The organism is Methanobrevibacter sp., assembly GCF_045130115.1.
GTDB lineage: Archaea > Methanobacteriota > Methanobacteria > Methanobacteriales > Methanobacteriaceae > Methanocatella.
Window position 1 is genome coordinate 57,672 of sequence record NZ_JBGUPC010000006.1, and the last position, 57,671, is coordinate 115,342.

Genomic DNA, 57,671 nt, shown 5'->3' on the forward strand with positions numbered 1-57,671 from the left:
GTTCATCACAAACGTCCGGATGGTATTGTCTGGCTAATTTACGATAAGCTTTTTTAATTGTTTTCTCATCAGCGTTTTTGTCAACGCCTAAAACTTCATAATAATCTCGCTTGTCTGCCATTTGTTCACCTTAAAAAAATAATAAATAGAATAAATAATAGTTTTATTTTAATTGTTAGTTTAACTATTTTTTTGATTCTGATTCTGATTTTGTATTAACCTAACAATCCAATAAAACTGTATTATTTAATCTAATCGTCTTTTAATTCATACTCTGCATCAATAGTGTCATCATCGCTGTTGTCGCCAGCACCTGCATTAGGGTCAGCTCCAGCTTGCTGTTGAGCTTGTGCTTCTGCTTGTGCTTGTTGGTAGATTTTTGCACCAATTTCCTGAATTACGTTGGATAATTCATCAGACTTTGCTTTAATGGCATCAACGTCATCGCCAGCTATAAGTTCTCTTAATTCAGCCACAAGTCCTTCGACTTTAGTCTTTTCATCTTCAGATACTTGATCTTTAAGTTCATCTAAAGTTTTTTCTGAAGTGTAAATTAATGAGTCTGCATTGTTTCTGATTTCGATTTCTTCTTGTCTTTTCTTATCTGCTTCAGCATTCATTTCCGCTTCTTTGATTTTTTGTTCGATTTCTTCGTCGGACAGTTTGGTGGAAGAGGTAATTGTGATTGCTTGTTCTTTGCCTGTTCCTTTGTCTTTAGCGGTTACATTGATAATACCGTTTGCGTCAATATCAAAGGTTACTTCAATTTGAGGAACGCCTCTTGGTGCAGGTGGGATTCCCACAAGTTGGAAACGTCCAAGTGAAGTGTTGTCTGCTGCCATTTTCCTTTCGCCTTGAAGTACGTTGATGTCTACTGAAGGCTGGTTATCGGCAGCTGTGGAGAATACTTGGCTTTTCTTGGTAGGAATAGTTGTGTTCCTTTCAATTAAAGTGGTTGACACTCCACCTAAGGTTTCGATACCTAAGGATAATGGAGTTACGTCTAACAATACGATGTCTTTAATTTCACCAGCTAATACTCCTCCTTGAATAGCAGCACCCATGGATACACATTCCATTGGGTCAATACCACGTTCGACTGGTTTTCCTATGAATTTTTCTACGAATTTCTGTACGATTGGCATTCTTGTAGGTCCGCCGACTAAGATGATTTTATCAATTTCTGATTTGCTCATTTTAGCGTCATCTAATGCTTGTTGCATTGGTTTGCCTGATTTTTCGACAATTGAATCGACGAGCTCTTCTAATTTTGCTCTTGTAAGTGAAATGATTAGGTTTTTAGGGGTTCCGTCAGTTCCCATTGCAATGAAAGGCAAGTTAACTTCGGTAGTTGTGGTAGTGGACAATTCGATTTTTGCTTTTTCTGCAGCTTCCCTTAACCTTTGTACTGCTTGGTCGTTGTCCATCAAGTCAACGCCTTCTTGTGCTTTGAACTCATCTGCAAGGTATTTGATTAATACGTTATCCATATCGGTACCACCGAGTTGGGTGTCTCCGCTGGTGGATCTTACTTCAAACACTCCTCCACCGAATTCCATGATGGTCACGTCCAGGGTACCTCCACCTAAATCGTATACCATGATGTTCATGTCATCTTCTTCGGCTTTGTCAAGACCGTATGCGAGGCTTGCTGCGGTTGGTTCGTTTACGAGCCTTACAACATCCAATCCTGCAATGGTTCCTGCATCTTTGGTTGCGGTCCTTTGGTTGTCGTCAAAGTATGCAGGTACGGTAATTACAGCTTTTTGGATAGGTTCTCCGAGGAAGGTTTCTGCATCTTTTTTGATTTTTTGTAAGATGAATGCGGAAATCTCTTGTGGAGAATATTGTTTTCCGTTTACTGTAACTTTGTGATCGGTACCCATGCTTCTTTTGATTGCTGAGATGGTATTTTCAGGGTTTGTTACTGCTTGTCTTCTTGCTGGTTCACCGACTAGCATTTGACCGTCTTCGGTAAATGCAACGTAACTTGGGAATGATTTACCGTATTGGCTTGCACCTTCTGCGGAAGGGATTGTGGTTGGTTTTCCTCCCACAAGCACTGATGCAGCTGAGTTACTTGTACCTAAATCAATTCCAATAATTTTTTCTTTTTTAGTATCAGACATAGTTTTCACCTTTACATTTTGTTTTTTAATAAAAGTTATTTTGATTTTTTTTAATTTTCAAATATTTCAATCGTTTAAGATATTTTTAAGTTTTTAAAATATTTGATAATAAAAATTATTTTAATTTTTATTTTTTTAAAATAATTTATAAATATGAATTTTAATTTTTATAATAATTTTTTATCATTGTTTTTATTCTTCTTTTTTAGCTTTTTTGCAAACTCTTACTTTAGAGTATTTGATTACCTTATCCTTTAAGGTGTATCCTTTCATAAGTTCATCAACGATTTCGTTGTTTTCATGATCTGGACTGTCTACAGTAAGCAAAGCTTCATGCTTGAATGGGTCGAACTTTTCTCCTACTGCAGGAATCTCTTCAACACCCTCTTTTTCTAAAGCATTTTTCATTTTGGAATAAATTAATTCTAAACCTTCTCTAAGTTCCTCTTCATTGCTTGAGTTTTCAAGAGCCCTTTCCATATCTTCATAGATATCAAGGAATTTAACAATAAGGCCTTCATTTGCATATCTTATTAAGTCCTGTTTTTGTTTTTCTCCTTGTTTTCTAAAGTTATCAAAGTCTGCTTGAAGTCTTTGAATATGGGATTTTAGCTCTATGATTTCTTCATCTTTCCTCTCAAGGTCTTTGTTTAATTTATCTAATTCGCCGTCTTCATTTTCATCATCTTTTGATGGTTTTTCTTTGCCATCTTCTTGTGAAGACTCATCTTTAGATTCAGAAGGGCTTTCTTCTTTATCCTGAAGTTTGGATTGATCTTCCTCATCAATTTCTTCTTCAGTTTTTTTAGTTTCATTTTTCTTAGCCATTTCTTCACCTTTTATGAATTTATCATAAAGTATTATAATTAGAGAAAGAGAGCGATAAGCTCCTTTAATATTTTGACTTTAATCAAAGAATTTTAGATTTGTTTTCTATCATATGGGTTAATAGAAAAGTGTTTTATGATTTTTAGATTTAGGGTGTGGACTTAAATCTAAAAAAATCTTTGTTTATAGTGTGATTTTTTTAAGAGGATTTTTGAAATGTTCTTTGATTTGTGTTTATCCAGTTTGTTATTATTTGTTAGAATTTTATAGGTTTCTTATAATAACTTTTTGAGTTTAGGCTATTTATCAAGTGAACTTTGATTTTTTGATTTGTTTAAGCTCTATTTTTAATAAATAACCATCGGATTTAGATTTTATTTTGTCAATTTATATTAAAGTAACAAAATGTTATCTTTCTCTATACTTATTATAGTAACAAAATGTTATATAAAGATTTCGGTTTTTAGTAACAAAAAGTTAATATAATACTTATGTCCATATTTTAGTATAGGGAGATTAATATGAAAATATTAATTTGAATCAAGTATAGGAATATCAATATAAAGAAAATCAATTTTAAATAATATCAATTAAATTCAATATATTATTTACTTTTTTAAAATGGTGGAGGTCAAATTATGGAACAAAACCAAAATCAATATGACGATGTTGATATGGAAGCGATTCTTGATGTTATGGGATGTAAGACTAGACGTGATATCATGGATCTCTTAAGGGAAGAGCCAAGATTTGTTAGTGAAATATCTCAAGAGCTCCAAATAGGTCAGAAAGCTATCATTGAGCATTTAAGGGCTATGGAAGATGTCGGTATTTTAACATCTTCAACAAAAAAAGTGGTTAGAGGTCGTCCACGTAAGTATTATGATATGCCAAATGATGTGAATGTGCATATTACAATTACTAAAAACTCATTCAATGTATCTTTTTCTGAAGATTTATTAAATCCTCATAATGATATCAAACAATTGCCTTCTGGTGATGAGTGGTCTAAATTATTGGATATTGAAAAGAGAATAGATCAAGGTCATACAGAAGCTATTGAAGAATTGAAAGCTCAAATACGTTTATATGACAACTTGAAAGAAAGAGCAGAATACATTTTAGAAAGAACTTATAATAGATATTAGATATTAAAAAAATATATTATATAATTATTTTTATTATATAATTATTTTATGAAGAATATTAATAATATAATATTGTTATCTTTTTATTCTCTTTCCATTTTTCTTTCACTTTTTTTATAAAAAAATAGATTTAATAATAAATAATAGATTTAATAATAAAAAATAGAATTATAAATAATAATAATATTATTATAATTTATTTTATCTTATTTTCATCAGCTTATTTTCAAAGATTCTTTAAGTTTACTCCTGCAACTATCGCTTGTCCTAGTGATACTGATCCGTCTCCAGGACAAGAGTTGATGTGTTGAACAAATTCAAATCCTTCTTTTTCCACATATTCTTTAATATGTGCTGTTATTGCTTCGTTATAGAACACTCCACCAGTTGCACCAATTGTTTTGATTCCCTTTTCCTTAGCTGATTCTACAGCAAGCTTTGCAAGTCCAATGCTAACTGCCTTTTGTCCTGCAACAGCTATCTTATTAAGGTTTTCTCCTTCTTCAATCTTATCTATAATGTATCTCATTATTGCTGTAGTGTCAAGGATCATTCTTCTTCCATTCTCATCTTCGTATTCCTTGATGATTATTGGGAAATCTTCGAGAGTGTCCTCTTCCTTGTAATCATATGCATATGATTCCAATTTCATTGAAGCTTCACCTTCGTAACTACGTTTGTCACATATGTGAAGTGCAGTTGAAACAGAGTCGAGAACTCTTCCTGTACTGGTGTTTATACCAACGTTAAGATTGGTTTCCAGTTGCCTGAACAGGCTTTTTATTTCAATTGCCCCATGCTGGAATGAGTCTATGTAGTTATTGTTCAATAGTTCCTTTACATACTCTTCAGTGTACTTTTCACTTTCGTAGTCACTGTTTGGGTTAGACAATATTGCTGCCATCATTCTAACAGGATATTTGGTACATAAGTCTCCACCAGGCATCTTCTGAGGCATTAAGGAAACTGTTCTTTCATATTCCTTAATGTTTGTGTATAATATTTCTCCTCCCCATGAGTTGCCGTCTCCACCATATCCTACTCCATCAGCAGCTATGATAATCATTTCATTGTTTTGGCCATTTGTGTAATGGTCATTCAACAGTGAAATTCCATGAGCATGATGGTGTTGAACTGGTATCAATGGGCAATTGTATTCCTCAGCATATTCCTTTGCAAGTTTTGTTGTGAAGAATTGTGGATGCAAATCGCATGCTATTGCATCGAAACTGTCTGTTTTTGTAATCCTCATCATATGCTTGATTGCTTCTTGCAGGAACTCATAGGTTCTGTACTTGTTTGTATTTCCGATATGCTGTGATACATATGCTTTTGAATTCTTAAGGATTGTAAATGTAACATCAAGTTCCGGTCCAAGTGCAAGAATGTTGAGATTGTCGAATTCAGGATTAAGATTGGTGTATTTTCCTTTTAAGTCATAAGGCTCTGGAGTGTATCCTCTTGATCTTCTTATGAACGCAAGCTCATTGTTTCTGAATCTTGCTACAGAATCATCGCATCTGTTCAATATCCTTCTGTTGTGAATGAGGTAATAGTCAGCTATTGTGTCGAGATTTTTGAGTATTTCCTCATTTGTAATCATCATTGGCTCTCCAGGAACATTTGCTGAAGTCATGATGTAGGCTGGAGTTTCTGTATGATTGAATAAAAGATGATGCAATGGGGCATATGGCAACATCACACCAATGTTATGCAATCCCGGTGAAACTGACTGTGCAAAATCATAGCTTTCACTCTTCTTGAGGATTACAATAGGTCTTTCTTTTGACAATAATGTTTCCTCTTCAGCATCTGATACAATCGCATATCCTTTAACGGTTTCAATGTCTGGACTCATAACTGCAAATGCCTGATTTTCTCTTCCTAACCTTTCCCTTAGAAGGTTTACAGTGTCCTCAAGCATTACATTTGCCACTAAGTGTGTTCCTCCAATTCCCTTGATTGCAAATATCTTTCCTTCATCGAGGAGTTTTGCGGTTTCTTCCAATGGGTCTTCGCAATCAACCTTAACTGGAGTTTGATCATCATTCTTATACAATTCCAAAGATGGTCCACAAACTTCACAACAGCTTGCTTCTGCATGGTAACGTCTGTCTAATGGGTTTTTGTATTCCACCTCACATTCATCACATAATGGGAAGTCATCCATAGTGGTCTTATCCCTATCATATGGAACGTTTTCAATTACTGTAAAACGAGGTCCGCAATCGGTGCATGCATTGAATGGATAATTGTATCTTCTGTTGTTTGGATCGTTTATCTCTTCCAAGCACTTATCGCAGATTGCCAAATCTGGCGGAATGACGGATGTTCCAGAGAAACTGTCTGAACTTTCCTTGATTGTAAAATCAGCATATTTTTCGTCATCTGAAAGCTCTTCAGTTTCCAGATTGTTTATTTTAGCTATTGGCGGAAGCTCATTTTGAAGTTTGAATATGAAATCAGCTATTTTATCATCTGAACCTTGGATGATTATCTCAACTACATTTCCCAAGTTTCTGACATAACCTGAGAGTTCCAATTCAGTAGCTATCCTATATACGAAGGGTCTGAATCCTACTCCTTGCACAATCCCTTCAACCAATACCTTTTCTGTTTTCATGGTCACCATCTAAAATAAAATCATAAATAAAAATTAATATTCATAAAAAATATCATAATTAATATTCATAAAAAATATCATAATAAATAATCAATATAATAATTATATATTATAGTAATTATAAATCTTTTTAATATAATATTTTCGATTGAGATTAAGATTTAATAAAATTTTAAAAATCTATTTCAATAAATTTTATAATGTTTGTGATAAAATGAAGGAAATTCTTAAAAGTCTTGCTGAAGGTAAAATTTCAATTGAAGAATGTGATACTCTTTTAAAGGCTGAAAGCATTCGCCAATTAGATGATGTGGCTCAAATTGATACTTCTAGAATGGATAGGACCGGTTTTCCAGAAGCTATTTTGGCAGATAGTAAGGATTATGATGATTTGCTAACCATCATTAAAAGATTTTTTGAAAAACAGGAATCTGATAGTGATTCAATTGAATTGAAAAACAATATTATCATTACAAGATTATCTAAAGAAAGGTATGAATCATTGGAAAAGGATTTGGATTATCTTTTTGAAAAGGGAATTAAGTTTGATTACAATAAGAGAGCTAAAATTCTGATAATCTATAAGGATTCTTTAGTTGACTTCAATCCGGAATATGGCAAGGTAGGGCTTTTGACTGCAGGAACCTCTGACATTCCAATCGCTGAGGAAGCAAAGGTTATTGTTGAACAGGGAGGATGTGAAGTCATTAGTTCCTATGATATCGGTGTTGCAGGGATTCATAGGTTATTCCCACAGATTGCACATATGGTTGAAGAGGATGTCTGTGCATTCATTGTTTGTGCAGGAATGGAAGGGGCATTGCCTTCTGTAGTTGCAGGATTGGTGGATGTTCCAGTCATTGCGGTTCCAACATCTGTAGGTTATGGAATCGGTGCAGATGGAAAGGCGGCATTGTATTCAATGTTGCAGTCTTGTGCTCCCGGATTGTCAGTTGTCAATATTGACAATGGGTTCGGTGCAGGAGTTTGTGCTTTGACCATTGCTAAGAATATTGCTAAAAAGGTAAGAATGTCTAAAGAATAGGTATTTTTATTTTATATTACTTTATATTATTTTATATTATTTTTTATCAATTTTGATTATTTTAAATTGTATTATTTTAATATTTTAATTAAATTAATTTTTTATATTGGTGTTTATATTGATTTTTAGAGATTTCAATCCGGAAATTCATGATGTTTATAAAGTGGCTGAATTAATCTATGATGTTGATTATAGAACATTCAAGCATGTTTTCAAATCAAAGGAAGAAGGTGTGGAAGCCATTAAAAACAGATTGCTTTTGATTGATTTTGCAAAAGATGCTGAAGCGGATGAAAATGATTTGTTCTATGTCTTCTTTGATGATGAAGACACAGAGGAAAAGGAAATTATTGGAATGTTCAATGGTGGGAAAGGAGTTCAGCATTCTCTTTTCGGAGATATAAAAAATCAATTCAAAACTCTTAAGTTTTCTGAAGCATTAGGTCTTTCCAAAGTATCTTTCATGGATAATTTCGTTTTGGTTGATGTTGAGGATGATGACTTCTACATTTGTGAATTGGCCATTTGCTCTAATCAAAGGGGAAAAGGTTATGGGACAGAAGCATTGGATCAATTGATTCAACTTGCAAAGGATTTGGATTGCAAAAGAGTGGTTTTGGATGCGGACTTTAGAAATGATGGTGCATTCAGGTTATACAGTTCCAAAGGATTTAAAACATTCAATAGAAAATCATTTGGTGTTCCTGGTAAAAAAAGAGGGATGCGGAATATGGAGCTAATTCTCAAATAGCTATTTGGCTATTATTTTTTTATTTTTTAATTTTATTCGTAATTATTCAAACTAATTATTCTTTCATAAAAAAAGAAGATGATTATTGAAAGAATTATTTTCTCCTTCTTTCAAATTCTTCTAGAATTTCATCAAATTCCACTCCTTTGTATGCTAAAAGGAGCAATGTATGAAATATTAAGTCAACAGATTCATAAACCAAATTCTCATCATTTTTAGAAGCGATGAGAGTTTCTCCACACTCTTCAGCTATTTTTTCAAGGATCTTGTCCTCTGCCTTTTTATCGCTGTTTTTCATAATATTGGAGGTGTATGAGTCTATTGGGTTGTCTCTACGACTTTCCAATACTTCATAAACATCTCTTAAAATCTTGTCATCTACCATCAATTCACTTCCAATATGATTAGTGTTTTTGTTGTGTATTTTTAATTGTTTCAGTTAGTGCAATCAATGGATGTTGATCGTCATCAATGATGGTTATGTCATTAAATGAATTTAATCCTTGTTTTTCAGCGGTTTTTTCCATACCTAACTTAATGTCCTTATGGAAATCCACAACATAGGAGTCAATCTTATCCAAACCTAATTTTACAGAAGCCACTGCTCTATGGTGACCATCCACTAAAATGTACCTGTCCCCAGTTTTAACTACAATGGTTGGTTCTGCCAATCCTTTTTCAAGTTCATAGGTTCTTCCTTGCAATTCATCTGCATAAACCCTATCCTGTGTAGGTCTTATTTTCTCTACAGGAACTTGCTCTCTTGTTAAAGTGGTTTTAATGTCATAGAGTTTTTCCATGGTTTCCTTAAATGCATTTACTTTAGTTGGAGTTGACCTTTCAATATGTGACCTTACAATATCTGTGTTGGTCATAATCCCTTTTACATGTCTTTGCTTATCTACAACAGGAAGTCTTGAAATACCATGTCTAAACATCACTCTTGATGCATCGTTGATATGCATATCCTCTCTTGCAACAATTACATCAGTAGACATTATTCCGCTGACTTGATCAGTTACCCAATCCTTTAGCAATAAGTCGTATGCGGTGATAATTCCAACGATTTGTCCTTCTTCATCAACAACAGGATAACCGTCGTGCTTTGTTTGTTTCATTAATTTAATAACATCATTATTGAGAGTATCATATTTTACTGTAAATACGTCTTTTGTCATATAGTCTCTTACTGTTGCCTTTTCTGTATCCATAATCACCCTCCTATTTTGTAATTAAATTTTTGATAATATAAAGAAAAATTGAAGAAATTTATTCTTCAAGCAATTCTTTTAAGATTTTTACAGTTTCTCTTGGGTCTGCTTTTCCTTTGGTTAATCTCATTACTTGACCCATCAAGAAGTTCAATGCACCTTTTTCACCATTGTGGTAATCATCTACAGCTTTAGGGTTTTCTTCAACTGCTTGTTTAGCTGCAGCTTGAACTTCATCATCTTTAACTACACCAATCAATCCTAACTCTTCAGCTATTTGTTTTGGAGTTTGCTTGTTGTTTGGCATTTGTTCAATGATTCTTTGACCTGCTTTAGTGGTGATTTCCTTATTTAAGAGCATATTCAAGAATTCAATCAAGTCATCTGCCAAGATTCCACTTTCTGCAAAGTCAAGCTTATTGTAAGTCAATACCCTTTTAAGTTCGTCTCTCATCCATTTAGCGGCGAATTTAGGGTCAACTTCTTTAGCCACTTCTTCGTAGCATTGAGCCAAATCAAGTTCTGAGGTAAGCACTTTAGCGGATTCCTCATCGATTCCATATTCTTCAACAAATCTTTTCACTTTGTTGTGTGGCGCTTCAGGCATCACATCAAGAACCTTGTTGATTTGCTCATCGCTGATTTTCATTGGTGGCAAATCAGGATCTGGGATGAATCTGTAGTCATCTGCATTTTCCTTATCCCTCATTGAAACGGTAATCATTTGGGATTCTAAGAAAGCTCTGGTTTCCTGTTTGACTTCACGACCTCTTTTCAAGAGATTTTTCTGTCTGATCACTTCGAAGTTCAAAGCCTTGTATGCACCTTTGATGGAGTTGATGTTTTTCATTTCCACTCTGTTTCCACCATTGATGGAAACGTTTACGTCTGCTCTCATGGTACCTTCTCCACGAGCCCCTCCACTGTATTCCAATACTCTGATAAGCTCTTTTAAGAAGTTACGAGCCTCTTCTGGAGAGTGCATATCAGGTTCAGTTACGATTTCGATAAGTGGAATTCCAGAACGGTTGAAATCTACAATACCCCTATCCGGTTTGAATTGTCCAGGATCCTCTTCCATGTGAATTTCTCTGATTCTTACACCATTCAATTCACCTTCGTAACCTATTGGAACGGAAGTTTTCTGGTATCCACAAGGCAAGTCAGGATAATCATAGTGCTTTCTCATGAAATAAGTAAAGTTTTTATCAATTTTACAGTTAAGCATCAATGAAATCATTAAAGCGTTTTCAATAGCTTTTTCATTGGTTGGAAATGGTTTAGCACCTGGTTGGTTTAAACATACTGGGCAAACGTTTGTGTTTGCTGGTGCTTCTTGATAGTTTGTTGGACAGTTACAGAATAACTTTGAATCAGTTTCAAGTTGTACGTGAATCTCAAGTCCACACATCATATTTACGTCTATATTAATCCCTCCAAGGATTTTTAAATATTATATTAGTTGTTTTTTAATTAAATAAGAATAAGTAGTTAATAGAAATAAGCAGTTAACTTAAGAAAAGTTTTTAAAAGTTATGTTAATTAACTATAAATTCATATTATGTTAATTTATGTACTATTATATTTATAAAGATTTTCTTTATATAAAATATTAGATATTAAAAGAATTATTAAAAGAATTAAAAAAATAAGAATTATTTATATTTGTTTTTCAAGGAATCCTTAATGTATCTTTTTATATATTGATCCAATTCGGGACTGATTTCACTTTTTTCTGGACCTAATTTGCTTTTGTCTGTAAATGTTCCCTTAAGGGTTCTTCCAGTCCATTTAACTTCTTCTTCAACTCTTTTACCATATTTGGTTCCAAACATTTTAAAGAGTGGGAACTTAGTGATTCCATTGGCTCCACTTAAGATAAGGATTCCTATATTCGCCAAGTTGTCAGTCCATGTTCCGCAGATGATTTCCAAATCCGGAAATTCAAGCCTTATTGTAGAGACTACCTTAGCATAGTATAATGATGCCGGTTGGGAACTGTTTACATATTCAGTTTCCGGATGAGGATTTAATGAATAAAAGATCACTCTATCAATTTTATGTTCTCTGATGTAGTCCTTTAGGTATTCCACATCTTCAAAGCTTTCTCCAAGGCCTAAGATTATTGTAATTGCTTTTTTGAATCCCAAATCCCCTGCCTTATCCAACATATCACTGATTTGGTCCAATGGCTTGCTTGGGCAAACGGTCTTTTGAAATTCTGGATTTGCAGCTTCAACAGCACCAGTGATTCCTTTTATCTCAGAACCATATTCCTCCAATTCAGAAGTGATTCCAGTGTTTAGCCAAACTCCATCTCCAGTGATTGCATGTATGTTTTCAGCTATTGACTTGATTTCTGCAGTTGTGAATGATTTATATCCTCCAGATAGGAATTCTATATTCCAGCCAAGCCTGCTGCACATTTCAGCTTCTGCCAATATATTGTTCACTCTGCGCTTTGCTTTTGTCGGATCCTTGATTTTATTTTTTTGAGTGCTCATATAGCAGAATTTGCAGTCTCCCTTATCACACCACCATGATAAAAAAACAGCTCTTTCTAAGCTTATTTCATCGTATCCCTTTTTTAAGCTAAGATTGTTTGCTTTGGTGATTAATTCAAGTGCTTCAATGCTGTTTATATCATTCATGGTTTCACCTTTTGTCTTTTTTCTTTTGTCTTTATTTCTTTAATAATTTATATTTATTCTCATATATTAAATTTATATTAAAATTTTATTAAATTTTATAAAATAATGGGGAATATGGTATTTTTTCAAATTTTTTTGATAGAAACATTTATATACTATGTTAATCAACATAATATTACTGTATTATTCAGTATGTATTTTTTAAAACTATGATTTGCAAGCATGGGTTGTTTTGCCGTCGTAGCTCAGTAGGTAGAGCGTTCGGCTGTTAACCGATTGGTCACAGGTTCGAGCCCTGTCGACGGCGCTTATGGGCCCATAGCTTAGCCAGGTAGAGCGCTCGGCTCATAACCGGGATGTCATGGGTTCGAATCCCATTGGGCCCATTGTATAATCTAGTTTTATTGCATTCGTATTTTTTGCTCCGATGGTGTAGTCCGGCCAATCATTTCGGCCTTTCGAGCCGAAGACTCGGGTTCGAATCCCGGTCGGAGCATTTTTTATATTTGAAAGATATTTGGGAATCTCCTTCCCTCTCTTAGTAGCGGGGGTGTCCGAGCGGCCAAAGGAGACAGGCTTAGGACCTGTTGACGCAGGTCTACCAGGGTTCGAATCCCTGCTCCCGCATATTCTTTAATTTTTTTAGTTTTTATTCCTATTATGGTATTCATTTGCCGGGGTAGGGTAGGCGGTCATCCTACGGGACTGTGGATCCTGTGACTCGGGTTCAAATCTCGGCCCCGGCCCCATTTTTAAACTTTTTTTATTATTTCAACTCTTTTTAAACTACTTTTTCATTGCTTATTTTCTTTTTAAAAAAGTTATTTATTCCAATTTATTGAATATTACTTTTCAAATGCTCTAACTGCTTTTATTTATATGTAAAAAAATAAACTAAATATAATTAGGTTACATTTTATTAGCTTAAATTTTAATTAGGTTACATTTTAAGTGGGTTTTAATATGGCTAAAAAAGGTTCAGCTGAGGAAAGAGATTTAGTTCACAAATTATGGGATAGAGATTTTGCAGCTATGAGAGCTCCAGCATCTGGAGGGGCTACTAAAAAGCCATTGCCTGATGTTATAGCAGGAAATGGTAAGATTTACTTAGCTATTGAAGTAAAGACAACTACTAAAGATAAGATTTACATTGATCATCCTCAAATTGATGCTTTAATAGAGTTTTCAGAGACTTTTGGTGCAGATCCCTATCTTGGTGTTAAATTCAAATACACAAAATGGTTTTTCCTATCACCTGATTTAATTGAGAAAACAAGAAATGGAAATTATAAGGTGGAGAAGAACTACTGTTTGGAAAAGGCATATGAGATTGATGAAATATGTGGATTTGACAAGCAAGTTAAATTCTAGTCATCAAATTCTTATTTTATTTTTTTATTTTAACAATAAGTTTATATATTATTAAAACATACTTTATAATACTGTATTATTATTTATGCCAAGATAGCTTAGAGGCGAAGCGGTTGGCTGCAGACCAATTACACGGGAGTTCAAATCTCTCTCTTGGCTTTAGGTTAGCATATTTCATATGTTAATCTATTAAGTATGGGGTTATGGTGTAACCTGGCATCATCTGGGACTCCAGTTGTCTTTGAAGAAATACGCGTAGTCTGATGATCAGTATACATTGGTTATGTGATGACCAATTGGAGTACTGAGGCAAGAGAAATCCTAGGATCGGGGTTCAAATCCCTGTGACCCCATTTTTACTTAATTTTTTACTATTTTTAATAAAATATTTTTACTTAGATTTTTTCAATTTTTTCAGTTTATTTTAGGTTAATTTTTCAGTTTATTTTAGTTAAATTTTTCATATATTCCATTTTATTCGTGTTTTCTAATCTATTTTAGGTAAGTTTATTTACTATTTCTTAAAGAATATTTAATAGATTTTAAATTAATTTTTTAAGTGATACTATGGATAAAATCAATAATGTTTATTGTATTGAAGGAGTGATGGCTGATTCCAATTCCTATTTGATTGATAACACTGATTCAGATTCTGAATATAATTACATTTTAGTGGATGCTGGAACAGGCCAGAGCAATTCAAACTTATTTTCAAAAATCAAAGAGATAGGCATTGGTCCTGAGGATATAGAATTGATTGTAAACACTCATTGCCACTACGACCATGTTGGTGGAAATGACTTTTTCCCAAATGCAAAAATAGCTATTCATAAAATTGATGCTATTGCACTCAGAGATCCTGAAAGTGAATTGACTGTTTCCTCATTGTTCGGTTCAATTGTCAGAAGGCATGATGTTGATATTGAACTTGAAGAAGGGGATAAAATAGCCAATTTTGAAGTTATAAACACTCCTGGGCATACAAAAGGTGGGATATCATTGTATGATGGTGAGATTCTCATCAGTGGAGATACCATTTTTGCAAATGGTGGAGTAGGCCGTATGGATATTGGTGGAGACCCTAATGACATGAAGGAGTCATTAATGCGTTTAAAGGATTTGGATGTTGAATATTTGCTTCCAGGACATGGTCCTTGGGTAAAAAATGGAAATCAGCATATTGAAATGTCTTGCATGATGATGGGAATAAGATAATGATTATTTTATTCCTTTTTTTATTGGAAAAATAATTAGTTTGAATCTTTACGAATGGATATTTCATTCATAAAAAAATAGTGGGATTGGGGATTTAAAATCCGAATAATCCTCCAGCGCCCATAAATTTCTTTTCAGCTTTTTCAAAGGCATTCCTTTTTACAAGAATTGAAATCTTATCCCCGTTGCTTAATATGTCATCAGGTTGAGGAATTTCCAATTCGTGATTGTCATTATTCTTAGAGATGATAATGTAATCCTTGGTTGGAGAGAATTCAGAAACTTTCTTTCCAAATACCTTTGGATTTTTAATTGTCATATCTAAAATTTCAGCATTACCTGCACCAAAGGCGGTTAAGTCCGCTACATTAGGTCTTGTAATAATTTTTTCAAGGAATCCCGCAGCGGTTCGCTCAGGGCTAATTACCTTGTCAATTCCAACTTTTTTAAATGCCTCTTCGTGATCTGGATTACTTACCCTTGCAATAATTTGTCCATCAGTATACTCTTTTACTAAAATGCAAGATAATAAGTTTGATTCATCATTACCGGTAGTTGCTACAAAAACGTCCGCTTCTTCAATGTTCGCTTCTTCCAATGTTTTTGTATCAGTTCCGTTTCCACAAATAATCATAGCATCCAATTCTTCAGTTGCTTGATCACATAAGTCCTCATTGCTTTCAATAATTGTTACATCATAACCATGAATAATTAAACGGTCTGCAAGTGAAAGTCCTACACGACCCCCGCCCAAAATCACAATATACATAACAAACACCTAAAAACTTTTTTTTCAATGAATAAAAGATTCTATAATATTTTTTAAAAATCATTAATATTTATAATCATTATTTTTGTTGTAATCTTCAAAAATTTTAATGAAAATTAACATATTGTTTTAATATCTTAATTTATATTTATAAATCTTTCGTAATGTTAGTTTTTATATATTAAAACAATAAAAAAAGGAGTGTTTTTAAGCTTGTTTTTAAGAGGAATAAATGGTGTTTTTTATTCAATTGAACCATTTTTCTTCATGTTTTTAATTCTTCTTTTTGGATTTATCAATCCGCCGATTGTTCTAAAGACCACTAAGACTGGGATGATTTCCAATCTTCCAATCCACATCAAGAAAATCAAGGTCAATTTTAAAGGTGTTGGCAATCCTCCAAAGACTATGCCTGTACTTAATCCATTATTACATTGTAAGGAAACGATGTCAAATAATGCTGTAAATGGGTCATATCCATAGAGAGTCATTATTATCCATCCGCATATCATGAAAAATAGGAAAATCACTATATATGCAGATGCCTCTTTAATTTCCCTTTCATTTATTTTCTTTCCACCAATTCTTGTACTAACAACCCTTCCTTCCGGTGAAACAAGGTTAGTAACAGTTAAGTTCATTCCTTTAAGCACTGTAATTACCCTAATAAGCTTTAAACCACCACTAGTGGATCCTGAAGAACCCCCTATCAGCATTAAAACCATTAGAACAATAAGTGAAGAGCTGCTCCACCTTGCAAGTTCATATGGAGGAACTACATTTGCACCGGTAGTTGTAATTGCAGAAACTATGGTGAACAATTCTTCTATAGGGACCATTTTATTTGTTATTAGAATAAATGCGCTTGCAATGACAATCAAGCAAATAAGCAATTGGAACTGAACATCCTTCAAAACAGATTTTCCTCTTGTTTTGACAATCTTATAATGGATGGAAAAGCTTGTTGCACCTAAAATCATTAAAGCCATAGTGATAATGTAAACCAAGCTGTTTTGATAGAATCCAACATTTGCATTTTTGATTGACATTCCTCCAGTGGAAATGCTGGTAAATGTAAGATTTACAGCATCGAATATTGGAAGTCCTGCTAAAATAAAAAGAACTATTCCTGCCGCTGTATAAATCAAGTAAATTTCCAAAGCCTTTCTCAATGTATTTGCAATGTTTGGCTTAATTTTTTCCTCTCTTGCCTCTGATTTATATAATCTTGATGCAGCAGTACCTGATCTGATTAGAATTCCGATAAATATAATTACGATTCCCAATCCACCTATCCATTGTTCCAAACTTCTCAAGAATAAGATAGATTTAGGTAAGATCTCAACGTTTACAAAAAAAGTCATTCCACTACCTGTCCATGCAGACATGTTTTCAAAGAGTGCATCAACAAAGTGGATATCTAATGAAAGAGCCATGATTGAAGCCCCAATCAATGAAGCCCATAGCCATGCAAAGGAAGATATCAACATTCCATGTTTCAATCTAAGCTTATTGTAATTTTTGAATTGTTTAGTGAAAACAGTTCCTAAAATGAATGATATAAAACAAGGAATGAAAAAAGCGCTAACTTTTATGTACTCTCCATAGATTAATGCAACTAGGATAGGGACTAATAAAACGATACCTAATCCTTGCATTATGTATCCTAAATAATGGAGCACAACCAATAAATCCGCTTTAGAGATATATTTCCTTTTCATACAAATATTGATTATATCTTTTATATATTTAAATATTATTATGCTTTAGTTTTTATATATACAAACTATACTCGGTTAAGATATTATCTGAATGTGATTTTTGTTTAGTTAGTTTTTATATGTGCAAACTATACTGAGTTAAATATATAATTTTAAATAAAAGATTTATTAAATATTTTATTATTGAGATTATTTTCTCATTAAGTAATATGTTTTTTTTTAAAATCAATATAAATTATGAAAAGCAGTAGTTGATAAAATGAAAAACAAGAAAGTCCTTATATTCTTATTTATCGGTTTGGCAATAATGGGTGTTATGCTGTACTTCATTGGTATCGATGAGGTCATTGAAGCACTTAAACTATCCAATTTATGGCTTGTTTTGTTAGCTATTGTTATACAGATTTTTACTTATTTTTTATACACATGGAGATGGAACATCATCAACAAGACTGCTGATATGGATTTGGGTATAAAAAAATCACTTCCTATGGTTTTAGTTAGTTTGGCTGTAAACAACATCACTCCAAGTGGTCGTGGTGGTGGAGAACCTGTAAGGGCTTATCTCTTGGCAAAAGAGGGGCACTTCAAATTTGAAGACACTTTTGCTACTGTAATAGCGGATAGGGCTTTAGATACATTTCCATTTGTTATACTTGCTATTTTGACAATTATAGGAATAATCTTTACTTTTTCATTGGATATAAAATTGATTGCTTTTCTTGTGATTATGGTCACTCTAATCACAGCAGGAGTTATTTTACTGCTTTATGTATGTATCAATGAAGCTTTTGGTGTGAAGCTCACCTCATGGATCATTAAAATCGTTAGCAGATTCTATAAGAAATTCAATGAGGACACTGAAGAAAGAATTATTGATGCTGTTAAAACTTTCCAAGCTAGAATGAATGCATTGCTTAGAGAAAGATCCATCATATATTATGCCCTCCCATTATCATTTGTGATTTGGGTTTTTGAAATCTTAAGGGTTTATGTGGTCTTTTTGGCATTCGGTGCAAAAGTCAGTCCAATCGTCATTGGTGAAGTGTTTATTCTAGCATCATTTGTAGGTATGGTGCCACTCCTTCCGGGTGGTCTCGGTGCTGTAGATGGTATAATGATTCTCTTCTATGCTAATGCAGGAATCACTGCATCATTAAGTGCTGCAGCAACTGTTGTGGAAAGATTGATTTCATTTTGGATGACAACATTTATTGGATTGATATTCCTTACAATGTTTGGAACAAGTGTTTTAGACAAGGCATTTGCACTTGCAGGATCTAGAAAAGATGATAAGGAAGATACGAAATCCATTGAGGAATTGCCTAAGGAAGAGGAATCAATAGATGATAGCGATTCTGATGAAGAGGAAGAACCTGCTCTTGAAGTCTTAGAGGATGAAGAGTTAGAGGAAGAAGCGGTTCTTGAAGTTTTGGACGATGAAGAAAAAGAAGTTTTAGAAGAAAAAGTTCAAAACTAATTAATTAATAAAATAAGTTTAAGAGCTAAATCAATAGCTCTTTTTTTAAATAATTCTTTTTTTTAAAATACAATCTTTTTTTTAAAAATTTAATTTGGGATTACACTTACATTTCCAATATATGTGCATCCTTGATACTTGTCATCACCTGCAAAGGTGAAATTGCCATAGTAATTGTCTTTACCTGCATCTTCCAGGTATTGGGCATTTTCTATAAAGAATTCACCATTCTCATCCGTTTGCGTATCCACTAGTGTTCCCATTTGATATCCAGGCTTATGGTATGTAATTGTTTTATTAGGCACAGACATTCCATAGGCATCAATCAATGCCCCCTTGAATGTATCTCCCTCTTGAACTTCAGTATTGTTGATTATCATGAAGGTAGCCACATCATTGTTGAACTGGAACCAAAAGACACCAATGCATATTGCAAATGCAATTAGCAGAAGTAAAAAATAATAACTTTCTCTTTCCATTTAGACACCTTAATTTTAGTTTTAAAATTATAATTACCTTATAATTACATTATAATTAATATTATATTAGAAAATATTTTAAATAAAGTTTACTTTTATTTTATCTAAAGGTATATTTTAAAATCAAATAGGAAACTTTATTTTAATGAATTAATATATAATTAATTATTAGTATAAATTAGATAACTTTAATTTTTTTAAATTAATCTCGAGATTTTAATTTATTCTAATTCAATATTTAAATATTTAAATGGTGAAAAAATGGAAATTAACGGTGTAGAAATTAAAGATACTTTCGCAGAAGGTTTCGGAATTAAAGTAACTAGAATCTTAGTAACTGCAGCAACTCCAAGACTTGCAAAAATCGCAGCAACTGAAGCAACTGGTTACGGAACTTCTGTAATCGGATGTCCTGCTGAAGCAGGTATTGACTGTTTTGTACCAGCTGAATGTACTCCTGACGGAAGACCTGGTTACGCAATCATGATTTGTCAAGGTGGTAAAAAAGCACTCGATCACGAATTAATGGAAAGAATCGGTATGTGTGTATTAACCGCTCCTACCGCAGCTGCATTCAACTTACTTGAATCTGAAGAAACCTTAAAAACCGGTAACAAACTCAAATTCTTCGGTGACGGTTACGAAAAAGAATGCTGCATTGATGGCAGAAAAGTACACTCCATTCCAATCATGTCTGGTGATTTCTTAGTAGAATCTGAATTCGGTTACAAAGATGGTGTAGCTGGAGGAAACTTCTTCATTTTAGCTAAAGACGTAATGGCTGGAGTAAAAGCAGCTCAATTAGCTGTAAAAGCAATTTCCCACGTACCTGGTACTATTACCCCATTCCCTGGTGGTATGGTTGCTTCCGGTTCCAAAGTAGGATCCAATAAATATTCCAAATTCTTAAACGCATCCACTAACGAAAAAATGTGTGTAACCTTAAAAGACCAAGTAGACTCTGACATCAGACCAGATGCAGACGGTGTATTTGAAATCGTTATTGATGGTGTAGATGAAGAATCTGTAAAAGCAGCTATGAAAGCTGGTATTATGGCAGCTTGTACCGTTGATGGTGTACTCGAAATCAGTGCAGGTAACTTCGATGGTAAATTAGGTAGTTACATAATGAAATTACACGAATTATTCGAATAATTCTGTAATTTATTAAAATTTAACTTAATTAGTACATTAGCTTAAGATGGTGTATTAATATTTTGAGATAATTTCATTATCTCACTCTTTTTCTTTTTTTATTATATTTATTTTATCAATTTTTTAACAAATTTTTTTGCATTGCATTACAATTTATTGAGTAGAGGGATGGTCTGAATGAAGGAATATTTGCTAAAGACAAAAAGCATTGATTATATGAATCCACATATTCAAGAAAAGGTTCAGGAATTAAAAGATCAGTCATGTGATGATGCAGATTATATTAAAAGAGCTTATATCTTTGTCAGAGATGAAATTCCACACTCATGGGATATACAAACAAGTATAGTTTCAAGGACAGCTAGTGATGCATTAATAAATAAGACAGGGATATGTTGGACAAAATCATGTCTTCTTGCAGCACTTCTTAGAGCAAATGGAATTCCATCAGGAATCAGCTATCAACTTCTTATAATAGCTGAGGATGATAGTTTAGGTCATATTGTCCATGCCTTGAATACGGTCTATATTGAAGATTCAAATAAGTGGATTAGGCTTGATGCTCGTGGAAATGTCGGAAATGGTGATGATGAGTTTAGTTTAGAAAAAGATTGCTTGGCTTTTTCACCTAGAAGCGAATTTGGAGAAATCGATTATAAAGACAATAATCCTGATTTGGATGAAAGACTAGTGAATAAACTTGAAGAAACTGAAAATCTAATGGAAATGAATATAGATTTTGAGTTTTAATCGTTCTGATTATAAAAAAAGAGTTAAGAGTTTACTCTTTAAATTGTTTAGTAAACTCATTTATTTCATCAAAGCTTAAATTAACTCCCAAAACAATTCCCTCATTTTCAAGTTCTTTGATAGCCATATTTAAAAAGAATTGATCAGGGCCAGATATCCAATGGGAATGAACTTCATTTACAGTGCTGTAAATAGTTTCTAAGGATTCTCGAACATTTTTATCCGTGCTTATTCTTTCAATGAAATTGTCCTCTTCACTTTCATCCAAAACGCCAATGGTTCTTGAGACAGGAGTTTTGATTCCATAAAAATGGTATTCTATATTTTCGAGATGGCAATTGTATTTTCTAAGGATTTCCAATTCCTTTCCAATAGAATCGACACCATGCCTTTCAGTGATATGGACTAGATTAGGTTGAACAGCAGCGAAGTAAATGTCAGTTCCACCACTTGATTCTGGGGAGATTACCTTATTTGCTCCAGCATGCTTTAATCTGTTACTGCTTTCCTTTTTACTTGCCCTTGAAACGATCCATGAATCCTTATACAATTCTCTTGTTGTAAGAACAATGAATAGGTTATCAACATCGCTTCCAGTTGCAACTATCACCCCTAAGGATTTGTCAATATTAAGTTTCTTAAGTGTCTTGTCTTCAGTTGCATTTGCATTAAGCAAAATCACATTTTCATTTTCTTCAATATCCTCTAATTTTTCCTCATTTTTTTCTATAATGATTACTTTTTGGTTTCTTTTCATTAATTCTTCATAAACCGCGACGCCAACTCTCCCATATCCGCATAAGATATAGTGATTTTGCATATCTGCTAATTTCCTTTCCATAATTCTTCCACTCCTCATATCTTGCAGGTTTTGTGTAACTGAACTAATGATAAATGTAACGATATAAGCTAGAACTCCGACTCCTGAAAGCGCTAATGTGACAGAAAAGATCTTTTGCAATGGAGTTATAGGGGTAATGTCTCCATATCCCACTGTAGCAAGGGTTATTATGGTGTAATATATTGAATCGTATATGTCCAATCCCATAATGTAAATGGACCCTAAAATCCCATATATTAATATTAAAACAATAATGAGCACTGCATAAATTCCTGTTCTGTCTCTTCTAGAGTAATTGTATATGATTTTTATGCCCTTCATAAGTAGTCCTCATTGGAATTCCAGTTTTTATTTTTTTAATAAAGTTCTATAATGATAATTTTTAGCATTTAAATTTTTTATAGCATTAAATTTTTTAGCATTGACTAATATTTTTCAATTATTGTCCTTATATTTAATTATTAGATTGATTATATAATATAATGTTTATGTAATTTTTATTAGTTTACTGTATTTTATGAGTTTACTGTAATTTAAAAAATTTTATTTTAAAATGATTAAGGTGAAACAATGGATCCAATTGACATGATGACAACAGACTATAATTGTGAGTATTTAGGGCTTTCTCGTTTGTGCTTGATGGAAAATGCAGGCAAATCAATATCTGATGAGGTAGCTACCCTTTCAACTTTCAAGTTTTCAAAGCCTGTTAAGATTATAATATTTACAGGCTCTGGAGGAAACGGTGGAGATGGCTTTGTAGCTGCAAGGCATCTATTGAATAGGGGATTTGAAGTTGCGGTATACTGCTTATATGCACTGGAAGAGATTAAGTCTGATGATGCGCTTACTAACCTTGAAATTCTAATGAATATGGAGCCAAGAGTTTCACGCTTGTCTGTAGATTTCATTAAGGATTCTAGTGATTTGGATAATCTTGATTTTGACTCAAATAGTGAATATATTGTGCTTGATTGTCTTCTTGGAACTGGAATCAAAGGTAAACTTAGAACAAAGGTTAGAAAAACTGTAGAATTGATCAATGAAATAAACGGTTTGAAAGTGGCTATTGATGTTCCTTCAGGTTTGGATCCATTGACTGGAGAAATATCAGACATTGCAGTTGAAGCTGATTATACAGTAAGCTTTCATAAAATCAAGACTGGAGTTAAATTAGCCGGTGAGGAAAAGACCGGTGGTGTTATCACTTGTGATATTGGAATTCCTATTGAAACTGAGCTATTTGTTGAAGGTGGAGACTTACTCAGATTAAAGAACAGGTCTAAAGACTCCCATAAAGGCAATAACGGAAAGGTCTTGATTGTTGGAGGAAGCAAGGACTATTACGGTGCACCTGCAATTTCAGCTAAGGCAGCCATTGCAACAGGTGCAGATTTAACTTACATTTACACTCCTCAAAATGCAGCTCTTGCCATAAAGTCAATATCTGAAGACTTTATTGTACAAGAGGCAAAAGGGGATTACTTGTCTTTAGATGATTTAGAGGACATTTTAGAACTTGCATCTAAAGTTGATGCAGTATTGTTAGGTCCAGGTTCAAGTCAAAATGATGAAACAGGCAAGCTATTCAATGTATTGGCTATGAAGATTGACAAGCCATTGGTATTGGATGCAGATGCATTGAAATTGGTGGATTTAAGTCTTGTTTCCAAAAAGGAAGACTTGATTGTCACACCTCATTTATCTGAATTCAAGTCATTCTTTAAGAACGCTTCAAAAGAGGATATTAATAATCTTGAGAAGTTTGTCAAATTGGAAGATAAGGAGAATTTGGACTTTAGAAAAGTCAACGATAAGATTGATGCTATTCATAAGATTACAAAAAGCATTGAAGGTTCCGTTATCTTGAAGGGAAAATATGATTTCATCTTCAATGGAAATAGATTGAAGATCAATAGAACAGGTAATCCTGGAATGACTGTTGGTGGAACAGGAGATGCATTGGCAGGAATTTGCTTAAGCTTACTCTCTCAAGGATTGAACAGTTTTGATGCAGCGCTACTTGCTCCATACCTTAATGGAAAAGCTGGAGATTTGGCTTATGAAGCTCAAGGATATGGTTTTGGAGCTCAAGACCTGACACAGTATTTAGGTGTTGTTATGAATGGTTTAATTGAATAATAAATTTTCTTATTTTTTATCTTTTATTTTTATTTTTTATCAAGTGATTAAATGACTGATTTAGTAAAAGCTATTTTTAGAAACAGGGCGAATAGATTCATTGCAGAAGTTGAAATTGATGGGGAAATAGTCAGGGCTCACTTACCAAATACCGGCAGATGCAAGGAGCTATTGATTGATGGTGTTACTGTTTATCTTAAGCCAAGCGATAATCCAAACAGAAAAACAAAGTATTCTCTCCATTTGATTGAAAACAATGGGGCACTTGTTGCCATGTATTCACAGGAAGCAAGTAAGATAGTCATTGATGCCATCTTGAATGAAAAGGTCAAGGAATTGTCTGGTTATGATATTGTCGAATCTGAAAAGACTATTGGAAATTCAAGGATTGACATTTATTTAGCCAATTTGGATGAGTATGAAAACCCAATTGATGAAACATATGTTGAAGTAAAATCAGTTACATTGATCAAGGATGGAATTGCACAGTTTCCAGATGCCCCTACTGAAAGAGGCAGAAAACACTTGGAGGAGCTTATTTCACTTAAAAAAGAAGGGATCAGGTCAGTTGTATTTTTCTTAATCGAGCATCCGAATGGAAACAGCTTCAGGCCTAATTGGGAAAATGATCCTGAATTCTCTCAAACTTTGAATAAGGCATATGATGAAGGTGTGGAAATTCTTGTTTATAAAACTGAGAACACCTTGGAAAAAATAGAATTGGTAGGAAATTCACTAAAATTTAATTTAGAAAAATAATGTGCATTTGATTAATTTTTAATCTAAAAATCGCTAATTTTGCTTAAAATTTAAAAATAATGAAAAATAGTTTAAAGAAAAGCGAGAATAATATGCAAAGGTTTAATTTTTAAAAAAAACATATGTAAAGGGGGTGATATGTAATTGAGTACATATTATTCTCGGATTATTATTTATTTTTTCATATTTATATAGTTTTTGCATATTTTTTGAATTTCAATTTTCTAATTTTATAAAATTTATAAAGAATAAGCTATTTAATCTGGTTTATTAAATTTATTTTAAGTTTTTAATGAAATATCTTAATTTTGTTTAAAAATAAAGAATATTGTTGAGTTATTTAAGTTTAAAAAAATATTGAAAAAAAAAAGAAATAAAAATAGTAAAAAATAGATAAAATCAATTATCTATTTAATTTTTGATAGTTAGCAGCTTGGAGACCGTGGTACTTAATCATACCTTCGATTTCTCTTTGGTCGGTTTCCTTGTCTTCAAAGGTGATTTGTTCAATGCTGTGTAAGCTGAAAGGTGATTTTCTGCTTAATGGCTGAATTGAACCTTTGAATAATTTCATTACAACTTCTCCGCTAACTCTTCTTTGCATATGGTCGAAAGCTTGGTCGAGGTCTTCTCTTAAAGGCTCTTGCCATAATGCTTCGTAAACTAAATCAGCATATAATGTGCTCATGTAATCTGCAAATCTCAATTCATCTACAGTTAAAACTAATTGTTCTAATGCCTTGTGAGCAGCAATCAATAATTTAGCACCTGGAACTTCATAGGTTTCTCTACTTTTAAGACCAATCATTCTGTTTTCGATGATGTCAACTCTACCTACACCGTTTTCACCAGCAATTTCATTTGCCTTGTTGATTAAGTCTACAAGTCCCATCATTTCTCCATTGATAGCTACTGGAACTCCTTCCTCGAATTCAATGCTTACTTTGGTAGGAGTGTCTTTAGCGTCTTCTGCAGATTTGGTCCATTCATAGATTTCTTCAGGCGGCTCATTTGCAGGGTCTTCAAGAACATCCCCTTCAATAGCTCTTCCCCAAAGGTTTTCATCAATACTGTAGATTTTATCATAGGATAAGTTTAACCCATGCTCTTTTGCATAAGCAACTTCTTCAGTTCGGGTCAAATTCATTTCTCTGATTGGAGCAATGATCTTAAAGTCAGACATGGATCTGATGATAGCTTCAAATCTGAATTGGTCATTTCCTTTACCGGTACATCCGTGTGCAATTGCAGTTGCACCTTCTTTTTCTGCAATTTCAATGATTTTCATTGCGATTAAAGGTCTTGCAAGTGCAGTGCTTAATGGGTATCCTTCATATTCTGCATTTGCCTTGATTCCTCTTGCAATGTATTCATTAGCAAATTCATCTTTTGCATCAATGATATAATGTTTGCCTGTATTGATCTTGTCTGCAGAATTTTGGGATTTTTGCAATTCCTCTGCAGGTTGACCAACATCAACACATGCAGTCACTACTTCATAATTATATTCCTCTTCTAATAATTTAACACATACAGTGGTGTCTAATCCTCCACTGAATGCAAGAACGACTTTTTCCATATTATCACTTTTTTATTAGTAAATTAATTAATTTTAATTTTAAATTTCATAATTAATATGTTATTCATTATAATTTAAGTTTAAATTATACTTTAACTTTTGTTTTTTATAATATATAGTTTTTAAGTTTAAATAAAATAAAAAATAAATAAATTATTGATTTAGAAACCATTTTTTAATATTAAAGACTTATTTTTTTTAGGCGATTTGATGAATGATTTAAATAGAAACAATTTAGAATTGGAGATTATTTCCTCTGAAAGCGGAGGATTCATATCCGCTAATAGGAATATTTTCAACAGCATTAAATTATCCGATAATTCTAAATTCATTTTAAATCAAGCCATCAATGGAACTCCTATGCTTAAGATTGGAGATGGGGCCACTAAAGTCATGCTTGTTGCAGGAGTTCATGGAAATGAATTGGCTCCCCAAATTGCTGCTTTGAATCTAATTGAATATATTTATGATTTGGAATTGAATGGAAAGCTGGATGGCACTGTTTATGCAATACCCTTTGCATCTCCAAAGAGCACTATGGAAAATTCAAGATATCTTGATGGAGTCGATTTAAACAGGTCCGCTCATTTGCCTCATACAGTAACAAATCTCATTCTAAAAAAGGCAAAAGATTTGGAAGTTTCAGCTATAGGTGATTTCCATTCATCTGCACCTAATTCCAATCCAGGTAAAGAGGGAATCTTTTGCACAAAAGTCCCTTGCTCAAAAAGCTATTTCATAGCAGAGCATATATCCGAAAGGGTAGGTTCTGAAAAGATCTTATACCCAAGTGCAGGTGTTCCATTTAAGGGAGCTCTTGAAGATGAGGCAAACCTGATTCAGATTCCTGCAGTAACCTGTGAGGTCTTATCAGCTATTGGCTATTCAAATGAGAAAATCTGTCAAAGGTCTTATTTGCAGATGAAGGCATTTTTAGAATACTTTGGCATAATTGACTAATTCATTGATTCTAATTTTCACACATCATCTATTTTTAACATATTTATCTAATTTTTATAGTTTAATTTAATTTTCTCATATCTACTTTTTTTAATGGTAAACTATTCCTATCATTATTACTTCTCAAATGCTCTCATTTAGTTTATATTAGCTTAAAATCAAATATTTAATAAACATACTTGCATGGAGTGTTATAGAGTATGTTAATTAAATAGGATGTGTTAGTATTTCCTCTTATAAAGGCCATACGATATTTGCATTTGTTCTTTCTCTATTCATGTTTTATGATCCTTTGGCTATTGCATTAGCGGTAATCTCAGCAAATATTCCGGACTTTGACCATGAGTTCAAAAGAAACCATGTTATCACAATCATAGCTCTTGGAGCATTGATTTCATGTTTTTTGTATTTTCTGGGATTGCCTTACTATTTAGGTCTTGTGATCATTTTGCTTGGAGGCATATTCCTGGTTTCAAGCCATAGAGGATTTACTCATTCTATTTTAGGAGCATTTCTAATAACCGTTTTCCTGTCATTATTTTTGTTCTTTGGAATTGGATTGTATTCCTATAACCTTGATTTCAACAATTCAAGAAACATTATGATATTATTGATATTGATAATTGCATTGGCATTGTTGTTTCTTAATAAAAGATTGTCTCCTGTATTTTTAGTGGCAATTGCGGTTTTGGTGGTAGCGGTTAATTTGGGATTAATTCCTCCATTAAAGATAAATTTGACATTGCTTGCATTTTCAATATTTTTTGGGTTATGCAGTCATATTGTATTGGACTCTTTCACTCCCTCTGGAGTAAAGGCATTCAGCCCATTTAGAGACAAGGAATACCATAAGAAATTCGGTGTTTTACTGTTTTTGATTTTAATAGGGATGTTTATTTTATTGTTTCCTAACAAGCTATTGTTTTACCTTAATTTTTTATCTCTTTAATTCCTTCTTTTTCAATAAATTTCTCACTGATTTTCACTTATTTTTTAATATTTTTTTTATACTTAGTATTACTATCGCGGTTTATCCATTAATTTTCATGAAAATTATAAAAAGATTTATAATAAATAATCATGATAAATAATAGTGTTTATAATATATTAAAAAAATTAATTTTTTTACTATCATTATATATAATTTATATGGTGCTTTTATTGCATATTTTTCTGCGCAGGATTTTGTCATAAAAGTGTCATGAATATTTATGATAATTTATCATGATTTGTTATGATTGGTTAAAAAATTTTAACTTATTTTCTGCAAATTTTTGACTTATTGTAAATATTAATATAGTTTAAAACATTATGGGGTTATTTTAATGTTTTTAAGTAGAATTTATTATGCGATTGCTTATTTAGTGGTTCTTATTTTAGAGATTATCAAATCTACAATAGATATGGCTTTAAGGGTCTTTAAGGTGGATGGCTTTGAGCCTATTGTGATTGATATTGATACTGAACTTAAAAGACCAATATCCCAAACAATTTTGGCCAACAGTATTACCTTGACTCCTGGAACCTTGTCTGTAGACTTGGATAGTGAAAATCAAGTCATAAAGGTAGCAGTTATTGCTCCGAGGGATGTAAAGGATATCATTCCATTTGAACCTTATATCAAGGGAATGCTAGAATAATTTCTAAAATTCATTTTAAATTCATTTTAATGATTGATTATGATTTTTAAAATGATAAAAATGATAAAAATAAGCGATTTAATTTTCAAATTATGTTTATTGTGTAAATTTATAATCATAGAATGTGATGATAATGGATATTTTATTGATTTCTGAGTGTTTTTTAATAGTTGCATTGATTGTATTTCTAATTGCAACATTGAGGATTATTACATATAAATCCACATCTATGGGACTTATAGGTACTTCTTCATTCACTTTAGCACTTACTTTGCTACTTATAACAGTCGGTACAATACATAATATCGGATTTTTCAAGGATATTGCTCTAGCATTGCTTCTATTGGGTATTGTTGGAACAATAGCTTATGCAGCAGTTATGAGGAGGGCTTAAATGATGTTTGGAATTGATCCAGGAATAATCAATATGATTCAATCAATCCTGCTTGTCATTTCTGCACTTCTGATATTGATTGCAGTAGTAGGTGTTTTAAGAATTGATAGAAACTTAGATAATGTAGTCTACGCTAGAATTCATATTTTAGGTATTGTTGACGTTGCAGGAATAATTGCATTCCTTGCTTTAGGTCAGCCTTTATTTGCCCTTATTTATTTATTCCTAGCGCCATTATTGGCTCATGCATTAGCTAATGCTTATTTCCATAGTGAAGATACTCTTAATAATCCAGTACTTAATCCAAACCTTGAAGAAACTTCTGAAAGGGAAGAAGATGAAATTGATTTAATTGATGAAGTGCTTCTTGAAGATAATTTGGATTTAAGTGATGATTCAAGTATTGATGAAAATTTAGATGAAAAAAGTGAGGATGATGGCAATGATTGAATATATAGTGATTTTTGTTGCAGTTTTAAGCGCTATTATCGCACTTTTACAAAATGACTTGCTTAAGGCAGCTATTTTAACTGGTATCTCTGGTTTTTGTGTAGCGTTCTTATTCCAAATCTTGCTTGCTCCGGATGTAGCTTTAACCCAAGCTATTGTAGAGGGGGCTATTGTACCAGTCTTTATCGCATTGGCTGTTTTAAAAACTAGAAGGGAGGAGGCATAGTTATGATGGATATTCAATTGGCTTCTTTATTCGCTTCTGGTGCATTTATAATTATTGGACTATTTGCAGCAATTTTCATTGATAATCTAATTAAGAAAATCATTGGTATTGCTTTTATTGAGGAAGGTGTAAACCTATTCCTGATTTGCTTAGGATTTAAAGCAGGTGGAGTCGTGCCTATCTTCTTGCCAGGCATGACTGCAGATTGGTTTGCAGCAAATGCGGCATATCCTTTGCCTCAAGCATTAGTTCTTACAAGTATTGTAATTGGTGCAAGTACTTTAGCAGTGATGTTGGCTTTGGCTATGGTTTTATACAGAAAGCATGGAACCTTAAGCGTATCTGAAATGATGGGGGATGAAAAATGAATTACTTGATTCCTTTAATGGTTGTCATTCCAATATTGGCTGCTTTAATCGTTAACATATTTGGCGGAAAGGACAAAACAGTTAAAGCCATTTCAATTGTAGTGGCTATTGCAATTCCTGTAATTGCAATTATTGCAGCTGTCGGCATCCAATACTTCGGTGGTCACGATCCAGCGCTTCTTGCAAGTTCACTTCCATCAAACTTAGTTGGCACTCTTGTAGCAAGCTACAATACCGGTATTGTCTATGTCTTTGAAAATATTGAAAGGATATTCATATTCCTAATGGGCATCGTTGCATTCTTGGCAGTATTGACATACTTCTCTGAGAAAAAGGAAGTATCCGGCCCTTACTTATACCTTATCTTTATGGGCATAGCATCTGTAACTGCATTGATGTTATCCAACGATATTTTCAATATGTATGTTTTCTTTGAAATTACAGCTTTAACCCAAGTTGGTATCATTATAGCTTCAAGCACTGAAGACAATTATGAAATCGCTTTGAAATACTTGATTTTAGGTGCAATAGGCGGACCAATGCTATTGTTAGGTATTGGATTCATTCTTGGAACAATCGGTTCAGTAAACATCAACGATATTATCTTTGCAATAAGCAACAACTATGTAAACCCTTATGCTCCAAGCTTAGTGATTGGTTTTGCCTTGATATTGTTTGGATGGCTATATTCAGCAGGATTGCCTCCATTCCACACTATAAAATCAGCTGTTTACTCAAAAGCAAGACCTAACGGGTCTGCAATATTACAAGGATTTTCAGTATTGTGCATGCTTGCATTCGGTATTGCAATGTACAAGATATTTGCATATATCCCTTACTTCAATACAGCAATAATCGTATTTGCTATTCTTGCAATGGCTTTAAGCATTGCAATGTCTGCAATGGAGGTAGACTTTAGAAGAATGATAGCATTCCTTGCTGTAGGGGAACTTGGTTTCATTGCATTAGGTTTTGGTATAGGAACACAATATTCAATTTCAGCGGCATTGTTCCAGGCAGCAAATGAAATTGTCATAACTGCATTATTGTTTATCGGATTCGGTACTGTATACTACCTCACAAAAACATCCGATACAAGAAAGTTAGGTGGATTGATTGCAGTTGATTCAAAAATGGCAATAATGGTCTTGCTTGGAGGATTCGCTTTAGCTGGTGTTCCACCATTCAATGGTTTCCAAAGTAAATTGATGCTTGTGCAAGCTGCATTGGATGCAGGATATACTGAACTTGCAGTTCTTGCTATCATTGTAAGTGTTGTAATATTCTTCACATTCGTTAAAGCGTTCCATACAGTATACTTGCAGCCTAAGCCAAAAGACTTGAAGTTTGCTCATGACAAGATTCCAAAGGCTACCGTTTTCTCTGTAGCTGTATTGCTTATAATCTGTTTGGCTTTAGGTATTTTCCCAAATATAGTAACTGATGTATTCATTCCATTTGCAGGAGGATTGATCTAATGGCTTTATATCAAAAATTCCTAGATTCAATTAAAGGACTTAAGTCAAGTTTATCTAAAGACCCTACAACTATGGATAATGTTTCAGGAGCAATAGCTGCTGAATTCCTAATATTCGTTTCATTGATTCTTGCAGCATTATTCCTAAGGCATGTCAGTGTAGTTGCCTCAATTGTTGTAGTGCTTTTAGTTGCAGTTTTATTCTTTACAAATATGCCTCTTGCAGGAAAGATAAAATCCGAGCAATCAGATTCCTTGGAAAAAATGACATTCTATGTTGTTGTAGCTCTTGGAATTCTAGTTGCAGTAATTTATTGGGGGTTAAAATATGTCTGATAAAATTACTAGTATTAGATCATTGATTATGGCATTGGCAGCAATCATTTTTGCATCAACATTATTCGATGCAATCTATGGATTCAAAAGCTTGATTCAACCAGGAATCAGTTTGGTTTACAATGCCATTGGAACACAGCTTGCTCCAAACATGGTTACTTTGGTTGTATTCGATTGGAGAGCATTTGATACTTTAGGAGAATCATTGATTCTTGTTACTGCAGTCCTTGTTGTATTGCTTGTATTCGGCAAAGGAAAGATTTTAGACAAGAACATAAATGCTGATATGAATGAAGGGGATGATGAATGATGGCTGAAGGAAAAAAATCTCCAAATTGGAATAAGAATGACAGCAGCCCTATATTGAAGATTATGGCTCTTCCAATAGCTATTGTGATTATCGCTTTAGGTATCATGACCATTTTAGGAGGGCATATCACTCCGGGTGGAGGTTTCCAAGGTGGAGCTATGATTGCAGGGGCAATCATCTTCTGTGTTATTGTTTATGGTGTTGACGGCACTCCATTGAAATTGTCTCACAGGTTCATTTCCACTTTAGAATCAATCGGTGCATTGGCTTATGTATTGATTGGTTTGGCAGGGCTTGCATTGACAGGCTCCTACCTTTATAATGTAGGTGGAAACCTTTATGGACAAGTTCCTCAAGCTATTGCAACATTATTCTCATATCCGGATTTAACCCATGCAGGAATCGTTCCTTACTTGAACATTGCAGTTGGACTCAAGGTTCTTGTAGGTTTAAGTGCAGTGGTAATTGCATTTTCACAATTTAAGAAATTAGCGGAGGAAGAGGAATGAGTATCGCTAATATTGTAATCGGACCTGTTATCATTGCAATCATATTCGGATTCATTGTAGGTTCAAGGGTTCACTTGAATCTGGACAATAGCTTTAAGTTTACAGCAAGTGGAATTTTAGCCCTTATAATTGGTGTTCTGATAATGTCTTATGGATTAGGACAATTCCCTGTTTATAATGATTTGCCAATTGCAACCACCTTTTTGGGTGCAGTCATTGGCGTATTGATAGGCAGTGCATTATTAGGAGGACGAGCGAAAGGAGATCATTAGGTATTGGGATTATAATGGTTTTACTTATTATTTAGGAGAAGAATCATGTATTTAACAACTAATAAGTGTGATGGACAAGGAGATTGTATAAGAAATTGTCCAAGTGAAGCAATACGCTTTGTTGATAATAAGGCTTTTAGCTGTATGTGTTGTGGTGCTTGTTTCGAAGCTTGTCCAAATCATGCTATTTTCAAGAACAAATACGGCGGATATGTTGTGGATAGGGCAAAATGTAATGGTTGTGGTGTTTGCCAGTTCACTTGCCCTATAGAAAGCATCCATCTTGATGATGGAATAGTTAAAGGTATCTGTTCACGTTGTGGTGTTTGTGAAGATGTCTGTACTAAAAAGGCAAGAGTGGATACTGATAACCTTGTTCTAGACAAGCAGAAAGTCTTGCTTAATTCATTGAAAATGGTTGCAAACACTGTCGGATTCGGTGCAGGAGTCAAGAAGATAGAGAGCATGAAACTTCCTGTAAAATCCGACAAGACCGCTGACAGGATTTGCATCAGCACCGATAGCGAGAAATGTGTGAAATGTGGAAGATGTGCATACTACTGTCCTACCAGATCAATTGAAGTCATTATACAGGATGAAGGATACTGTGTAGGATGCAAGGTTTGTGAAGATGTCTGTCCTACAGGCGCATTGAAAGATGGCGAGTATGACAAAAGCATTTGTACATTGTGCTTGGCATGTGTTGAAAACTGTATCAATGATGCATTATGTGTTGATGACTTTAAGATAAAGAGAAGCATTAAGGATGACACCCTGTATTCAAATGCTGAAGGAAGCATTGTAAGTTGTCTTAATTGCGGATTATGTAAAGAGACATTTGATAGCCCAGCACTCATTAGGGATGAAAATGCATTGAGGTATGACCCTTCACTTGATGAGGATACTGAAGAGAATAAGGCTAAACGTCTTGAAGCGATTTACAACTGTCCGGTTTCATCATTGACAGAAAGTGAAGACAATAAGCTCTTTGGATACTGTGTATCCTGTGGAAAATGTGTTAATGAATGTAAGGAAGAGGCAAGAAGCTTCCAAGTAATCTCTTGGGATGGAGAAGTCAATGATGACTGCATTTCATGTGGTATATGTGCTGAACTTTGCCCAGAGGATGCAATAACCCTTCAAAGAGGAGCAATCAATGTTGACTTGGATAAATGTATCATGTGTGAAACCTGTGCAATTCACTGTCCTAAGGATGCAATTCCAAAAACAACAAGCGTCAAGTATGAAATCTCTGGAGGATTCAATTACATTGATGAAAACTTATGTGTAAAATGCGGATTATGTAAGGACATATGTCCAGAGGAAGCGATTTATACAGTTGAAATTCCAAGTGATGAAGTAAATCTCGGAACAAAGAACAAGAATCTTAAATTCGTTGTCGATGACGATAAATGTATTTACTGTGGAGCATGTATGAATATCTGCCCATCTAAGTCATTTATTTTCGAAAGAGAGTTTGAAAGGGTGAATTAGGAGTTTGGTAATTATGAAAGATGTATTGAAGATTATGCTTAATGGAGCTTACACTAATTTCAAAAGAATTCTCTTTGCTGCAGACAGAGTGACTGACATGGAACTCCGCAATGCCATCTTGACAGGAACAGTTGAGCCTGACAAGAAGGTGGATGAGGAAGCATGTATCGGTTGCGGAGGTTGTGCAAATGTCTGTCCAACCGGTGCAGTTACAATGAAACCTCTGCAAAACCCTGTAAAGCTTAAGGAAGGATGGGTAAAGACTGAAGTTCCAGAACTTGACCCTTTAAAATGTGTAGTTTGCTATTGGTGTCATGATTTCTGTCCAATCTATTCATTCTTTGAAGAGGCAGGAACCATTCACCCTGGTAATGTCGGTGAAATCAATGTTGACACAAGCGAATTGTTAGAGGAACCTATCAAGATATCCCATGACAAGATTGCATTTATTGCACAATACTTATCCGACAAGTCATTATTGTCTGAAAATATTGTTCAAGAGGATGAAAAAATTGAAAATGTCGGTGTAGCTCTTGAGAAGGTATCCAAGATAAAGGACATTCAAGATAACATTAATGAAAAGTATGAGAAAGATGTTCAACGAAGTGCTGAATTGAATGAAGAGGATTCAGATGATGAGGGAGGTGAATAGATGAGTCTTAAAACACTTTCAAGGTCAAAAGCAATCCATATTATGTTGGTTTATACTGGTGGATGCAATGGCTGTGATATTGAAATTGTAAATGCAGTTTTATCTCCTAAATTTGATATAGAGCAATATGGTGTCTTTTTAACATGGAACCCTCGTGAAGCTGACATTCTTGTTGTAACAGGGCCTGTCACTCATGACAATAGAAAGCCATTGGAGGATATCTATAATGCCATTCCAAATCCAAAGCTTGTTGTTGCAGCAGGCGCATGTGCAGTGATGGGTGGTGTCTATAAGAATTGTTATGGAGACATTCCTTCAGAGGAAATCGAAGGGCCTGTTGAAAATGTGATTCCTGTGGATGCTAAGATTCCAGGATGTGCTGTAAGGCCTCAAGATGTATTGGCAGGAGTAGTTGCATCTTTGCCGCATTTATTGAATGCGGATTAATAGGTGGATTTAAGAGATTATTTTTATTTATTCATTAAAGGGATGATGAAATGGAAGAAAAGAAAGCTAAAAAGCAGGAAATCATAGAAACTGAGATTCAAATGGGTACAGTTCACCCTGCTGCTTTAGAACCTTATAGGGTTAGATTTTTCGTAGAAGATGAGATCATTAAGGATGCGGAAATCACAATTGGTGTAAACCACAGAGGTATTGAGCGTATTATGGAAGGTCTTCCAGTGGAAAAGGCAAATATGCTTACAGAAAAGATTTGTGGTATCTGTTCAAATGCACATACATGGAACTCTGTAAGAACTGCTGAGAAAGGTCTTGGAGTTGAAGTGCCTGATAGAGCCGTTTATATTCGTGTAATCGTTGGAGAGCTTGAAAGATTGCACAGTCACTTATTGTACTTAGGTCACGGTTGCGAAACCTTGGCTCATGAAACATTCTCCATGAGAGTTTTCTTCATTAGGGAAACCATTATGGACCTTTTGGGAATGATTGGAGGAAACCGTGTCCAATACGGATGTTCCATCATCGGTGGTGTAAGGCCAAGATGTGAATTGGATGACAATAGAATCCGTAGGATATTGGATGGAATGGACTTGGTGGAAAAGAACGTTGCAGACTTTGCAGACAGATTCGTTCATGATTCAATTGTACTGTCAAGGATTACTGGCACTGGTTACATTCCGCAGGAACAGGCTCTTAAGTTAGCTGTATCTGGCCCTACATTACGTGCTACCGGTGTGAAAAGGGACTTGAGAACAGACATGTATGAGTATGATAACTTCGATTATGACATTATCACTCAAGATACCTGTGATGTTAAAGCTCAGCTTCTTATGAGAGTCTTTGAAATATTTGAAGCAATCAAGATAATTCGCCAAGCCATTAGGGACTTGCCTGAAGGAAAGATCACTGACAGGTCTTGGGAAATGGTGGATACCGGCTTGATTGAAAGTTATATTGAAGTTCCAAGGGGAACATTGTATCACTCCTATGCAATTGAGGATGGAAGAGTGCGTCATTCTATCATTAGGACTCCTTCCATGAGTAATATTGGAGCTATGCAATACGCATGCATTGACAATCATATCACTGATGGCCAGTTATGTATTGTACAGTGCGATCCATGCTTTACCTGTTCCGATAGGGCAATAGAGGTTTATGATACAAACAATAACAAGTTGGATAAATCAATTTTGAAATCCAATATTCATTAAGATTTAATTATATTGGGTCAATCAATTGAAATCCAATATTCATTAAAAATTAAATTATTCAAATTTACGTTTAACGGTTAATTAAAAATTATTATGAGGAAAGAGAAATGGCTTATGAAATATCACTTATTTCAATTTTAGAGGTTATCCTAACACTTATCATAGCTTTGTTCATAGGTGTTTTGATTCCTGGAATTGAAAGGAAATATGTTCAAGCAAGGATTCAACAAAGAATCGGGCCTCCAGTTACAAGTCCTGGGCTATGGGCATCAATAAAGTTCCTGTTCAAGGAGAACATAAAACCTAACTCTCCAGCACCAGGATTATATAAGGCAATGCCTATTCTTTGTTTCATTGCAGTATTAGCATTATTCTTGGCATTGATGCCAGAGAATTATCAGTTCATGGCTTTTGCTAGCTTAATAGCTATTGTTGGATTCTTAAAAGTTGAAGAAATCGCTTATGTTTTAATGGGTTCCTTATCCAAATCAGTAATGAGCATTAACTTAAGGTTCCCAGACCATGTAAAAGGTGCTGAAAGACAAGGATTGCTTGTATCATCCATTGAAGACATCAGTTCAAACAGATCACTTAGGATGATTATCTTTGGTTCATTCCCATTGTATTTGGCTTTATTCATACCTGCAGCATTATCCAAAAGCATTTACTTGGCGGATATTGTAGCTTATCAGCAAGCTAACGGTCCGTTCCTATTCACTTTAGCAGGTATTATCGGAACTGTAGTGTTCTTTATTGGATACATGATTCTATTGAATGAATATCCATTCTCCTACATCAAGGCTAAATCTGATGTAATTGAAGGGCCATATATGGAACTTGCTTCAAAATACCGTAGCTTTGTATACATAACCAGAGGATTCCTGATATTCACTTTAGGTTTAATGTACTGTGTACTGTTCTTAGGTGTTGCACCAGAACTGTTCTCACTTAAATTCATTGTATGCATTATCGTATCCATCTTGCTTCCTGTCATTATGGCAATTGTCAGTGCATTCTCCCCAATATTCACCAACAGGCAATTATATCCTACAATATTGGTGACTTCCGCACTTGGAGTATTGGCTATGGTCATTGCATTATTCTAAATTTTAACGTGGTGATTTTATATGAAATTTGTAATCAGACCTTATCATATCATGAGTCTTGGAGGATACATTGTGGAATATGATTTCCCATACAGGGATTTGATTATTGTCAATGAAACCGCTGAAGAGATTAAGTTTGAGATTCCAGTGTTTGACGGATCTTATATTGAAGAGTATGAAAAGTTAGGTCTTAAGGTCATTCCTGTCAGCGAACATGACAGCTATTTAAACTTATATAAGAAAGCGCATGCGGAATTAGATGCGTTAAAGGCTAAATTGGATTAATTGGAGATAAACTTCATATTTTCCTCATAAATAGAAATCTTTAAAAAAATTTTTATCTTCAATTAATCTTTTTTAGCATTTTATATTTTTGATTTTGATTTTAAGATAATCTTTAAATAATTGAATATTTTAAGTATTATTAGGTAATATTATGAATAGTATTTCTTTAACAATTACAACTAAAGAAGAGAAAGGAGTTCTTGATGAGATAACCGACATTCTTTCAAGTCATGGAATCAATATTTCCTATGTTCATCTATACGTAAATGATGATGTTGGGACATTGAATCTTGAGCTTGATCATGTTGAGAAACTCGATGAATTAATCGAAGACTTAGAGTCTAAAGACTTTATTTTCGACATTGAAATTCATGGTTCCTTAAATGACATCTTCGGTAAAAGGGTTCTTATTTTTGGTGGTGGAGCTCAAGTATCTCAAGTTGCAGTTGGTGCTATTACAGAAGCAGATAGGCATAATATACGTGGAGAGCGTATAAGTGTGGATACTATTCCTTTAGTTGGTGAAGAGAATATTGCAGAAGCAGTTGATGCAGTAAACAGATTGCCTCGTGTTGGTGTGCTTGTTCTTGCAGGGTCCCTGATGGGCGGTAAGATCACTGAAACTGTAAGAAAGTTAAAGGAAAAGCATGAGGACTTGATTGTCATCACTTTGAACATGCCTGGAAGCGTAACAGATGAGGCTGATTTGATTGTTACAGATCCGATTCAGGCTGGTGTAATGGCGGTTATGGCAGTTGCAAGCACTGCAGTATTTGATGTAAAAAGATTAGCAAACAATAATAAGTTCTAATTATTTTTCTTATTCTTCTTTAACATAAGATTTATTAGTCTATTTGACTAATATTATTCTATACTTTTATTTTTGATATTTTATCAGAAATTCTTATTTTATTATTATATTTTATTTTATGGATGTGTTTTGAATTACTAGAAAGGAAAAGTTTGTACATGGTTTAAGATTAGGTATTCCAATCACATTTGGATACATTCCAATGGGAATTGGATATGCCGCTTTAGCTATTAAGGCAGGGCTGACTCCATTTGAGACAGTTTCAATGTCTGTACTCATTTATGCAGGTGCCGGACAAATCATGATAGCGACCATGTTGGCTCAAGGGGCAACTCTTTTCAATATTGTCTTGACTTCATTTGTGCTTAATTTCAGATATTTTGTAATGAACACATGCATTTACAACAAGGTTGATGACGCTTCCCTTGCTGTCAGAATACCTTCATCACACCTTGCTGTTGATGAGGCATTTGCAATGTTCATGCTAATGGAAGAGTCTTCCATATGGACTTACATAGGTCTTGCAGGAATTGCATGGCTCTCTTGGATTTTTGGAGCAATCATTGGTGTTATAGTCTTGAATGTGCTTCCTATAATTGTTGCAAACAGTTTCAATATTTCTTTATATGCTCTATTTGTAGCGTTATTGGTTCCTGCAGTTAAGGAAAGCAAGGAATTGGCTATTCTAGTTGTAATAACAGCTATTTTAAATGTTGTATTGCAGTTTTTCATTGGAACTTGGTCATTGATTATTGCTATTCTTTTAGGCGCTCTCATTGGAATGTATATCGTTGATGATGATACCGTTTTAGGAGATGCCTATAAGACAGGTGATGAGACTTGCAGTAATGAGGAGGTGCAATAATGAATATTACCTTACTTATTATTCTTTGTGCACTTGTTACCTTCATCCCAAGGGTAATTCCAGCTATATTTATGGAAAGATTGAATTTCTCTCCAAAATTCGAGAAATTCTTGAATCTGATTCCATACACTGCACTTGCTGCACTTATTTGTCCTGGTGTGTTGACTGTAGACCCTAACTTATGGTATATTGGACTTATTGGAGCGGTAATTGCAGGAGTTTTAGCTTGGAAAAAGGTACCTCTTGGAGCTATTGTCATTATTACTGTGATTGTTTTGATTGCAGTTTACTTAATGGTGCCGTTCTTCCCGGTTTTGATTTAATTTTTACAATCTTTCTTCTCTTTTTTTAGCTATTGTCACATAGCTCCTTATATTCACAGTTTTCACACTTTTTCAAGCCAGTTTTAACTGTAGGTATTTCTCCTTTTTCAATTATCTTGTTTACATTGGTCAGCACTTTGAAGAAGCTTTTTCTTGCATCCGTATCTATTATTACAGTTCTTCGATTAGCTATTTTCAAGTAATCAACATATGCAACTGTAACATATGTGTTGAATTCCTGTTCTATGAGAAGTGCATTAGCTATTGCTTCCATGAAATCACCATCCCAAACTCCATTTACTGGAGGATTTGATGATTTTAGTGATATTGGGAAGTAATTTCCCTTCTCTACTTCAATCTTATCGATAACTCCGATTAGATCTAAACCGATGTCTCTTATTAGATAGTTATACATGCTTGTTGGAAAAAACAGGTTTTGAATTTCGCTTCCATCCCTATCAAGAACTTTCATGGATTGGGCAACTTTTAGAGAAAGTATTTTGAGATTCAGGTTTATTTCATCCACTAATTCCTTTTTTAATTCATTTAGATTATCGTTCTCTTCCTCTTTCTTTTCTTCATCAATGAATTCTATATCCTCATCCTTTTTCAAATTGCTTTCATCTGTCTCTTCTTTATCATTTATCTCTTCGATAATTTCAAATGTTGCTTTTATTTGATTGTTTATTCCAATTGAAAGCCTCTTTTCAATTTCATTCTCGTCCATGTCCTTCTTGATATGCCTTAAGTTTTTATGAAGAATGTCTTGTATGTCTATTCTAAGATCCTTTAATGTTTTTGAGATAAAATAATCCTCTTCAACATCTTCATCAATATTGCTTTGGAAATACAATTTCAAAGGACAAAACATATAACTTTTGATTGTAGATACACTTATCATATTTTTAACTCCATATTATTGTTAAATTATTCTTTATTTTTCATTTAATAAATAGTATGCAGTTATTTTTGATTATAATTTGTTAAAAATAGTTTATTTTATTAAATATGTGTTATTTTTTAATTTTATTAGAATTTAAGAGTTTTAAGTTAATTTTTATGTTGGATTGGAAAATTGATTTTAGGTAGTGATTTTTCATACATTTTAATTACAGAAACGATTAATTAAAATGATGGTTGTTAATTGAACACTATTAATTTTAATTCATTTTTTAAAAATAGTTTAATTTATATTAAAATTATAAAAATAGTTTTGAATGTAGGTAGATAAATTAGTTAAAAATAGTAAATAAAAAAATAAAATAAGAAATCCAGTCTAAACTGGACTTTCTCTTAATTTAATATACTCATTTAAAGATTCTCTAGTAGTTCCAACAAGAATTCTATACTTTTCAAACTCTCCGTTCTTAAGCACTTTTTCTATTTTTCCTCTTGCGACTACTTCTTCTCCATCAACTACTTCCCCAGCATATGTGTGAGTAAGTGATGCTAGTTCTGAGATTTCAATATCAGGTCCTTCAAGGATTTCAACATCTTCTATTGTGTATACAGCAGGGTTGTCAAAAGCTCCTAATGCACTCTTTATTGTGCAGTTGACTTTCGCAAATCCTTCTGGTTCGTATACGGTATCTCCCCAGGTTCCTTCAATCTCATCATAGTTTCTGGTTGCTAAAATGTCGAATAATGTTTCTCTAATGAGTCCCCTATTGCTTTTACGTTCTTCATACCAAGCAAACTCTTCTTTTGTTAGGGAGTCGTCTTTTATTCTCTTATCATATACAAAGTCCCAGAAATCATCATTGATTCTGTTTAATGTGATTGATTTGTCTAATTCGTCTATGAAAACAGCTTTGTCCTTGTTATCCTTGTATGCCTTGATTGCATTTCTATGGTTTTCAAGTCCGTAAACTACAAAGTCAAGATCAGAAGTTCCTGCCTTTTGAAGTCCTGGCAAGATTGATCCTGAGATTCCAAGGTCATCATAGCTGATATCTGCTACGTAATGGAAAAAGTCTGATAAGTCAAATAATTTGCTTAAGAGTTCCTCTTTATAGTCAAGTTCTTCACCATTTGCCACTTTAGTGTTGATTTCGTCATAATAGGTTTCTCTAAGACCTTTCAATCTTTCTTCCGGCTTGATGATTCTTTCAACCTTATCTATAGGAACTCCCATCATTTCAACGTTTGTAACGTCACAGAAGTATAAGTAATCTGGGTGATTTTCTCTTAGGTATGCATAAGCTTCTTCAGATCCAACTTTGGAATATCTGATTCCGTCCTTTTCCCTGTCTCCGTTTTCATCTGGAATGTATCTTAAAAAGCAGATAATCCTATCTTCAGGGTGAATGTAATTGGTTGAAGCAAATAATAATCCATCTGTACTAATAATGAAATCTCTTGTTCTAACAGTTTTTTCGATTTTGTTCATTTCAATCACTAATTTTGATTTAATAAGCATTATTTATAATATAGTATTTACTATATTCCCTTATTATTAATTAAGTTTTATATTTTTATTTTTTCTATTTTTTAAGCTAAATTTTCAATAGTTTTTAATTTAATAAAATAAAAGTTGATAATTTTTTGAGTTAATTTTTCAATACTTTTTAAGTTAATAAAAATTAAATCGATAATAATATTAACTATCAAAACCTAACTAATATTGTAGTTAGTTCTATGTCATTTTTTCAAATTTTGTATTTGAATTTCTAGAAAGCTTTTAGCAATAAAAAGCTTGAATGAAGGAAATAATGGCATACGTGAACTTCCAACAAATCCATAATTTCAAAAATAGATTATGAATCGTTAATTATTGTAACGGCTTAATTATAGACTTTATTTCTATATTGTTAAATTGGATGTGAATCTAAAAGTTTTTTAGACTCTTATGAATATAACAAAAAGCAATTGGATTTGTCATCTGGTTAATGGTATTTCCCAGAGTTCTATAACTTGATTGTTATGATATGATTTGTAATTTAGACCTGGAAGAATTATTAAATCCGGAGGTGTCGATATGAAAGACAAAAACACTAAAAACTTGAGAAAATCTATGAATCGTGGTTCTGTTGAACATGAAACAAAAGTAGCTGATAATGAGGGCGAAATCATGACTCTCGCTAAAAAAGATGTCATTAGCATCCCTCCAACCAAGACCATTAAGGAAGCTGCTGAAATGATGATAGAACATGGATTCAGAAGATTACCAGTAACCCATCCTGGCTCAAATAAACTTTTGGGTATTGTAACTGCTATGGATATTCTTGACTTCCTTGGTGGAGGAAGCAAATTTGATATAATAGAAAAGAAACATGATGACAACTTCTTGGCAGCAATCAATGATCATGTTAAAGAGATTATGACAAGAGATGTTATTTCTATAAGTCCTAAATTTTCTATTAGAGAAAGTGTCGATTTAATGACCGAAAACGGCATTGGATCCTTACCTATTGTAGATAAAGAAGATAAATTAGTGGGAATAGTCACTGAAAGAGACTTCGCATTAGCACTTGCAGGTTCATTGACTAATGAGACTGTAGGTGATATCATGATTAAGGATGTTATCACTACCACTCCTGGAACTCCTATTGAAAGCTGTTCCAAAATTATGGTAAGAAATAACTTAAGAAGAATTCCTGTTGTTGAAGAAGATAAATTAATAGGAATTGTTACTTCAACTGATATCTTAAGATTCTTTGGTGATAAAGAAATGTTTGCTTCTATGACCTCTAATAGTGGTTTAGATGTTTTAAAAAGAAAAATTTCTGAAATCATTAAACCAAACATATTAGTAACTGAATCTACTGTTAGATTAGGAGACTTATGTGAATTATTAGCTGAAAAGAACATTGGTGGTGTTCCTGTAGTTGATGATGATCAACTTGTAGGAATTGTCACTGAAAGAGATATTTTAAATACAGTTCTTAAAGAATAATTAGATTGATTTCTAATGGGATTATTAGTTAATTCCTTTAAAATAATCAATTTATTCCTTTAAGTATTGTGATGTTCTTCTTTAATGGAGAACAGGTAGCTATTGTTGAACTTTTAAGAGATAGCTATTGGTAGGTTAAGTTTATATCTTTGATTAGATACGCTATAAGATTTAATTGCAATCCAAATTGAATTAATTTCATTTGGATTCTTTCTAATAGCTATTTCATTGGATTTTATCGTTGGTGTTATTATGAAAATCAAAAATATAATGTCTGAAAATGTGGTATCTATTGATAAGAATTTAAACATATGTGATTGTCTAAGAGTGATGTATAAGGATAACTTATCTAGAATACCAGTCACTAGTACCAATGAAAATAAAAAAGTTTTAGTCGGAATTATCTCAGAAAAAGATATAGCTAATAAGTTAGGCTCCGCTAAATATGGTAATATGGCTCCTTCACATTTCCACGTATCCACTGTAATGGTCAAAGACTTGATCACAGTAGATGAGGATGATGATGTGACTGAAGTGGCAAAAATCTTGATTGACAAGAATATTGGTGCCATTCCAGTTTTATCTGATGGTGAAATGGTTGGAATCGTAACTAAATCTGATTTCATATATTTATGCAAAGCTAAAGCATATGAAAAGATTTCAGTTAAGGATATTATGACAACAGATATTATTTCAATATCTGCAGATGATCGTTTAGTTCACGCAAGAAAAGTTATAATGGACTCAGGTGTCGGACGTTTATTACTTACTGAAGACAATGAGCTTGCAGGAATTATTACTTCAAAAGACATTGCAAAAGCATTTGTTTCATTCAGGAAACACACTCCTGACAAGTATCAATCCTCTCAAATCAAAGAGTTGATTGCAGGAGATTACATGTCTGCAAATGTGGAAACAATCTCACAATATGCAACAGTTCCACAGCTTGCTGATGCAATGTTGGAAACTGGTTATAATGGTTACCCTGTAGTTGATGATGAAGATCAAATTATAGGAATTGTAACTCAATCAGATTTGCTAAAATTGATTTATGAAATGGAAACCCAATAGAGACTGTTTCAAGATTGATTTTGGTTTTAAGCATAAGTTTTCTTATGCTTTATTTTTCTTTTTTCTATTTTTTATTTAAATTTTAATTAATTGTTCTTATTTTTCTATTTTGTACTATTTTTATGCATTATTTTGAATTTACTTAGGTTATTTAAGTTTTTTTACCATATTGCTTTTTATACTATGATTAATATATAAAAAATAGTAAATAAATATCATTTTTAAATTAAAATTATTTAACTGGAGTTTTATTATGATAAATGATAAAGTTGCATTTTTAGGACCTCAAGGAACATTCTCTCACGAAGCTGCATCATTGGTCAGTGACAATTTGATTTCCTACTGTTCAATACAGCAGGTGATGGGTGCTGTAGAAAGAGGGGAATGCGTATGCGGTATTGTACCGATTGAAAATTCTATTGAAGGTCCAGTTAGCTTGACTTTAGATTCCTTGATTCATAATTTTGACTTGAAGATCAAAAACGAGATTGTCATTCCAATCAACCATAATTTATTGGCTGCTAAGGAAATGACTGTAGATGAAGTGGAAAATGTCTATTCACATTCACAGGCTTTAGGCCAATGCCAGCCTTATTTGGAAAGGCATGGAATCACTGCTCATTATACATTAAGCACTGCTGCAGCTGCTAAAAGGGTTGCAGAAACCGGTGAAGATGCAGCTATTGGAACATTAAAGGCAGCGGAACTCTATGGATTGAAGGTTATTGATACAAACATTCAAGAGAATTTCAACAATGAAACCCGTTTTGTTGTTTTGGATAATGAGGATTCTCCAATCACTGGAAATGACAAGACTTCAATTTCATTTTCATTGTTTGAGGATAAGCCAGGGGGACTTTACGAACTTTTAGCTCTATTTGCAGAAAATGATGTAAACTTGACTAAAATTGAATCCAGACCTTCTAAAGAGGGATTAGGTCATTATATATTTTTCATAGATCTTGAAGGGCATAGATTGGATGATGATATAGGACGTATTTTAAAGCATTTAGAGGAAAACACTTCATTCTTTAAGATTTTAGGTTCTTATCCTGTATTTAGTGAAGATTTATTCAAATAATCTTCTATTAAATCTATTTTTATCCATTAGAATTTTTTTAAACTTCAATAATTTTTCAATATTTTTCTATTTTTTAACTTGCATTTAGTATAATTTATTAAATATAAACTTCATATATTAATAATATATAAATACATAAATATATAAAATGAAAAAAGTTTGATATTTTTAATGTATAATATTTATTTATTCAATCGATATAAGGAGTAAAAGTATGAATCCAGATAGAAAGAAACTTATGCAGATTTTAGATAATCTTCAAAGAGATTATGAAGCTGGTTTGATTTCTGAAGAGAAATACCTTTATTTATCTGACCAGTATAGGCATAAGATTGAAACTATTGAAGTTAGTGATAGAATTCGTGCGATGCAAGGAAAAGAAGAAACTCCTTCCTCAATCAGATCAAGACATGATGATTCTCAGAAGTATCGGGAAGAAAAGGAAAAGTTAGTTAGAAAATACATTCATAATCCTGAGACTTATACAGTATCAAAAAAAGAAGAGGAGTCTTCAACTACCAGTCCATGGTATATTGCATTGGCAGTTGTATTTTTGCTTGTGGCATTCGGTGCTGGAATTACTTTTGGAATGTCCAGCATAGGTTTAGATGGGGATGTTGGAAATATGCTATCTGCTAGTGCAACTATTAATGACACTGCTTTTCCTGAAGTCAAGGTAAACAAGTCTCTCAGTTACAATTATACAAAATCTTACTCAAATACCACTAAATATGGTTCTTCAGATGATGATTCAAGTTCTGATTCCTCAAGTTCCTCATCAGATAGTAGCTCAAGTTCTAGTTCTTCCAGTTCCTCAGGTTCTGGTGGCAGTTCTAGTAGTAGTTCTGGTGGTGGTTCTTCTAGTGGAGGATCTTCTGGCGGTTCTTCAGGAGGAGGTTCATCTGGTGGTGGCTCTTCTGGAGGTGGCTCTTCAGGTGGTAGTTCTGGAGGAACTGACGAGTAAATTTATTGATGGTGCTACTATTATTTTTTTGGAGTTATAATATGAAAAAAATTATTGGTATCGGATTAGTATTAATTATATTGATTGTAGGTGTTTCATTTTTCATAAATAATCCTATAGGCAATAATGATGGAGATGACCTTTCACAGCAATCAGTGGATTATTCAGAAAATGGAATATCATTATCAATGCCTGGGAATTGGGTTTCTGCAAAATCCAACTCTAATGAAACAGTTTTAGCGGTTGCAGACCCTGATGCAAAGGATTCCTCAGGTTTTAATAGTATTAATGTGAATATTGAAAAGAAATCAAATGCAAGATCCCTACAATCTGAATTCACTTCCAATTACAATACATTGGCTCGTAATTCTGATTTTAATATTTTATACATGGGTAATGTTTCATTCAATGGTGCAGCTGCTATGGAAGCGGATTACACTTCTGTAGCAAACAATCAAACAAAACAGCATAAAGCTATTTGGATTCAAAAGGAATCTGACATTTATGTTATCTTATGTTCTGCACCGGAATCTGAATTCGATAATGTTGTAGGCACTTTTGATTTCATTATTAACAGTGTTCAATTATAATAGTGATATTTGATAAAAATTCACTATTTTTATTTTTTTAGATTATTATAGACTATAAGATTTTAATTATTTGTTATTGCAAAATTTTAAATGTTTATTTAAATATTTTAGATGATTTATTACAAGATTTTAAATTTATTGAAGTGATTTTATGGAAATTGTTTTATGCGTTACTGGCAGTATTGCAGCAACCGAAACCATTAAGTTAGCAAGGGAATTTAGAAGGCAAGGCCATTCTGTTAAGGCATTCATGACTACAGAAGCTACTAAAATTATCCATCCAAATGCTTTAGAGTTTGCTACTGGCCAAGAAGTTGTATTGGAATTGACTGGAAAGATAGAGCATGTGAAATACTCTCAACAAGATTTGATTTTAGTTGCTCCAGCTACTGCAAATACCATTTCCAAATTTGCATATAAGATTTCTGACAATCCTGTTAACACCCTTTTGATAACTGCTCAAGGGCATGACGCCCCTATTGTCTTCGTTCCTTCAATGCATGATTCAATGTATGATGCAGTAAGTGAAAATGTTGAAAAGCTAAAAGGAGAAGGAATTAAGTTTGTCAATCCTCGCATTGATGAAGGAAAAGCCAAATTCCCAGCTATTGAAGATATAGTCCTTGAATCTGTAAGGGCGGTCAATTTGGATAGGGTAAATAAGGGCATTGCAGATGATGAAGTGTCTAATATTGCAGGTAAAAACATATTGATCAGTTTAGGGGGAACCTTTGAGGAAATCGATCCTATAAGAGGAATTTCCAATAGGTCTTCTGGAAGAATGGGTTTGGAATTGGCTAAGGAGGCATTCATCAGAGGCGCTAATTTAACTGTTTTAGCTGCACATCATGAAGTTTCAATTCCAAAGGCATTTAATATAGTTGATGCAGAATCCACTACACTTATGAATGAGAAAATAGATGAGTTGATTCCTGATTTTGATATTTTCATAGCTACCGCAGCTGTTTCTGACTTTACTCCAATCAGCAAGGAAGATTCCAAAATATCTTCATCCTACAATTTATCTTTAGAATTTGAGCCTGTTGCAAAAATCATACAAAGAATCAAAAAGATCAATGAAGACATATTCTTGATTGGATTCAAGGCGGAATACAACATTTCAGAAGAGAAAATGATTGATTGTGCTAAGACTCAAATGAGAGAAGCAGGAACTGATTTGGTTGTAGCAAATGATGTTTCCCATGATGGATGCGAATTTGGATCTGAAACCAATGAGGTAATCCTTGTAAGTGATGAAGTCAAAAAGGTTTCATTAAATTCCAAAAAAGAAATCTCCAAATCCATATTTGATGAGATCTCTAAAAAATTGAATTAATTTCAGACTTTAAAAGTTTGATTCAATTTTTCTTTTTCTCATTGCTTTTTTATTTTAATTTTTTATTTTTCAATTCTATTTTTTTTGGATGATCATATTCTCATTATTTTTTATTCGTTATATAATTTTTTTCTCATATTCTTCCTTGTTTTTCTATAAAAAATTTAAATATTTTTTCTTTATTTTTTTTAATAGGATATTGTGCTCTTATTTAGATAATAATTAAAAAAAGTATTACTTCTTTATAAAAATTAGTAGTTCTTTCTTATTTTTGAAAATAAAGAAAAATTAGAAATATTTTTTAAAATTTTGATAAAAATTTAGTAAAAAAGAGTTAAAAATAGTTTATTTTGCAAAAAAAGTTCAATCCTCTAAGCTATTTAATTATGGAGTGTTTTTTATGAGTGAATTAACCTAGAGGATATTTTTATGAACTCTTTTTTTATTGCATTAGCAAATATATATTTGTAATATTCTTATATAAAAAGCTTTCAGTAGTAATACTTTTTTGAGATTGTTCGTTTTTATGCTAAATTCTTATTTTTACTTAAAATTACTAATAATTATGTTAATTTATTCTTAGATTAATTTTTAAAATTGCATTAGTTTTATTTCTTATTTTCAGTAAATTTTAATCTATTTTTTTTAAAAAATCTAATGTATATTTCTCTTTTGAAATCAAATTTTTTGAAAAAAGTAATACTTATAAAATAAGGGTTTTTAGAGCTTAGAATTGATATCTATTCTTTTAAATTTCTTGAAATATCTTTATAAAAAATATATGTTTTATTTTTTTGATGATTCTTTATATTTTTTGATAAAAATAATTATCTGAAAAGCTAAATTTTTATTTTATAATTTCAATAACAAAATGGTGGTTTTGGATTAAAATAGCAGTTATGTATGGTTTTTGAAAAATGTTTTTTATCAAAAATGAATATATGTTCTTTTAAAAAGATTTCTCCACAAGAAAAGCTATATGGTCCTTTTCATAAGGTTCTAATTTAATCTTTTCCAAAATGGAATAACCATTCTCTTTTATTTTTTTAGCTTCATCCTTGAATATTTTTTTAGGCTTTTGAATAACATCAATGCTTCTTGCTTTTATGGTAATAAGCCCTTGTCCATCTTCCTTTAGGAATAAATCCATATTGTCCATGAAGAGTTCGCTCTGTTTTTCCTGAGCCACATCACAGTAAACCAAGTCTGCTTTTTCCACTTTGTTCAAGTAATATTTAGGTTTGGTAGCATCTGCAAGGAGAGGCACGATATTGTTTCTTTTTTGTGATAATCTGACCAGTTTTTTCATGCTAACTGGTGAAAACTCTACAGCATAGATTAAGCCTTCATCGCAAATGTCAGATATGTGTGAAACAGTTGTTCCTGTGGAAGCGCCTAAGTATAATACTTTAGAATCATTGTTCAAGTCGAGCCTTTCCAATCCATTCAATAATGCTGCCGCTAATTTGGATCTTCTTGGATTCCAGATTCTGTACTCTTCATCTCCCTCTTGGATAAGTCTTTCATCATAGACTTTAATCCCTGGACGTAAGTTTCTGGTAGCTATTTCACCATCTTTGTAAAATATGTTCATTTTTTCACATCTTTATATGAATTTGATAATTTGGAATTTTAGATTTTTAGATTTTTAATATTGGAAAATTTAGGTTGCAATCAAAAGTCAATTGCTTATTTTCTTCTTTTCTTTTTATTCTTCTTGTTTTTCTTGCTTCCTTTATATTTCTTGCTTTTTCCTTTCCCTTTGTCCTTTTCGGCCTTTCTTTCCTTTGCCCTTTTTTGGCTTGTCTTTTTAGGGAATGGATTTTCCTTTTCGATTTGCTCAACTTTTTTAAGATAATCTTCAGCAATGCTTGGGTCATACTCTCCAGAGAACACATCCTTTCTCACAGCGAGTGTAATCTTCAAAGCTAAGTTTCTAGCTATTTTTCCTCTGTTCCACCATTTAGCGCCACGAACGCTTGGGTGTTGGAAGATCAATCCATGTTTTGGAGGACGTTCTCCAGTTTTCAAATGTCTGAATATTGCCTTTTCAGCACCCATTATTTGAATAACACTTGCTGGATAAGTTGCTAATCTTTTAATGCTTCCGATATGTGCAATTAATTTGGCGCCTAATGTGGACCCCAATAAGTCTCTTAAGTTTGGAGCAATAGATTCCATTTTAGAATCGATATAATTTTCAAGTTCCTTTCTTGACTTTTGAAGTGAATAGATGGATTCTGCAAAACTCTTTAACATGGCCAAATCGGATTCTTCAATGTCAGCACCTGTGCTTTCTTCAATTTCTTCACTGAAATGCTCATTGAAGTTTTCCAAAATATCCTCTCTGTTTTCACTTTCAGCAATTAGCTTTATGTAAGTCTCATTATTGCTTATTGTATCCATTTCAGGGAAATAGATTGTGTACCAGTCACGAATACGTTCAACCAATTTGCTGATTGATTCATCAATGTCATCTACAGAGTTAATTGCTTGGATCAATAGCTTGTCCTCTTCCTGTGAAGATTTTTTGATTTTGTGGATTGCAAGCTTTTCATAAATCTGAATGATTTCATCCTGACTTTTTGAAAATCCTATTTCTTCAAAGACATTTTCAATATTGTTTCTTAAGTGTTCTCCACCTTTATTAGGAGTTTTCACTTCAATATTTCCATAATTTTCAAGTTCCTTGTATTGGGATTTCCTTTTGGTGGTTTCTATAATGATCTTATCTCCACTCTCTGAATTCAATTTCATTCCATTAATGAGTTCGATCTCTTCGTTTAATATCTCATTTTCCTCTATTTTAATGAGATTGGAAACCACTTCATCTTCTTTGAATAATTTATAATCAGCAATTTGAAGGTCTTCATCAAATGCAATAAATCCTGCAATACATTGTGTTATATAAAATTCCATAATCTTATTTTAATTTTTTTATCTAATATATTTTACATTATTTTAGATAATTTTTCCCCATTTTTGTAAAATTTTAAAAAATTTTCCTTTATTTTTCACTTTCAAATCAAATAATTATATATCATATAGTTTTCATATATTAAAATAGTATAAAATTATATTATAATTATAAAAATAATTATGAAAAATTATATTTATAATTAAAAGATTAAAACTTAATAATTTTAAGATCATATTTCAGATTTCATGTTTTTATTGGAGGTTATTCATGTTAAAAACTAAGTTATGTGGTGTCAGGTTAAAGAATCCATTGATGCTTGCAGCAGGAGTATTGGGGAGCCATGCATCTTCCCTTAATTGGATTTTAAAATCTGGTGCTGGTGCAGTTGTATCCAAATCATTTTCAAAGGAACCTAATGATGGTTATAAGAATCCCACTACAGTTGCTGTAGAGGGAGGAATCATTAATGCTATTGGTCTTTCAAGTCCTGGAGTTGAAGCTTTCATCGATGAATTGGAAAGGGTTGATCGCATAAAGGGCAAGTCAATCGCTTCAATTTATGGTGCAACTCCTGATGAGTTCGCATATGTTGCAGGAAAGGTAGAGGACTTGGTGGATATGATTGAATTGAATGTGTCCTGTCCTCATGCAATGGAAGGTTATGGTGCATCCATTGGACAAAACCCTGAATTGACTAAAAATGTTGTAAAGGCAGTCAAGGATGCTGTTGATGTGCCTATTCTTGCAAAATTGACTCCAAATGTAACTGACATTTCAGAAATTGCAGTTGCAGCTGAAGAAGCTGGAGCAGATGGATTGACATTGATCAATTCCTTAGGTCCTGGAATGAAAATTGATATTGTAACTGGAAATCCAATACTTGCAAACAAGTTTGGTGGAATGAGTGGGCCTGCAATTAAGCCAATAGCTGTTCGTTGCGTTTATGATGCATTTGCCGCAACTGACATTCCAATTGTTGGTGTTGGTGGAATACGCAATTATGCTGATGTTATAGAGTTCCTCTATGCAGGTGCAAGTGCTGTTCAAATCGGAACTTCAATCATGTATGAAGGTCCTGAAATATTCGGAAGGATTACAAGTGATTTGGAAGAGTTTATAGAGGAAAGTGAATTTGATTCAATTAATGATATGGTGGGCTTTGCTCATAAGGAGCCATAGTTTTAGTGGGTGATAGAATGAATGTACCTCAAGTTTTAGAGATTAAAAAGATTATAGAAGAGACTCCTACAATCAAGACTTTCATTTTTGATTGGACTATGGTTGGTGAAAATATTCCAACTCCTGGTCAATTTGTAATGGTTTGGAATTTCAAGGATGAAAAGCCAATGTCCATTTCCTACATCGATGTCGGCAAGGGCGAGCTTGGAATAACAGTTAAAAAAGTTGGAGAGTTTACTGAAAACTTGCATACACTTAAGGAAGGTGACAAGTTAGGTCTTAGAGGTCCGTATGGAAACGGGTTTGACACCGATTTAAAGGGCATGAGAGTTTTAGCTATTGGTGGTGGAGTTGGAATGGCTCCTATAGCTTCATTCACTGAAGCTGCATTGAAAAATAAGGCTCAAGTGGATGTTGTTTGTGCAGCACAAACCAAGGATGAGCTATTGTTCGATGAACGTTTAAAAGCTAAAGGTGCAAAGGTTTATACTTGCACTGATGACGGATCATGTGGGTTTAAAGGATTCGCAACTCATAGGGTATTGCAATTGATTGAGCATAAGGAGTATGACTGGGCTGTTGTATGTGGTCCTGAAGTTATGATGAGACCATTGTATGGTAGCTTAGAATCCAATATGATTGAAGGTGAATACTCTATGGAACGTTATATGAAATGCGCTATAGGTGTTTGCGGTCAATGCTGTGTAGACAATACCGGTTGGAGAATATGTGCTGAAGGGCCTGTTTTCTCATCTGATCAGGTTTCTGAAATCGTTGAGTTCGGTAAATTCCATAGAACTGCATCTGGAATGAAAGAGTATTTCTAAATCAATTAACGTTTCAATATTATTTAATTTAAAAAAATATTAACAATAATTTATTTAATGATAACATGTTTAATCTTAGTGAAAGCAAATATGGCCTACATATAATGATTATAATAATTTTCTTATTATTGTCATTATTTACAGTCATGCCGGTATTGAATATGATTTTGCTTGGAGCAATGATTGCTTATGGTATCACACCAGTTGCCAATAGGATTCAATCAAAAATCAAGATCACTTCAATTTCAATATTCCTGGCGATAATAGTGGTAATCATTCCATTGATACTATTGTTCATATACGTATTTTGGGAAACAGCAGTTTTTGCGAATATGTTTTTCGCTTCCCATAATCTTTCTGTAAGTTCCGGGATTGATTTGAATTTGGCTATTAACACATTTGTCCAAGCATTGCCTGTGGAACTTCAAGGATTAGTTAAACCTTACTTAGGGCTATTGACTAGTGGAGTGCATGAAGCCTTAACTTACATATTCAATTATGCCATAAGGTTCATAAGGAATTTTTCAGATGTGCTGGTTCAATTGTTTGTCCTAATCTGTTCCATTTATTATTTCACTCGTGATGGCGATAAGGTTATGGAATATATTTTCGTATTCATTCCAAAAGAGCATAGGGCTTTCTTTGAAAGAACCTTGGATGATGTTGCAAATGTTCTAAAATCCATCTTCTATGGTCATTTCCTGACAGCTATTGTTATCGGTGTTATGGGAGGTATAGGTTATTATCTCTTAGGATATAAGTTTGCATTGTTTTTAGGAATCATTACAGGTATTGCACAGTTGATTCCTATCTTCGGTCCATGGATAGTTTATTGGGCATTGGCAATCTATGCATTCTTTGTTGCTGGAGACATAGTTCAAGGAATCCTTACAATATTATGGGGATTCGTATTAAGCTTGAGTGATATGTACATTCGTCCAATGCTTGCAAGCAATTATGCTGACATGCCTTCCTTAATCCTTTTGGTTGGATTTATGGCGGGACCTTATGTATTTGGAATTGTTGGTTTCATATTGGGTCCTTTGATTTTGGGAATTGCATATGCAGTTATCAAGTCCCTTAAGGAAGAGTTGGAAAAGGATAAATTAGAGAGAGAAATTGGAAAATAATGAATCTGATAATTATTAATTATTATAAAAAATTAGGTCGATAGGATGGTAAAAAGAAATATTGTTCTTTTAGACATTGATTATATCACTCATGATGAAAAGCCCGTCGTGAGATTATTCGGTAAGGTGAAGGGAGAAAAATCCAATGACTTGATTGCATTGGATGACAGTTTTGTCCCTTATTTGTATATTTTGCCTGTAAATGATATTGATGAATGTATGAAGGATTTAGTAGAACTTGAAAAGGAAGAGGAATTGGAGTTTACAAAAATTGAAAAAGTCCTTAAAAAGGATTTCCAAGTTCCTACCGAATTCATTAAAATCAGTTTTAACCATCCTCAGGATGTTCCTAAATACAGAGACAAGATTTGGGATTTGGGCTCTGTAAAACAGCTTAGGGAGCATGACATTCCATTCTATAGAAGATATCTTATTGACAATGGTTTGGTTCCTATGGCTGAATTGGAGTTAGAAGGGGAAATTATTGACTCATTTGAAACCATAGACAGTGATAATGATTCCCTTGAAATCCTTAAATTGAATGAAGCTCCTAAAACTGCAAACACTGATTTCCAAGAGTTCAGGATGATGAGCTTTGACTTGGAAGTTAGAAACCCTCATGGAATGCCTAATCCTGATGAGGATGAAATAATCATGATTGGAATCGACAGCAATGTAGGAGTTAGAAAAGTCATTTCCACTAAAGGTGATGAGTTTGAGCATGACCCTGAAATGTACTTTATAGAAAAGGTTGACTCTGAAAAGGAAATGATCGAATCTTTCATCAAGACTGTCAAGGAAAACAATATTGACATTATCATAGGGTATAACTCTGATGTCTTTGACTTCCCTTACCTTAAGGATAGGGCAAAGATATGGGGCCTTGATTTGGATTTAGGTGTTGATGGATCAAGCATCAAGTTCATTAGAAGAGGCTACAATAATGCAGCTACATTCAAAGGACTTCTTCATGTTGACTTGTACTTGGTAATGAGAAGATACATGTCTCTTGATAGATACACTTTAGAGAGAGTATACTTTGAGTTCTTTGGAGAGGAAAAGATAGATGTTCCTGGAGACAGGATTTATGAATTCTGGGACAATGGAGGCAAGGAACTTAAGAACCTGTTCAAGTATTCCTTGGATGATGTCGTATCCACATTGAAGATTGCTCAGGAAACATTGCCTTTGAATTTGGAACTTACCCGTATAGTTGGACAGCCTTTTGTTGATGTAACCCGTATGGCAACCGGTCAACAAGCTGAGTGGTATTTGGTTAGAAAAGCTTATGAAGTTGATGAGGTTGTGCCGAATAAGCCTAACATGACTATGAAAAACATCAAGGAGAGAGGCAGCAACTCCGGAGGTTATGTGAAAGAGCCAGAAATTGGTTTGCATGAGAATTTGGTTCAGTTCGACTTCAAGAGTCTGTACCCTACTTTAATCATTTCAAAAAACATTTCTCCAGATGTTTTGGTACATGACAATTCATCTTATAATGCCAAATTTGAAGACTTTGAAGATTATGAAACTGGCTATGATGAAATAGATAATCTTAAGGAAGAGGAAATCTCTTCTGCGATAGATGATGATGAGGAATATTATATTTCACCAGAACACTTCTTCAAGTTCAAGAAAGAGCCTCAAGGATTTATTCCTTCAGCTTTAGAGGATATTCTTAATGAAAGGTTTGCTGTTAAGAATAGGATGAAGGCAACTGATGATCCAATCCTGAAAAAGAGTTTGGATGTTCAACAGCAAGCATTGAAACGTTTGGCAAATACAATGTATGGAGTTTATGGATTCTTGAGATTCCGTTGGTATTCATTTGAATGTGCCCAATCAATTACTGCTTGGGGACGTCAGCATATTAAAAAGGC

Annotated in this window: 58 protein-coding genes and 7 tRNA genes (2 of these 65 cut by a window edge); 48 read left to right on the plus strand and 17 right to left on the minus strand. The window is 33.4% G+C overall.

From position 1 onward, the window contains the following. The 3 genes from dnaJ to ACJMML_RS01105 form a co-directional block, all read right to left on the minus strand. Positions 1–121, minus strand: partial view of a molecular chaperone DnaJ gene (gene dnaJ, locus ACJMML_RS01095; protein ID WP_405305591.1) — the 5' end (the start) only. 1,025 nt of this gene lie to the left of the window's left edge; the window shows 121 of its 1,146 coding nt (coding positions 1–121); it begins with the start codon at positions 119–121; the stop codon falls past the left edge of the window. Positions 122–251: 130 nt separating this feature from the next. Further along, positions 252–2,129 (minus strand): molecular chaperone DnaK, encoded by a 1,878-nt coding sequence (gene dnaK, locus ACJMML_RS01100; RefSeq protein WP_405305592.1) that lies wholly within the window; start codon positions 2,127–2,129, stop codon positions 252–254. A gap of 192 nt (positions 2,130–2,321) precedes the next feature. Then, entirely contained in the window at positions 2,322–2,957 is a 636-nt protein-coding gene (locus ACJMML_RS01105; RefSeq protein ID WP_405305593.1) for a nucleotide exchange factor GrpE, read from the minus strand. A gap of 638 nt (positions 2,958–3,595) precedes the next feature. On the opposite strand from ACJMML_RS01105, the gene ACJMML_RS01110 reads away from it, so the two are divergent. After that, a complete protein-coding gene (locus ACJMML_RS01110) occupies positions 3,596–4,105 on the plus strand; it encodes an ArsR family transcriptional regulator (RefSeq protein WP_296855645.1) in 510 nt (169 codons plus the stop codon). Positions 4,106–4,331: 226 nt separating this feature from the next. Here the strand turns inward: ACJMML_RS01110 and hypF are convergent, their stop codons facing one another. Continuing rightward, positions 4,332–6,728, minus strand: coding sequence for a carbamoyltransferase HypF (hypF, locus tag ACJMML_RS01115; protein ID WP_405305594.1), 2,397 nt, complete (start codon positions 6,726–6,728; stop codon positions 4,332–4,334). Positions 6,729–6,942: 214 nt separating this feature from the next. Between hypF and larB the strand changes: the two genes are divergently transcribed. Next, the gene (larB, locus tag ACJMML_RS01120) at positions 6,943–7,773 is read left to right on the plus strand and encodes a nickel pincer cofactor biosynthesis protein LarB (protein WP_296855648.1); all 831 of its coding nucleotides are present in this window, start codon (positions 6,943–6,945) and stop codon (positions 7,771–7,773) included. Between the two features lie 118 nt (positions 7,774–7,891). Next, positions 7,892–8,524, plus strand: coding sequence for a GNAT family N-acetyltransferase (locus tag ACJMML_RS01125; protein ID WP_405305595.1), 633 nt, complete (start codon positions 7,892–7,894; stop codon positions 8,522–8,524). Positions 8,525–8,618: 94 nt separating this feature from the next. Here the strand turns inward: ACJMML_RS01125 and hisE are convergent, their stop codons facing one another. The 4 genes from hisE to ACJMML_RS01145 form a co-directional block, all read right to left on the minus strand. After that, positions 8,619–8,909 (minus strand): phosphoribosyl-ATP diphosphatase, encoded by a 291-nt coding sequence (hisE, locus tag ACJMML_RS01130; protein WP_405305596.1) that lies wholly within the window; start codon positions 8,907–8,909, stop codon positions 8,619–8,621. A gap of 19 nt (positions 8,910–8,928) precedes the next feature. Beyond that, positions 8,929–9,735, minus strand: a complete 807-nt coding sequence (locus ACJMML_RS01135) for a CBS domain-containing ParB/RepB/Spo0J family partition protein (RefSeq protein WP_405305597.1) — start codon at positions 9,733–9,735, stop codon at positions 8,929–8,931. A gap of 58 nt (positions 9,736–9,793) precedes the next feature. Continuing rightward, positions 9,794–11,149: an Asp-tRNA(Asn)/Glu-tRNA(Gln) amidotransferase subunit GatB gene (gene gatB, locus ACJMML_RS01140; protein WP_405305598.1), complete on the minus strand. Its 1,356-nt coding sequence runs from the start codon at positions 11,147–11,149 to the stop codon at positions 9,794–9,796. Positions 11,150–11,390: 241 nt separating this feature from the next. Further along, positions 11,391–12,386 carry a radical SAM protein gene (locus tag ACJMML_RS01145; protein WP_405305599.1) on the minus strand — a complete coding sequence of 332 codons (996 nt, stop codon included), beginning with the start codon at positions 12,384–12,386 and terminating at the stop codon, positions 11,391–11,393. Positions 12,387–12,620: 234 nt separating this feature from the next. Here ACJMML_RS01145 and ACJMML_RS01150 point away from each other — a divergent pair. From ACJMML_RS01150 to ACJMML_RS01190, 9 genes are all read left to right on the plus strand, one after another. Continuing rightward, positions 12,621–12,693 (plus strand) — tRNA-Asn (locus ACJMML_RS01150). A gap of 5 nt (positions 12,694–12,698) precedes the next feature. Continuing rightward, positions 12,699–12,772: transfer RNA gene (locus tag ACJMML_RS01155), tRNA-Ile, on the plus strand. Between the two features lie 35 nt (positions 12,773–12,807). Beyond that, a tRNA-Glu gene (locus tag ACJMML_RS01160) sits at positions 12,808–12,882 on the plus strand. Positions 12,883–12,930: 48 nt separating this feature from the next. Then, positions 12,931–13,013, plus strand: a tRNA-Leu gene (locus ACJMML_RS01165). Positions 13,014–13,059: 46 nt separating this feature from the next. Then, positions 13,060–13,135 (plus strand) — tRNA-His (locus ACJMML_RS01170). Between the two features lie 214 nt (positions 13,136–13,349). Further along, positions 13,350–13,757, plus strand: a complete 408-nt coding sequence (gene hjc, locus ACJMML_RS01175) for a Holliday junction resolvase Hjc (protein WP_405305634.1) — start codon at positions 13,350–13,352, stop codon at positions 13,755–13,757. An 87-nt stretch (positions 13,758–13,844) separates the two neighbouring features. Beyond that, positions 13,845–13,916, plus strand: a tRNA-Cys gene (locus tag ACJMML_RS01180). A gap of 38 nt (positions 13,917–13,954) precedes the next feature. Further along, positions 13,955–14,110 (plus strand) — tRNA-Trp (locus ACJMML_RS01185). A 214-nt stretch (positions 14,111–14,324) separates the two neighbouring features. Continuing rightward, on the plus strand, positions 14,325–14,972 hold the full coding sequence (locus ACJMML_RS01190; RefSeq protein ID WP_405305600.1) for an MBL fold metallo-hydrolase: 648 nt from the start codon (positions 14,325–14,327) through the stop codon (positions 14,970–14,972). 94 nt (positions 14,973–15,066) lie between these two features. On the opposite strand, the gene ACJMML_RS01195 is transcribed toward ACJMML_RS01190, so the two are convergent. Beyond that, entirely contained in the window at positions 15,067–15,741 is a 675-nt protein-coding gene (locus ACJMML_RS01195) for a potassium channel family protein (protein ID WP_405305601.1), read from the minus strand. 242 nt (positions 15,742–15,983) lie between these two features. Continuing rightward, the gene (locus ACJMML_RS01200; protein ID WP_405305602.1) at positions 15,984–17,462 is read right to left on the minus strand and encodes a TrkH family potassium uptake protein; all 1,479 of its coding nucleotides are present in this window, start codon (positions 17,460–17,462) and stop codon (positions 15,984–15,986) included. Positions 17,463–17,721: 259 nt separating this feature from the next. Between ACJMML_RS01200 and ACJMML_RS01205 the strand changes: the two genes are divergently transcribed. Next, the gene (locus tag ACJMML_RS01205; protein ID WP_405305603.1) at positions 17,722–18,942 is read left to right on the plus strand and encodes a UPF0104 family protein; all 1,221 of its coding nucleotides are present in this window, start codon (positions 17,722–17,724) and stop codon (positions 18,940–18,942) included. An 89-nt stretch (positions 18,943–19,031) separates the two neighbouring features. Here the strand turns inward: ACJMML_RS01205 and ACJMML_RS01210 are convergent, their stop codons facing one another. Beyond that, entirely contained in the window at positions 19,032–19,421 is a 390-nt protein-coding gene (locus ACJMML_RS01210; protein WP_405305604.1) for a hypothetical protein, read from the minus strand. 261 nt (positions 19,422–19,682) lie between these two features. Here ACJMML_RS01210 and fhcD point away from each other — a divergent pair, with 261 nt between their 5' ends. Continuing rightward, the gene (gene fhcD, locus ACJMML_RS01215) at positions 19,683–20,576 is read left to right on the plus strand and encodes a formylmethanofuran--tetrahydromethanopterin N-formyltransferase (RefSeq protein ID WP_292786627.1); all 894 of its coding nucleotides are present in this window, start codon (positions 19,683–19,685) and stop codon (positions 20,574–20,576) included. Between the two features lie 177 nt (positions 20,577–20,753). Beyond that, a complete protein-coding gene (locus tag ACJMML_RS01220; protein ID WP_405305605.1) occupies positions 20,754–21,326 on the plus strand; it encodes a transglutaminase family protein in 573 nt (190 codons plus the stop codon). A gap of 31 nt (positions 21,327–21,357) precedes the next feature. Here the strand turns inward: ACJMML_RS01220 and ACJMML_RS01225 are convergent, their stop codons facing one another. Further along, a complete protein-coding gene (locus ACJMML_RS01225) occupies positions 21,358–22,488 on the minus strand; it encodes an NAD-binding protein (protein WP_405305606.1) in 1,131 nt (376 codons plus the stop codon). Between the two features lie 249 nt (positions 22,489–22,737). Here ACJMML_RS01225 and ACJMML_RS01230 point away from each other — a divergent pair, with 249 nt between their 5' ends. Next, positions 22,738–24,309 carry an NAD(P)H-hydrate dehydratase gene (locus ACJMML_RS01230; protein WP_405305607.1) on the plus strand — a complete coding sequence of 524 codons (1,572 nt, stop codon included), beginning with the start codon at positions 22,738–22,740 and terminating at the stop codon, positions 24,307–24,309. Positions 24,310–24,360: 51 nt separating this feature from the next. After that, entirely contained in the window at positions 24,361–25,068 is a 708-nt protein-coding gene (gene sfsA / locus ACJMML_RS01235) for a DNA/RNA nuclease SfsA (protein WP_405305608.1), read from the plus strand. A 403-nt stretch (positions 25,069–25,471) separates the two neighbouring features. Here sfsA and ACJMML_RS01240 read toward each other — a convergent pair whose 3' ends face one another. Next, positions 25,472–26,647 carry an argininosuccinate synthase gene (locus tag ACJMML_RS01240; protein WP_292786614.1) on the minus strand — a complete coding sequence of 392 codons (1,176 nt, stop codon included), beginning with the start codon at positions 26,645–26,647 and terminating at the stop codon, positions 25,472–25,474. 210 nt (positions 26,648–26,857) lie between these two features. On the opposite strand from ACJMML_RS01240, the gene ACJMML_RS01245 reads away from it, so the two are divergent. The 21 genes from ACJMML_RS01245 (at position 26,858) to ACJMML_RS01345 (ending at position 40,798) form a co-directional block, all read left to right on the plus strand. After that, a complete protein-coding gene (locus ACJMML_RS01245; RefSeq protein ID WP_405305609.1) occupies positions 26,858–27,607 on the plus strand; it encodes a succinylglutamate desuccinylase/aspartoacylase family protein in 750 nt (249 codons plus the stop codon). A 277-nt stretch (positions 27,608–27,884) separates the two neighbouring features. Beyond that, entirely contained in the window at positions 27,885–28,556 is a 672-nt protein-coding gene (locus tag ACJMML_RS01250; protein ID WP_405305610.1) for a metal-dependent hydrolase, read from the plus strand. A 376-nt stretch (positions 28,557–28,932) separates the two neighbouring features. Further along, positions 28,933–29,247 carry a Na+/H+ antiporter subunit E gene (locus tag ACJMML_RS01255; RefSeq protein ID WP_405305611.1) on the plus strand — a complete coding sequence of 105 codons (315 nt, stop codon included), beginning with the start codon at positions 28,933–28,935 and terminating at the stop codon, positions 29,245–29,247. A 145-nt stretch (positions 29,248–29,392) separates the two neighbouring features. Then, complete coding sequence (locus ACJMML_RS01260; protein WP_405305612.1) at positions 29,393–29,641, plus strand: monovalent cation/H+ antiporter complex subunit F; 249 nt, start codon at positions 29,393–29,395, stop codon at positions 29,639–29,641. 33 nt (positions 29,642–29,674) lie between these two features. Next, the gene (locus tag ACJMML_RS01265; protein WP_405305613.1) at positions 29,675–30,091 is read left to right on the plus strand and encodes a cation:proton antiporter; all 417 of its coding nucleotides are present in this window, start codon (positions 29,675–29,677) and stop codon (positions 30,089–30,091) included. Continuing rightward, positions 30,084–30,317 carry a DUF4040 domain-containing protein gene (locus ACJMML_RS01270; protein ID WP_394349909.1) on the plus strand — a complete coding sequence of 78 codons (234 nt, stop codon included), beginning with the start codon at positions 30,084–30,086 and terminating at the stop codon, positions 30,315–30,317. Before ACJMML_RS01265 ends, ACJMML_RS01270 begins: the two co-directional genes overlap by 8 nt. Positions 30,318–30,319: 2 nt before the next feature. Beyond that, complete coding sequence (locus tag ACJMML_RS01275; RefSeq protein WP_298536979.1) at positions 30,320–30,685, plus strand: cation:proton antiporter subunit C; 366 nt, start codon at positions 30,320–30,322, stop codon at positions 30,683–30,685. Continuing rightward, positions 30,682–32,163 (plus strand): energy conserving hydrogenase EhbF, encoded by a 1,482-nt coding sequence (ehbF, locus tag ACJMML_RS01280; RefSeq protein ID WP_405305614.1) that lies wholly within the window; start codon positions 30,682–30,684, stop codon positions 32,161–32,163. The genes ACJMML_RS01275 and ehbF overlap by 4 nt, the downstream gene beginning before the upstream one ends. Continuing rightward, positions 32,163–32,498 carry an energy-converting hydrogenase B subunit G EhbG gene (locus ACJMML_RS01285; RefSeq protein WP_405305615.1) on the plus strand — a complete coding sequence of 112 codons (336 nt, stop codon included), beginning with the start codon at positions 32,163–32,165 and terminating at the stop codon, positions 32,496–32,498. Before ehbF ends, ACJMML_RS01285 begins: the two co-directional genes overlap by 1 nt. Next, positions 32,491–32,808, plus strand: coding sequence for an EhbH (locus ACJMML_RS01290; RefSeq protein ID WP_405305616.1), 318 nt, complete (start codon positions 32,491–32,493; stop codon positions 32,806–32,808). Before ACJMML_RS01285 ends, ACJMML_RS01290 begins: the two co-directional genes overlap by 8 nt. Beyond that, on the plus strand, positions 32,805–33,317 hold the full coding sequence (locus ACJMML_RS01295) for an MnhB domain-containing protein (RefSeq protein ID WP_405305617.1): 513 nt from the start codon (positions 32,805–32,807) through the stop codon (positions 33,315–33,317). The genes ACJMML_RS01290 and ACJMML_RS01295 overlap by 4 nt, the downstream gene beginning before the upstream one ends. Continuing rightward, a complete protein-coding gene (locus tag ACJMML_RS01300) occupies positions 33,314–33,589 on the plus strand; it encodes an energy-converting hydrogenase B subunit J (RefSeq protein WP_405305618.1) in 276 nt (91 codons plus the stop codon). The genes ACJMML_RS01295 and ACJMML_RS01300 overlap by 4 nt, the downstream gene beginning before the upstream one ends. A 45-nt stretch (positions 33,590–33,634) precedes the next feature. After that, positions 33,635–35,083, plus strand: coding sequence for a 4Fe-4S binding protein (locus ACJMML_RS01305; protein WP_405305619.1), 1,449 nt, complete (start codon positions 33,635–33,637; stop codon positions 35,081–35,083). Positions 35,084–35,096: 13 nt separating this feature from the next. Next, on the plus strand, positions 35,097–35,735 hold the full coding sequence (locus tag ACJMML_RS01310) for a 4Fe-4S binding protein (RefSeq protein ID WP_405305620.1): 639 nt from the start codon (positions 35,097–35,099) through the stop codon (positions 35,733–35,735). Next, positions 35,736–36,182 (plus strand): NADH-quinone oxidoreductase subunit B family protein, encoded by a 447-nt coding sequence (locus ACJMML_RS01315; RefSeq protein ID WP_292786582.1) that lies wholly within the window; start codon positions 35,736–35,738, stop codon positions 36,180–36,182. It begins immediately after the preceding gene. Positions 36,183–36,232: 50 nt separating this feature from the next. Next, positions 36,233–37,408 carry a nickel-dependent hydrogenase large subunit gene (locus ACJMML_RS01320; RefSeq protein WP_405305621.1) on the plus strand — a complete coding sequence of 392 codons (1,176 nt, stop codon included), beginning with the start codon at positions 36,233–36,235 and terminating at the stop codon, positions 37,406–37,408. A 107-nt stretch (positions 37,409–37,515) separates the two neighbouring features. Beyond that, positions 37,516–38,514 (plus strand): respiratory chain complex I subunit 1 family protein, encoded by a 999-nt coding sequence (locus ACJMML_RS01325; protein ID WP_405305622.1) that lies wholly within the window; start codon positions 37,516–37,518, stop codon positions 38,512–38,514. Positions 38,515–38,535: 21 nt separating this feature from the next. Continuing rightward, a complete protein-coding gene (gene ehbP, locus ACJMML_RS01330) occupies positions 38,536–38,799 on the plus strand; it encodes an energy-converting hydrogenase B subunit EhbP (protein ID WP_405305623.1) in 264 nt (87 codons plus the stop codon). A 151-nt stretch (positions 38,800–38,950) separates the two neighbouring features. Further along, positions 38,951–39,610, plus strand: a complete 660-nt coding sequence (locus tag ACJMML_RS01335; RefSeq protein ID WP_405305624.1) for a DUF5612 domain-containing protein — start codon at positions 38,951–38,953, stop codon at positions 39,608–39,610. 181 nt (positions 39,611–39,791) lie between these two features. Beyond that, positions 39,792–40,475, plus strand: coding sequence for an AzlC family ABC transporter permease (locus tag ACJMML_RS01340; RefSeq protein ID WP_405305635.1), 684 nt, complete (start codon positions 39,792–39,794; stop codon positions 40,473–40,475). Further along, positions 40,475–40,798 (plus strand): AzlD domain-containing protein, encoded by a 324-nt coding sequence (locus ACJMML_RS01345; protein ID WP_405305625.1) that lies wholly within the window; start codon positions 40,475–40,477, stop codon positions 40,796–40,798. The genes ACJMML_RS01340 and ACJMML_RS01345 overlap by 1 nt, the downstream gene beginning before the upstream one ends. A gap of 25 nt (positions 40,799–40,823) precedes the next feature. Here ACJMML_RS01345 and ACJMML_RS01350 read toward each other — a convergent pair whose 3' ends face one another. Together ACJMML_RS01350 and ACJMML_RS01355 are read right to left on the minus strand one after the other, a co-directional pair. Further along, a complete protein-coding gene (locus tag ACJMML_RS01350; protein ID WP_405305626.1) occupies positions 40,824–41,699 on the minus strand; it encodes a Dna2/Cas4 domain-containing protein in 876 nt (291 codons plus the stop codon). Between the two features lie 375 nt (positions 41,700–42,074). After that, positions 42,075–43,187, minus strand: coding sequence for a DNA polymerase subunit beta (locus tag ACJMML_RS01355; RefSeq protein ID WP_295605953.1), 1,113 nt, complete (start codon positions 43,185–43,187; stop codon positions 42,075–42,077). Between the two features lie 588 nt (positions 43,188–43,775). On the opposite strand from ACJMML_RS01355, the gene ACJMML_RS01360 reads away from it, so the two are divergent. The 6 genes from ACJMML_RS01360 to coaBC all read left to right on the plus strand — a co-directional run bounded on the left by ACJMML_RS01360 (position 43,776) and on the right by coaBC (position 49,735). Beyond that, entirely contained in the window at positions 43,776–44,693 is a 918-nt protein-coding gene (locus ACJMML_RS01360; protein WP_296855680.1) for a CBS domain-containing protein, read from the plus strand. 252 nt (positions 44,694–44,945) lie between these two features. Then, on the plus strand, positions 44,946–45,764 hold the full coding sequence (locus tag ACJMML_RS01365) for an HPP family protein (protein ID WP_296855682.1): 819 nt from the start codon (positions 44,946–44,948) through the stop codon (positions 45,762–45,764). Positions 45,765–46,017: 253 nt separating this feature from the next. Next, positions 46,018–46,845 carry a prephenate dehydratase gene (gene pheA, locus ACJMML_RS01370; RefSeq protein WP_295605959.1) on the plus strand — a complete coding sequence of 276 codons (828 nt, stop codon included), beginning with the start codon at positions 46,018–46,020 and terminating at the stop codon, positions 46,843–46,845. 214 nt (positions 46,846–47,059) lie between these two features. Beyond that, complete coding sequence (locus ACJMML_RS01375) at positions 47,060–47,809, plus strand: hypothetical protein (RefSeq protein WP_295605961.1); 750 nt, start codon at positions 47,060–47,062, stop codon at positions 47,807–47,809. Between the two features lie 41 nt (positions 47,810–47,850). Then, positions 47,851–48,399 (plus strand): PsbP-related protein, encoded by a 549-nt coding sequence (locus ACJMML_RS01380; protein ID WP_295605963.1) that lies wholly within the window; start codon positions 47,851–47,853, stop codon positions 48,397–48,399. A 151-nt stretch (positions 48,400–48,550) separates the two neighbouring features. Continuing rightward, entirely contained in the window at positions 48,551–49,735 is a 1,185-nt protein-coding gene (gene coaBC / locus ACJMML_RS01385) for a bifunctional phosphopantothenoylcysteine decarboxylase/phosphopantothenate--cysteine ligase CoaBC (protein ID WP_295605965.1), read from the plus strand. 949 nt (positions 49,736–50,684) lie between these two features. Here coaBC and ACJMML_RS01390 read toward each other — a convergent pair. Both ACJMML_RS01390 and ACJMML_RS01395 read right to left on the minus strand, forming a co-directional pair. Continuing rightward, on the minus strand, positions 50,685–51,329 hold the full coding sequence (locus ACJMML_RS01390; RefSeq protein WP_405305627.1) for a fibrillarin-like rRNA/tRNA 2'-O-methyltransferase: 645 nt from the start codon (positions 51,327–51,329) through the stop codon (positions 50,685–50,687). A 95-nt stretch (positions 51,330–51,424) separates the two neighbouring features. Then, entirely contained in the window at positions 51,425–52,654 is a 1,230-nt protein-coding gene (locus ACJMML_RS01395; protein ID WP_296855689.1) for an NOP5/NOP56 family protein, read from the minus strand. 268 nt (positions 52,655–52,922) lie between these two features. Between ACJMML_RS01395 and ACJMML_RS01400 the strand changes: the two genes are divergently transcribed. From ACJMML_RS01400 to ACJMML_RS01415, 4 genes are all read left to right on the plus strand, one after another. Next, positions 52,923–53,834 (plus strand): dihydroorotate dehydrogenase, encoded by a 912-nt coding sequence (locus ACJMML_RS01400; protein WP_295605970.1) that lies wholly within the window; start codon positions 52,923–52,925, stop codon positions 53,832–53,834. A 17-nt stretch (positions 53,835–53,851) separates the two neighbouring features. Then, positions 53,852–54,661, plus strand: coding sequence for a dihydroorotate dehydrogenase electron transfer subunit (locus tag ACJMML_RS01405; protein WP_295605972.1), 810 nt, complete (start codon positions 53,852–53,854; stop codon positions 54,659–54,661). 65 nt (positions 54,662–54,726) lie between these two features. Further along, the gene (locus ACJMML_RS01410; protein ID WP_295605974.1) at positions 54,727–55,791 is read left to right on the plus strand and encodes an AI-2E family transporter; all 1,065 of its coding nucleotides are present in this window, start codon (positions 54,727–54,729) and stop codon (positions 55,789–55,791) included. Positions 55,792–55,836: 45 nt separating this feature from the next. Continuing rightward, positions 55,837–57,671, plus strand: partial view of a DNA polymerase domain-containing protein gene (locus tag ACJMML_RS01415; RefSeq protein ID WP_405305628.1) — the 5' portion only. Its footprint extends 94 nt past the window's final position; the window shows 1,835 of its 1,929 coding nt (coding positions 1–1,835); its start codon is at positions 55,837–55,839; its stop codon lies beyond the right edge, outside the window.

Bases quoted from the DNA above. Each gene is read 5' to 3' on its own strand.
- ACJMML_RS01400 (WP_295605970.1), top strand. From the start codon at position 52,923: ATGTTAAAAACTAAGTTATGTGGTGTCAGGTTAAAGAATCCATTGATG.
- ACJMML_RS01325 (WP_405305622.1), top strand. From the start codon at position 37,516: ATGGCTTATGAAATATCACTTATTTCAATTTTAGAGGTTATCCTAACA.
- coaBC (WP_295605965.1), top strand. From the start codon at position 48,551: ATGGAAATTGTTTTATGCGTTACTGGCAGTATTGCAGCAACCGAAACC.
- ACJMML_RS01335 (WP_405305624.1), top strand. From the start codon at position 38,951: ATGAATAGTATTTCTTTAACAATTACAACTAAAGAAGAGAAAGGAGTT.
- ACJMML_RS01355 (WP_295605953.1), bottom strand. From the start codon at position 43,187: ATGAACAAAATCGAAAAAACTGTTAGAACAAGAGATTTCATTATTAGT.
- ACJMML_RS01360 (WP_296855680.1), top strand. From the start codon at position 43,776: ATGAAAGACAAAAACACTAAAAACTTGAGAAAATCTATGAATCGTGGT.
- dnaK (WP_405305592.1), bottom strand. From the start codon at position 2,129: ATGTCTGATACTAAAAAAGAAAAAATTATTGGAATTGATTTAGGTACA.
- ACJMML_RS01320 (WP_405305621.1), top strand. From the start codon at position 36,233: ATGGAAGAAAAGAAAGCTAAAAAGCAGGAAATCATAGAAACTGAGATT.
- ACJMML_RS01205 (WP_405305603.1), top strand. From the start codon at position 17,722: ATGAAAAACAAGAAAGTCCTTATATTCTTATTTATCGGTTTGGCAATA.
- ACJMML_RS01265 (WP_405305613.1), top strand. From the start codon at position 29,675: ATGATTCAATCAATCCTGCTTGTCATTTCTGCACTTCTGATATTGATT.
- ACJMML_RS01395 (WP_296855689.1), bottom strand. From the start codon at position 52,654: ATGGAATTTTATATAACACAATGTATTGCAGGATTTATTGCATTTGAT.
- ACJMML_RS01310 (WP_405305620.1), top strand. From the start codon at position 35,097: ATGAAAGATGTATTGAAGATTATGCTTAATGGAGCTTACACTAATTTC.
- ACJMML_RS01255 (WP_405305611.1), top strand. From the start codon at position 28,933: ATGTTTTTAAGTAGAATTTATTATGCGATTGCTTATTTAGTGGTTCTT.
- larB (WP_296855648.1), top strand. From the start codon at position 6,943: ATGAAGGAAATTCTTAAAAGTCTTGCTGAAGGTAAAATTTCAATTGAA.
- pheA (WP_295605959.1), top strand. From the start codon at position 46,018: ATGATAAATGATAAAGTTGCATTTTTAGGACCTCAAGGAACATTCTCT.
- ACJMML_RS01285 (WP_405305615.1), top strand. From the start codon at position 32,163: ATGGCTTTATATCAAAAATTCCTAGATTCAATTAAAGGACTTAAGTCA.
- ACJMML_RS01390 (WP_405305627.1), bottom strand. From the start codon at position 51,329: ATGAACATATTTTACAAAGATGGTGAAATAGCTACCAGAAACTTACGT.
- hypF (WP_405305594.1), bottom strand. From the start codon at position 6,728: ATGAAAACAGAAAAGGTATTGGTTGAAGGGATTGTGCAAGGAGTAGGA.
- ehbF (WP_405305614.1), top strand. From the start codon at position 30,682: ATGAATTACTTGATTCCTTTAATGGTTGTCATTCCAATATTGGCTGCT.
- ACJMML_RS01365 (WP_296855682.1), top strand. From the start codon at position 44,946: ATGAAAATCAAAAATATAATGTCTGAAAATGTGGTATCTATTGATAAG.
- gatB (WP_405305598.1), bottom strand. From the start codon at position 11,149: ATGATGTGTGGACTTGAGATTCACGTACAACTTGAAACTGATTCAAAG.
- ACJMML_RS01305 (WP_405305619.1), top strand. From the start codon at position 33,635: ATGTATTTAACAACTAATAAGTGTGATGGACAAGGAGATTGTATAAGA.
- sfsA (WP_405305608.1), top strand. From the start codon at position 24,361: ATGACTGATTTAGTAAAAGCTATTTTTAGAAACAGGGCGAATAGATTC.
- ehbP (WP_405305623.1), top strand. From the start codon at position 38,536: ATGAAATTTGTAATCAGACCTTATCATATCATGAGTCTTGGAGGATAC.
- ACJMML_RS01405 (WP_295605972.1), top strand. From the start codon at position 53,852: ATGAATGTACCTCAAGTTTTAGAGATTAAAAAGATTATAGAAGAGACT.
- hjc (WP_405305634.1), top strand. From the start codon at position 13,350: ATGGCTAAAAAAGGTTCAGCTGAGGAAAGAGATTTAGTTCACAAATTA.
- ACJMML_RS01315 (WP_292786582.1), top strand. From the start codon at position 35,736: ATGAGTCTTAAAACACTTTCAAGGTCAAAAGCAATCCATATTATGTTG.
- ACJMML_RS01105 (WP_405305593.1), bottom strand. From the start codon at position 2,957: ATGGCTAAGAAAAATGAAACTAAAAAAACTGAAGAAGAAATTGATGAG.
- ACJMML_RS01275 (WP_298536979.1), top strand. From the start codon at position 30,320: ATGATGGATATTCAATTGGCTTCTTTATTCGCTTCTGGTGCATTTATA.
- ACJMML_RS01375 (WP_295605961.1), top strand. From the start codon at position 47,060: ATGAATCCAGATAGAAAGAAACTTATGCAGATTTTAGATAATCTTCAA.
- ACJMML_RS01245 (WP_405305609.1), top strand. From the start codon at position 26,858: ATGAATGATTTAAATAGAAACAATTTAGAATTGGAGATTATTTCCTCT.
- ACJMML_RS01240 (WP_292786614.1), bottom strand. From the start codon at position 26,647: ATGGAAAAAGTCGTTCTTGCATTCAGTGGAGGATTAGACACCACTGTA.
- ACJMML_RS01145 (WP_405305599.1), bottom strand. From the start codon at position 12,386: ATGAATGATATAAACAGCATTGAAGCACTTGAATTAATCACCAAAGCA.
- ACJMML_RS01200 (WP_405305602.1), bottom strand. From the start codon at position 17,462: ATGAAAAGGAAATATATCTCTAAAGCGGATTTATTGGTTGTGCTCCAT.
- hisE (WP_405305596.1), bottom strand. From the start codon at position 8,909: ATGGTAGATGACAAGATTTTAAGAGATGTTTATGAAGTATTGGAAAGT.
- ACJMML_RS01270 (WP_394349909.1), top strand. From the start codon at position 30,084: ATGATTGAATATATAGTGATTTTTGTTGCAGTTTTAAGCGCTATTATC.
- ACJMML_RS01190 (WP_405305600.1), top strand. From the start codon at position 14,325: ATGGATAAAATCAATAATGTTTATTGTATTGAAGGAGTGATGGCTGAT.
- ACJMML_RS01350 (WP_405305626.1), bottom strand. From the start codon at position 41,699: ATGATAAGTGTATCTACAATCAAAAGTTATATGTTTTGTCCTTTGAAA.
- ACJMML_RS01345 (WP_405305625.1), top strand. From the start codon at position 40,475: ATGAATATTACCTTACTTATTATTCTTTGTGCACTTGTTACCTTCATC.
- ACJMML_RS01220 (WP_405305605.1), top strand. From the start codon at position 20,754: ATGAAGGAATATTTGCTAAAGACAAAAAGCATTGATTATATGAATCCA.
- ACJMML_RS01135 (WP_405305597.1), bottom strand. From the start codon at position 9,735: ATGGATACAGAAAAGGCAACAGTAAGAGACTATATGACAAAAGACGTA.
- ACJMML_RS01290 (WP_405305616.1), top strand. From the start codon at position 32,491: ATGTCTGATAAAATTACTAGTATTAGATCATTGATTATGGCATTGGCA.
- ACJMML_RS01300 (WP_405305618.1), top strand. From the start codon at position 33,314: ATGAGTATCGCTAATATTGTAATCGGACCTGTTATCATTGCAATCATA.
- ACJMML_RS01295 (WP_405305617.1), top strand. From the start codon at position 32,805: ATGATGGCTGAAGGAAAAAAATCTCCAAATTGGAATAAGAATGACAGC.
- ACJMML_RS01110 (WP_296855645.1), top strand. From the start codon at position 3,596: ATGGAACAAAACCAAAATCAATATGACGATGTTGATATGGAAGCGATT.
- ACJMML_RS01195 (WP_405305601.1), bottom strand. From the start codon at position 15,741: ATGTATATTGTGATTTTGGGCGGGGGTCGTGTAGGACTTTCACTTGCA.
- ACJMML_RS01225 (WP_405305606.1), bottom strand. From the start codon at position 22,488: ATGAAGGGCATAAAAATCATATACAATTACTCTAGAAGAGACAGAACA.
- ACJMML_RS01410 (WP_295605974.1), top strand. From the start codon at position 54,727: ATGTTTAATCTTAGTGAAAGCAAATATGGCCTACATATAATGATTATA.
- ACJMML_RS01250 (WP_405305610.1), top strand. From the start codon at position 27,885: ATGTTTTATGATCCTTTGGCTATTGCATTAGCGGTAATCTCAGCAAAT.
- ACJMML_RS01210 (WP_405305604.1), bottom strand. From the start codon at position 19,421: ATGGAAAGAGAAAGTTATTATTTTTTACTTCTGCTAATTGCATTTGCA.
- fhcD (WP_292786627.1), top strand. From the start codon at position 19,683: ATGGAAATTAACGGTGTAGAAATTAAAGATACTTTCGCAGAAGGTTTC.
- ACJMML_RS01380 (WP_295605963.1), top strand. From the start codon at position 47,851: ATGAAAAAAATTATTGGTATCGGATTAGTATTAATTATATTGATTGTA.
- ACJMML_RS01230 (WP_405305607.1), top strand. From the start codon at position 22,738: ATGGATCCAATTGACATGATGACAACAGACTATAATTGTGAGTATTTA.